The organism is Streptomyces sp. NPDC014894 (assembly GCF_043080985.1).
Taxonomy (GTDB): domain Bacteria; phylum Actinomycetota; class Actinomycetes; order Streptomycetales; family Streptomycetaceae; genus Streptomyces.
In genome coordinates this window covers 423573-470307 of sequence record NZ_JBIBWD010000007.1, presented here as the reverse complement: position 1 = coordinate 470307, position 46735 = coordinate 423573, and the positions used below count along the sequence as shown (strand labels likewise).

Genomic DNA, 46735 nt, shown 5'->3' with positions numbered 1-46735 from the left:
CGCCCGGTGCCCTCAGCGGATCAAGGAGATTCCCGGCGGCCACAGCACTCCGTCCGCCAGCAGCAGGGACGGGCCCAGGTGCACCGGGCACACCCGCAGCGGCGTCCTGCGGTGCCGGGCGACCTCGAAACGGGCCGGGTCGCCGCAGTCCTCCGGGACGCCCTCGCCGCCGTACGGGCCCCGGCAGGAAGCGGCGCGGTCGCGGTCGGTCATGCCCACGATCCGACACCAGGCCCCGCGCCGACGCCCGGGGAAGGGGGCCGAACGGCTGGGGTGCGGCCTAGGGAGCGATCTCGGCGTCCTGGAGGCCGACGCACTTGCGCTCCTGCGGGATCCACTTCACGGCGGGGTCCAGCACGGCCAGGACACCGCCCACCTCCTCGCGCGGCCCGGTGTAGGTCAGCTCGACGGCCGGGGAGCGCCCGTAGGTCCGCAGGACGCTCACACCGTCGGCCTTGAGCCGCTTCTCGTCCAGCACCCAGTCGACGCCGTCGGCCGTGACGCAGAGGTTGATGTTGGGCGGCAGCTCCTCGGCGCCGCAGCGGAACACCGCCTTCTGGCCGCCCCAGGAGGCGACGCCGTCCCCGAGGGCCCAGTCGCGCGAGGCGCCGGGTATGTCGTCGGGGAGGCGGTCGACCACCTTGCCGCACTTGGCGTCGTCCGCGTGGGGGGCGGCGGAGACGCGGTGGCTGTCGACGTAGAGGAGCCCACCGGTCACGGCGACGGCCGCGACGGCCGTCCAGATCCACATCCGGGTGGTGGGCTTCCGCATGTTCCGATCCGTTCCGTGCCGGCCCTGCCGGCCGTGCTGTCCGTCCGCCGCTGACACCGGCCAGCGTATCCGCCGTCCGAAAGCCGGTGGCCGGGGCCCCGAACGGGTCCCCGGCCACCGGTCTGCCTCCCGGTCCCCTACAGGAACGAGTTGATCTCGATCGTCTCGGTGCGGCCGGGGCCCACCCCGATCGCCGAGATCGGCGCGCCGGACATCTCCTCCAGCGCCTTCACGTACGCCTGCGCGTTCTTCGGCAGGTCCGCGAAGGTCTTCGCCTTGGTGATGTCCTCGGACCAGCCCGGCAGCATCTCGTAGACGGGCTTGGCGTGGTGGAAGTCGGTCTGCGAGTACGGCAGCTCCTCCACCCGCTTCCCGTCGATCTCGTACGCCACGCAGACCGGGATCTGCTCCCAGCCGGTCAGCACGTCCAGCTTGGTGAGGAAGAAGTCGGTCAGACCGTTCACCCGGGTCGCGTACCGGGCGATCACCGCGTCGAACCAGCCGCAGCGGCGGTCGCGGCCGGTGGTGACGCCGCGCTCGCCGCCGATGCGGCGCAGCGCCTCCCCGTCCGCGTCGAACAGCTCGGTCGGGAACGGACCGGCGCCCACGCGGGTGGTGTACGCCTTGAGGATGCCGATGACCCGGGAGATCTTCGTCGGGCCCACGCCGGCGCCGGTGCACGCGCCGCCGGCCGTCGGGTTCGAGGAGGTGACGAAGGGGTACGTGCCGTGGTCCACGTCGAGCAGGGTGCCCTGACCGCCCTCGAAGAGGACGACCTTGCCGGCGTCGATCGCGTCGTTGAGGATCAGCGTGGTGTCGGCCACATAGGGCCGCAGCCGCTCCGCGTACTGGAGCATCTCCTCCACGATCCGGCCCGACTCGATGGCGCGCCGGTTGAAGACCTTGGCGAGGAGCTGGTTCTTGGACTCCAGCGCCGCGTCGACCTTCTGCACCAGGATCGACTCGTCGTAGAGGTCCTGGACGCGGATGCCGACCCGGTTGATCTTGTCGGCGTAGGTCGGGCCGATGCCCCGGCCCGTGGTGCCGATCTTGCGGGTCCCGAGGAACCGTTCCGTCACCTTGTCGAGGGTGACGTTGTACGGCGTGATCAGGTGGGCGTTTCCGCTGATCAGGAGCTTGGAAGTGTCGATTCCGCGGTCATTGAGCCCGCTCAGCTCGGAGAGCAGGACGGCCGGGTCGACCACCACTCCATTACCGATGACCGGGGTGCACCCCGGGGAGAGGATTCCGGAAGGGAGCAGATGCAGCGCGTACTTCTGGTCGCCGACGACGACCGTGTGGCCGGCGTTGTTGCCGCCCTGGTAGCGCACCACATAATCCACTGAACCACCGAGCAGGTCGGTGGCCTTTCCCTTGCCCTCGTCACCCCACTGAGCACCGAGCAGCACAAGTGCGGGCACAGGCGTACACCCCTTCCGGGCGGGGCATGTCCAAGGTCAGGGGGCGTGAGCCGTGCCTGAGTCCGCGGACCGGTTGCCCCGGAATAGACGAAGCCCCTGGCGCAATAGCGCAAGGGGCTCTTGCACAAAGATGCTACCCGAGGAAGGACCGAGGTGTCGGCTCACGACCAGCTGCTGGTGGTCATCGACCCGGTCGCCCGCCGAAGTGACGGCGAGTCCGTTCGGATCGCGAAGGATGTTCTGTGCGGCGGGTCGGAGGCGAAAATCTGTCTTCCCGAGGGTCCGGAGGAGTTCGCGCGGGCCCTGGCCCGGCGGGGCCCGAGGCGGCCGGTGGTGATCGGGGACGACCGGGCGCTGCTGCGCGCGGTGGCGCTGCTGCACCGGGACCGCTGGCTCGGCGACGGGGCCCTGGCGCTGGTCCCGGTGGGCCCGGCGGTGGAGCTGGCGCACTCGCTGGGGGTGCCGCGCGGCGCGGTGGCCTCGGCGCGGGCGGTGCTGGACGGCTCCGTACGGCGGCTGGATCTGCTGGTGGACGAGAGCGACGGGGTGGTGGTGGGGGATCTGGCGATCCCGGCGTCGCCGGCCGTCCTGGGCGCGGGGTCGGTGTGGGGCGCGTGCCGCCATCTCGCGCGGTCGCTGGTGCGCCCGGCCCCGGTCCCGGCGGCCCGGTCCCACCGCAGACGGCTGCGGGTGGAGGCGGACGGGGTGCTGCTGACCGATCTGGACCAGGAGGTGGAGGCGGTGACGGTGCGCACGGCCGGGGGCCGGGCGGAGGTCGTCGTCCAGCCGGGCGGCGCGGGTGAGCCGACGACGGTGAAGGCGCTGTCGGTGACGGTCGCCGGGGCGGATTTCCGCTATCGGGCGGACACGCTGATCACCGGCCCGGTGCGGACGCGCACCTGGACCCTGCGCGCGGGCGCCTGGGGGCTGACGCTGCCGTCCCGCCCCGCGGGACGGTCCGCCGCGCCCGAGGGCCGGGGCCGCCCGGCGGTCTGAACGGCGGCCTGAACGGCGGTCCGACCGGCCGGGCCCGGGAGCGGGCCCGGGAGCGGCGCTCAGGCCCCGAAGGTGCGCTCGCGGTGCTCCCGCCAGCGCTCCAGCATCAGGGGCAGCTCCTTCTGGAGGAACTGGAAGAACTCCAGCGTCTCGGCGAGCCTGCGCCCGCCGGCCGAGTCCGTGCCGAGGCTCGCCACGCCCTCGCGCATGGTGTCCTCCCACTTCTTGATGATCTGGTCGCGATTGCCCAGCGCCTCGTACCACTGATTGCTGTGCACCCGGTACCGCTCCCGCCGGGAGCCCGGTTCGCGCTCGCGGGAGACCATGCCGACATGGGCGAGATAGCGCACCGCGCCGGAGACCGCGGCGGGGCTGATCCGCAGCTGGGCGCTCAGCTCGGCCGAGTTCATCGCCCCGGAGTCCGAGGCGAGCAGCGCCGCGAAGATCCGCGCGGGCATCCGCGCCATCCCGGCCTCCACCAGCTGCCCGGCGAACCGCTCCACGAAGGCGGACAGCACCTCGGGATCGCGCCCGCCCGCGTCCGGCGGGCCCGGTGCGCGCCCGTCACCCGCTTCCCGTACGCCCGCTTCCCGTACGCCCGGTTCACGACCGTCCGCGCCGCGACCGTCCGCGCCGCGCGCGTCCGTACCGCGCGCGTCCGTACCGCGCGCGCCGGCGTCCCGTACGCCCGCGTCCCGCCGCTGCGGCTCCCGCGGCTCCCGGGACTCCCGGGCCCCGCCCGTCTCGCCCGTCTCGTCCGTCATGCCCGTGATCCTCTCCCGGCCCGCACCGCCGGATCCAACTTTATACGTTTCCTTATCTTCACAAAGTTGTGAAGTTAGCGTAATTTCCAAAACATGACTGAGGCAATCACGGTCTCCGCGCTGCGCAAGTCCTTCGGCCGCACCCACGCACTCGACGGCCTCGACCTCACCGTCCGGACCGGCGAGGTCCACGGCTTCCTCGGCCCCAACGGAGCGGGAAAGTCCACCGCCGTCCGCGTCCTGCTCGGACTGCTGCGCGCCGACGCGGGCGCCGTCCGGCTGCTCGGCGGGGACCCGTGGCGCGACGCGGTCGCGCTGCACCGCCGGATCGCGTACGTCCCCGGGGACGTCACCCTGTGGCCCAACCTCTCCGGGGGCGAGGTCATCGACCTCTACGGGCGGCTGCGCGGCGGACTCGACCCCGCCCGCCGCGCGGAGCTGGTCGAACGCTTCGAACTCGACCCCACGAAGAAGGGCCGGACCTACTCCAAGGGCAACCGCCAGAAGGTCGCCCTCGTCGCCGCCTTCGCCTCCGACGCCGATCTGCTGATCCTCGACGAGCCGACCTCCGGGCTCGACCCGCTGATGGAGGAGGTCTTCCAGAGCTGTGTGCGCGGGGAACGGGACCTCGGCCGGACCGTCCTGCTCTCCTCGCACATCCTCAGCGAGGTCGAGGCCCTCTGCGACCGCGTCAGCATCATCCGCCGGGGCCGCACCGTGGAGAGCGGCGCGCTCGCCGAACTGCGCCACCTCACCCGTACCAGCGTCACCGCCGAACTCGCCGGGCCGCCGGACGGGCTCGCCGGCCTCCCCGGCGTCCACGACCTCGACGTCCGCGGCGGCCGGGTGCGCCTCCAGGTCGACACCGACCGGCTGGACGCGGTGCTGCGCTCGCTCACCGCGTCCGGCGTACGGTCGCTGACCAGCACCCCGCCCACGCTGGAGGAGCTGTTCCTCCGCCACTACACCGACGAGCGTCACCACGCCGACGGCCGCCCGAGCCCCGACGGGCGCCGCCGCACCGGCGAGGAGGCGACCACGCGATGACCGCCACCGCCCGGCGCACCGCCCCCGCCCCGCGCACCGCCCCGGCCCCCGCGGGCGGCTCCGCCCGCCCCTTCGCCGGCGCCGGAGCCCTGCTCGCCCTCGCGCTGCGCCGCGACCGCCTGCTGCTCCCGCTCTGGGCCGTCCCGCTCGCGCTGGTCGTCGTCAGCGGCGCGGGCACGGTCGGCTCGCTCTACGGCACCGCCGCCGAACGCGCCGCCCTCGTCCGCTCCCTCGCCGCCGACAGCTCCCTGCGCGCCATGCTCGGGCCCGCCTTCGACGACTCCCTCGGCGCGCTCGTCACCTGGCGCTTCGGCGTCTTCGCCGGGCTGGCCGCCGCCGCGATGAGCCTGATCGTCGTGATCCGGCACACCCGCGAGGAGGAGGAGAGCGGACGGCAGGAGATGCTCTCCTCCGCGATGGTGGGGCGGCGCGCCCCGCTGACCGCCGCGCTGCTGACCGCGCTCCTCGCCAACACCGCCCTCACCGTGCTCATCACCGCCGGTCTCGCCGGGCCGACCGGCTCCGCCGCCGGGGCGTTCGCGCTCGGGCTGGCCGTCGGACTGACCGGCATGGTCTTCGCGGGGCTGGCCGCCGTCGCGGCCCAGGCCACCGAGAGCGCCCGGGCGGCGAAGGGGCTCACCGCCGCCGCGCTCGGCGGCGCGTACGCGCTGCGCGCCGCGGGCGACTCGGCGAGCGCCGACGGCTCCTCCGCGCTCACCCGGCTCTCCCCGCTCGGCTGGGCCGAACAGCTGCGCCCGTACGCCGGCGAGCGCTGGTGGTTCGCGGCCGCCCTGGCGCTCGCCGCGCTCCTGCCGATCGCCGCGGCGTACGCGCTGGCCGCCCGGCGCGACCTCGGGACGGGCTTCCTGCCGGCCCGCCCGGGGCCCGCGTCGGGACGGCTCTCCACGGCCGGTCTCGCCCTCCGGCTCCAGCGCGGCGCGCTGCTCGGCTGGACGGCCGCCTTCCTCGTCGCCGGGACCGCCTTCGGATCGATGGCGTCCGGCGTCGCCGACCTGGTCGGCGGAAATGACGGAATCCGGCAGATCTTCGAACGCATGGGCGGGCGGTCCGGGATGACCGACGCCTTCCTCGCCTCGATCACCGGGCTGTTCGGCCTGGCGGCGGCGGTGTACATCACCTCGTCGGCGCTCCGGCCGCACGGCGAGGAGGGCGCCGGGCGCGCCGAGCCGCTCCTCGCGGGCGCGCTGAGCCGCACCCGCTGGGCGGCGGGCCATCTGCTCATCGCCTTCGGGGGCTCGGTCCTCGTCCTGACCGCCGCCGGCCTCGGCATGGCGATCGGCCACGGCGAGGACGCCGGACCGCTGCTGGGCGCGGCCCTGGCGCGGATCCCGGCCGTCTGGCTGATCGGCGGGGTCACGACGGCGCTGTACGGGGCGGTCCCCCGCGCGGCCCCGGCCGCCTGGGCCGTCGTCGGCGTCTGTCTGGCGGCCGGCTGGATCGGCCCGGCGCTGCGGCTGCCGGAAGCGGTGCTGGAGCTGTCCCCGTTCGAGGTGCTGCCCAAGCTGCCGGGCTCGGCGATGGAGTGGCCGCCCGCGCTGATCCTGACGGCGGCGGCCGTCGCGCTGACCGCGCTGGGCCTGGCCGGGCTGCGGCGACGGGACCTGCGCACATGACCTCCTGGGACCCGGGCGTGCGGCCCGCGCCCCCGCCGCCCCGGGCCCGCCGCGCCCCGAGCCCCGGGGCCCGCCGCCGCACCGCGAGACCCGCCGCCCGACGCCCGCCGCCGCACCACGAGCCCCGGGCCCGACGCCCGCGGCCCCCGGGCCCTACAGCTCCACGAGCAGCTCGTCCACCCCCCGGATCACATATCCGGGGTTCCAGCGCGGCTCCCCCACCAGCCGCATCTCCGGGGCGCGCCGCAGCAGCTCCCCGAAGGAGGCCGCCAGCTCGATCCGGGCCAGCGGCGCGCCCAGGCAGAAGTGGATGCCCGCGCCGAAGGTGATGTGCGGATTGTCCGCGCGGCCGAGGTCGAGCGTGTCGGGGTCCGCGAAGCGCGCCGGGTCGCGGTTGGCGGAGCCGAAGAGCAGGGCCAGCTCCGCGCCGCGCGGGACGAGGGTCCCGCCGATCTCGATGTCGTCCAGGACCCAGCGCTCGAACATCTGGAGCGGGGTGTCGTGGCGCATCAGCTCCTCCACCGCCGTGGGCAGCAGGGAGTGGTCCGCGCGCAGCCGCGCCAGCTGTTCGGGGTGGCGGAAGAGGCTCCACCAGCCGTTCGCGGTGGTGTTGACGGTGGCCTCGTGGCCCGCGTTGAGCAGCAGCACACAGGTGGAGATCATCTCCTGCTCGCTGAGCCGGTCGTCCGCGTCGTGCGCGGCGATCAGGGCGGAGATCAGATCCTCGCCCGGATCGCCGCGCCGCTCGGCGATCAGCACCCGCAGATAGTCGGAGAACTCCACCGACGCCCGCACCGCCCGGCGCGCGGTCTCCTCGGACGGATTCAGCTCAAACATTCCGCAGATATCGGCCGACCAGGGCCGCAGCAGAGCCCGGTCGGCCTCCGGGACGCCCAGCATCTCGGCGATGACCGCGACCGGCAGCGGCTCGGCGACATCGGCCAGCAGATCGCCGCCGCCCGCCTTCCGCAGCTCCGTCACCAGCCCGGCGGCGAGCCGGGCGACGGTCGGCTCCAGCGCGGCCACCGTCCTCGGGGTGAACGCCTTCGTCACCAGCCGCCGGATCCTGGTGTGGTCCGGGGCCTCCAGATCGAGGATCCCGTGGTCGTTGAGGGTGTGGAACGGCTCGTGCGCGGCGGGCGGCGGAGTGCGTCCGAACTCCTCATGGGTGAACCGGTGCAGATACGTCCGCCCCAGCCGGCGGTCCCGCAGCAGCGCGGACACATCCTCGTAGTGCGGTACGAGCCACTGGCGGGTGGGCTCGTACCAGTGCACCCGCCCGGTGGACCGCAGCCGCTCGTACGCGGGATAGGGATCCGCGACGAAGGCGGGCGACCACGGTTCGAAAAGTGCGTTCATAGCGGGACGTTAACCCTGGTGAACCTCGCTGACCAGGGACCTTGGGCCATTGATCAGCCGGGGGTGACCAAGCGGGCCTCGTACGCGAAGACCGCGGCCTGGGTCCGGTCGCGCAGTCCCAGCTTCACCAGGACCCGGCTCACATGGGTCTTGATGGTGGACTCGGCCACCACCAGATGGGAGGCGATCTCCGCGTTGGACAGGCCCTGGGCGATCAGCACCAGCACCTCGGTCTCCCGCTCGGTCAGCTCCCCGACCTGGGAGACGGCGGCCACCTTCGGCCCGGCGCCGAGCCTGGAGAACTCGGTGATCAGCCGGCGGGTCACGGTCGGCGCGAGCAGCGCCTCGCCCGCCGCGACCACCCGCACCCCGTCGGCGAGCTGCCGCGCGGAGGCGTCCTTGAGCAGAAAGCCCGACGCCCCGGCCCGCAGCGCCTGATAGACGTACTCGTCCAGATCGAAGGTGGTCAGCACCAGCACCTTGGACGCGGTGTCCGCGGCGACGATCTCGCGGGTGGCCTCGATGCCGTTCAGCTCCGGCATCCGGATGTCCATCAGCACCACGTCCGGCCGCAGCTCCGCGACGCGGGCGACGGCCTCGCGCCCGTTCACGGCCTCGCCGACGACCTCGATGTCCGGCATCGCGTTCAGCAGGACGGAGAATCCCTCGCGGACCATCATCTGGTCGTCCACGATCAGTACGCGTATGGTCATGCCGGCTCCTCGGCGGTCAGGGCGACGGGGACGGGAATGAAGGCGGTCACTTCGTAGCCGCCGTCCCCCGCGGCCTCGGCGGTCATCTCGCCGTTCAGCATCGAGACCCGCTCCCGCATCCCGGTGATGCCGTGCCCCGCGCCCGGCGACGGCTTGACCAGGCCCTTGGCGGCGGTGTTCACGATCCGCAGCCCGAGCCCGCCCAGAACATAGCTGACCTCGACCTTCGCGGAGGAGCCCGGGGCATGCCGCAGCGCGTTGCTCAGCGCCTCCTGGATGATCCGGTACGCCGACAGCTCCACGCCCTGCGGCAGCGGGCGGACCGCTCCGGTGACGGTCTTCTCCACCTCCAGGCCGGCCTCGCGGACGTTGTCGAGGAGACGGCCCAGATCGGCGAGGACGGGCTGCGGGGCGTCGGGGGCCTCGTAGTCCTCCGCGCGGACGACGCCGAGGATCCGGCGCAGCTCGGTCAGGGCCGCGACCGCGTTCTCGCGGATGGTGGCGAACGCCTTCTCCAGCTCGGGCGGCGGATTCTCCACCCGGTAGGGCGCGGCCTCGGCCTGGATCGCGACCACCGACATGTGGTGGGCGACCACGTCGTGCAGCTCGCGGGCGATGGTGGTGCGCTCCTCCAGCAGGGTGCGGCGGTCGCGTTCCACGGCGGTGACGGACTGCTGGGCGGCGACCTCCTGGCGGGCCTCCCGGCGTACGTACACCACGGTCGTGGCGAGCAGCAGCAGGGCGGCGCAGAAGAGCAGCGCGATGGAGTTGCTGCCGTACCCCCGGGAGAAGAACAGCTCGAAGAACGTCGCGTAGAGGGCGGTCAGCGCCCACATCCAGGCGGCGGTGCGCGGGCGGGTCCGCAGCGCCACCAGCGACAGCACCGCCAGATGCGCGGCGAAGCCGGCCGGGGTCCACGGCCACATGTCCCAGTAGGGGGTGAGCGCCGAGATGACGGGAGTGGCGGCCAGCGAGCACCAGAACGCGCCGACCGGGCGGATCAGGGTCATCGCCACGACGCCGCCGGAGATCAGGGCGAACACGAGCTGGACGGCGCTGCCCGAGGTGGTCGAGAGGCCGCCCAGCGCGATCACCGCCGCCAGGCCGAGCACGGCGGCGTGCGGGGTCCAGCAGGCGTGCTCGCGTATCCGCTCCGGGAGCCTGCGGGTCAGCGGTCCGTCGACGCGCATCGGCGGCAGCGGGCGGTAGGCGAAGGCGTTGTCGAAGAGGTCCTGGCGCAGTCCTCGCAAGGCTCCTGCGGCCAGACGGTACTCAGGGCTTCGGGTCTTCTCGGTCACCTGTGGAACGGTATGCGGCGGGGCGGGCGCGGTCGTCCCGCTGGCTGCGGATTCCGCCGCGTCCGCCCTGAGGACTACGGCGGGGCCTCTCCTGGAGGATCAGGACGGACGAGAGGCCCCGCGCCGGGTCAGCCGTCCGCCCGGAAGGCGTCGGCGTGCTCCTTCGCCCACTCGGCGAAGGTCCGCGCCGGGCGGCCGGTGACCCGCTCGACGGTGTCGGTGACGGTGCGGCCGACGGGCGGGGTGTCGCGGTAGACCATCAGCAGGAACTCGATGACGTCGTCGGGCTGACCGGCCGCCCGCCACCGCTCGACGGCCTCGTCCTCGCTCAGCTCCACCACCCGGACGTCCCGGCCCCGGGCGGCGCCCAGCCGCTCGGCCTTGTCCCCGACGGTCAGCGCCTCGGGTCCGGTGATCACGTACTCCCGGCCGCCGTGGCCGTCCTCGGCGAGGGCGACGGCGGCGACCGCGCCGATGTCGGACTCGTGGACCATGGCGCTGAGCCGGTCCGGGAACGGCTCGCGCACCTCGTCGGCGGTGCGGATGGACTCGGTCCACTCCAGGGCGTTCGACATGAACTCCACCGGCGTCAGCACGGTCCAGGCGATGCCCCCGGCGCGCACGGCGTCCTCCAGCGGGCTGGGGCCGCCGCCGTGGAGCACGGTGATCCGGCGTACGCCGGCCCCGCGGGCCAGCTCCAGAATGCGCGGGCCGGTCTCCAGCGGGGTGAAGTACGGTCCGCCGAAGGTGATCAGATGGAGTCCGGCGACCCCGTCCAGCGCGGCGGCGAGGCTGTCGGGGTCGGTGAGATCGCCCCGTACGACCTCCACCCCCGCGGGCAGCCCGGCCCGCTCCGGGTCACGGGTGAGGGCGCGTACGCGGCGGCCCCGGTCGAGCAGTTCCTGGACGATGCGGCGGCCGACGGTCCCGGTCGCTCCGGTGACGAGATGAGTCATGGGAGCACCGTAGGAAGCCTTGCGGACACCTTCGGTCCGCGTCGGGCGATCCGCGCGGTGCGGGAGGCGCCGGCCCGCGCGGAGGCGGTCGTACGCGGGCGGGCTCGCCGCGGGCCGCTCACCAGGCCAGCTGGGCGATCTCCTCGGCCACCACCGCGCAGGCGTCCGCCGCCGGATCGATGAGCGCGAAGTGCCCGATGTCCTCCAGCAGGGTGAGCCCGACGGTCTCGCCCGCCTTGGCGGCGGCGTCGACGAACGACTCGGCGAGGACATGCGGCACGGTGATGTCCGCCCGGCCCTGGACCAGGGTGGTGGCGATCCCGGTGGGCAGCAGGGCCGCCGGATCGCTGTGCTCGCGGCGCTCGGCGAGAAGGCCGTCGTCGCCGCCGTCCCCGGCGAGGAGCTGACGCACCGCGCCCCCGCACACCTCCAGCTCCACGGCGCGCGCGAGATCGGCGATCGGGGCCAGCGCGACCACACCGCGCAGCGGCGGCGGCGCGGGCAGCCGCCACGGCGAACCGAGGGGCAGCACATGGCGGGCTGCGGCCCACAGCGCGAGATGGCCGCCCGCCGAGTGCCCGGTCAGCACGGTCCGCCGGACGTCGGCCTGCGGCATCGCCTTGCGGGCGAGTTCGGGCAGCGCGTCCAGGACGGCGGCCACATCGTCGAAGGTCTCCGGCCAGCGCCCCGCGACCGGCGCGGCCCCGCCCTGCTGGGGCAGGTCACGGCCGCGCCGGTACTCGACGTTGGCGACCGCGAGCCCGTGCCGGGTGAGGAAGCCCGCGAACGGCGTCATGTGCCCGCGGTCGTACCGGGTCCGCCACGCGCCGCCGTGCAGGACGACCACGAGCGGAACGCTCTCCCGGCCGTCGCGCGGTGCGTAGAAGTCGACGGTCTGATCGGGGTGGTCGCCGTATGCGACGGAGGCATCCGGAGCCACGGCCGGATGCGAGAACGCCGACTCGGCCTCGGCGGTGTCACGGGCGACAGGGTCCGGCATGCGGGATCAACCTTCCCAGGGAGTCGCGTATTTGACCGCGGCTTCGGAAGGCGACCGCGGAAATGATCTGATCAGCGGGGACGCTACCAGTACCCCCCGCCGACCAGTTTCAATCCCGAGTCAAGCCCGGGGCACTTCCGCGAGCACCCCGGCCAGCGCGAGCGCCGCCCGCCGGGCGTCCTCGAACCCGGTGTACAGGGGCGTAAACCCAAAACGCAGCACGTCGGGCCTGCGCAGATCCCCCACGATCCCGCGTTCGACCAGCCGTTCCATCACCGCCGGGGCTTGCGCGCAGCGCAGCGCGATCTGACTCCCGCGAGCGGAATGCGCGGCGGGAGTCAGTGAACTCACCCTGGAATCAGGTGAGTTGAGCCCACCGTCCGCGTACTCCCCGACGCACTCCAGAAAGAAGTCGGTCAGGGCCAGACTCTTCGCCCGTACGGAGTCGAGACAGACGCCCTCCCAGACGTCCAGCGCCGCGTCGAGAGCGAGCAGGGAGAGGATGTCCGGCGTCCCCACCCGGCCGCGGACCGCGCCGTCGGCCGCCGTGTAGCGGGAATCCATCGCGAACGGGTCGGCGTGCGAGTTCCACCCCGGCAACGGGGAGTCGAACGCCCCCTGGTGGCGCTCGGCGACATAGAGGAACGCGGGCGCGCCCGGCCCGCCGTTCAGATACTTGTACGTGCACCCCACGGCGAGGTCCACCCCGTGGGCGTCCAGCCCGACGGGGAGCGCTCCCGCGCTGTGGCACAGGTCCCAGACCGCGATCGCGCCCGCGTCATGGGCCGCGGCGGTCAGCGCGGGCAGATCGTGCAGCCGCCCGCTGCGGAAGTCCACATGATTGAGGAGGACGGCCGCGGTGGCAGGACCGAGCGCGGCCGGCGCCTCGGCGGGGTCGACCGGCACCAGCCGACGGCCCGTCATCCGGGCCGCGGACTCGGCGAGATAGCCGTCGGTGGGGAAGGTCGTGGCGTCCACCACGATGTCGGTACGGCCCGGGTCGGGCCGCAGCCGGACGGCCGCGACCACCGCCTTGAACACATTGACGCTGGTGGAGTCCCCGACGACGATCTGCCCCGGGCCCGCGCCGACCAGCGGCGCGATCCGGTCGCCGACCCGCTCCGGCGAGGTCCACCAGCCGCTCTCGTCCCATGAGCGGATCCGCAGCTCGCCCCACTGCCGGGCGACGACGTCGGCGACCCGGGCGGGGACGTGCGCGGGGAGCGCGCCGAGCGAATTTCCGTCGAGATAGACCCCGTCGTCCAGGGTGAACAGCTCGCGCGAGGCGGCGAGCGGGTCTGCGGCGTCCAGCGCCGCGGCCCTGCGGGCCAGCGCGTCAGACATGGCTGCGGGCCGTCCACAGCTCGGGGAAGACATTGTTGCGGGCGCGCTTCTCCAGCCAGGCCACGCCGGCCGAACCGCCGGTGCCCGTCTTGGCGCCCATCGCCCGCCGGGTCGCCACCAGATGATCGTTGCGCCAGCGCCACACCAGCTCGCCGACGTCGGTCAGCGCCTCGCCGAGCCGGATCAGCTCGCCGTTCTGGTCCGGGTCCGCGTACAGCTCCGCCCAGATCCGCTCCACGGCCGCGCTCGGCTCGTACTTCCGCGACAGATCCCGCTCCAGGACCTCCCCCGGCACCGGGAGCCCCCGGCGGAACAGCAGCCGCAGCGTCTCGTCGTACAGACTCGGCTCGTGCAGCGCCTTCTCCAGCTCGGCGTGGACCCGGGGCGCGCCCCGGTGCGGTACGAGCATGGACGCCGACTTGTCGCCGAGCAGGAACTCCATCCGCCGGTACATCGCCGACTGGAAGCCGGAGCCCTCGCCGAGCGCGCCCCGGTACGCGTTGAACTGCGCGGGCGTCAGCTGGGCGAGCGGCCGCCACGAGGCGTTCAGCGCGTCCAGCTCCCGCACCGAGCGCTTGAGCGCGTCCATCGCCACCGGGACCCGGTCCTCGCGCAGGGCGCGGCCCGCGGTCTCCCACTCATGGACGATCACCGTGAACCACAGCTCCATGACCTGGGTGGTGACCAGGAAGACCATCTCGCCGGGGTCGTCGGACCGAAGGTGCTGGAGATGGGTCAGAACGTCCGCCTGGACGTAGTCCTCGTAGGGAGTGGTCCCCGCGAAATCGAGATTCGGGGTCGCGTCATGTGACATCGCTGTCTCCTCGACGTGTCCGGGTAGCGGTCCGCCCCTTCCTGTGTGGTGTGGGAGCCCCGGTCCCCACCCGCATCATAGGCCGGGGCCCGCACCGCCTCCACGGCTGAACGCCGCACAGGGGACACGGGCCCCAGGGCCTGCCTGTCTTCCGGACCTGCCGCGCTCAGCCGAGCGTGGCCGCCGCCGTCTCGGACGAGTCGCGCAGGAACGTCGAGCAGCGCTCGTACTCCGCCTGCTCCCCGATCGCCCCCGCGGCCCGCGCCAGCGCGTGCAGCGCCCGCAGGAACCCGCGGTTCGGCTCATGCTCCCAGGGCACGGGCCCGTGCCCCTTCCAGCCGCTGCGCCGCAGCGCGTCCAGCCCCCGGTGGTACCCGGTCCGCGCGTACGCGTACGACTCCACCACGCTGCCCCGCTCGTACGCCTCGTCCGCGAGCAGCGCCCAGGCCAGCGAGGAGGTGGGGAACTTCGCGGCGACCTCCGCCGCGGTGGACCCGGACGCGAGCAGCTCACGCGGCTCGCTCTCATCCGGCAGATGCGTGGGGGCCGGTCCCCCCAGAAGGTTCTCGTGAATACCCATCCCCCCATCCTCCCACCCCCCAATCCCCCCTCCCCCGACGCACCACCCCCAGCCCAAACCCAGCCCCGCCGGCCACCTCCAGCCCCGCCGGCGATTGAGGCGCAGACCCAGCCCCGCCTGACCGGCCGACACCAGCCCAAACCCAGCCCCGCCGACACACCACTCCAGCCCCGCCGGCGATTGAGGCGCAGACCCAGCCCCGCCTGGCCGACGGCATCAGCCCAAACTCAGCCCCGCCGGCGATTGAGGCGCGGGGGCCTCGGGGGCAGCGCCCCCGACGAGTCCCCGCGCCCCCCCCCCCCCCCCCGGCCCCCCCCCCCCCCCCCCCCCCCCCCCCCCCCGCCCCCCCCCCCCCCCCCCACAACCCACCCCCCCCCGGCGGGGGCCCCCTCCACACCCAAACCCCCCCCCCCGGGGGTTTTGGGGGGGGGGGGGCGGGGGGGCCCCCCCCCCCCACGAGTCCCCGCACCCCACCCCCCGCCAGGCGCACCTCACCCCCGCTCCCCCACCTCCAGCGGCGGCGCCCCCACCCCGCAATTCACCCTGCACTCCGGCCTCACCCCACCCTCCCCCGGCCTCCTCACCCACCCCACCGCGATCCCCGCCCCCACCACCAGCACCCCCGCGCACATCGGCATCGCCCGCTTGAACGTCGCCCCGAACTCCGCCGCCGAGCGGTACGCCTCCGGCCCCATCCCCGCCAGCAGCGGCAGCGCCGCCACCGCGATCAGCCCGGCCGCCCGCGCGGCCGCGTTGTTCACCCCGCTGGCGATCCCGGCCCGCCCGGTCTCCACGGACGCCAGCACGGTCGCGGTCAGCGGCGCCACCAGCGTGACCATCCCGAGGCCCATCACCAGCAGCGCGGGCAGCACATCCCGTACGTACGACGCGTGCTCCCCGACCCGCAGCATCAGCAGCATCCCGGCGGCGCACAGCAACGGCCCCACCGTCAGCGGAATCCGCGGCCCGATGCGCTCCGCGAGCGCCCCCGACCGCGCGGAGAACAGCAGCATCAGCACGGTGGTCGGCAGCAGCGCCACCCCGGCCTGGAGCGGCGAGTACCCGGACACCACCTGGAGCTGGAGCGCCACGAGGAAGAAGAAGCCGCCGAACGCCGCGTACACACAGAGCGTCACCAGGTTCACCGCGGTGAACAGCCGCGACCGGAAGATCGACAGCGGCAGCATCGGATCGGGCCGCCGCCGCTCCACCGCGACGAAGACCGCCCCGACCACCACTCCCGCCGCCCCGGCCCACCAGGCGGGCGCGATGAGCGCGTACGTCACCAGCGTCAGCGCCCCCGCGCCGAGCACCGCGCCGAGGACGTCGAAGCCCTTGCCGTGCGCGCGCGGGTCGCGGGACTCGGGCACATGCCGCAGGGCGACCGGCACACAGAGCGCGGCGAGCGGCACATTGATCAGGAAGACCCAGCGCCAGCCGGGCCCCTCGACGAGCCAGCCCCCGACGAAGGGCCCGATCGCCGCGCCGACCCCGCCGAGCCCCGACCAGAGGCCGACCGCCCGCGACCGGTCGTCGGGATGGAAACTGGCCTGGATCAGGGCGAGCGATCCGGGGGTGAGCAGCGCGGCGCCGACGCCCTGGAAGGCGCGGGCGAGGACGAGGGTCTCGCCGCTGGGGGCGATTCCGCACAGCAGCGACCCGACGGCGAACCACACCACGCCGACGACGAAGATCTTCCGCCGCCCGTAGCGGTCGCCGAGCGCCCCGCCGAGCAGGATCAGCCCGGCGAGGGAGAGCATGTACGCGTTCACGGTCCACTGGAGGACCGCCATGTCCGTGTCGAGGTCCTCGCCGATGCGCGGCAGGGCCACATTGACGACGGTCGAGTCCAGCAGGGCCATGCTGGATCCGAGGACGGTGGTGAGGATCACCCAGCGGCCGGTCGCCGTGGACAGCCTGATGTCTCCCGGACGGTCATCCATACCGGGATCATCGCAGCGGGACCCGCTCCCCACGACCGGGCGGACCGCCGCCCCGGGCCCGGACCGCGCCCGTACGGCGGAGAACCGTCCCCGTACGGCCGAGGCCCGCCCCCGTACGGCCGAGGCCCGGCGTCCGTCGGGACGCCGGGCCTCGGCCGGTACGAGCGTTACAAGCGTTGCGGGGCGGTACGGGAGCGTATCGGCAGATACGGCCCGCTACCGCCCGATACGGCTACTTGAGCCGGGTGCCCGCGGAGCGCAGCGCGCCGCACGCCTCGGTGACCCGGGCAGCCATGCCGGCCTCGGCGAGCTTGCCCCAGGTGCGCGGGTCGTAGGTCTTCTTGTTGCCGACCTCGCCGTCGACCTTCAGGACGCCGTCGTAGTTGCTGAACATGTGCGCGGCCACCGGACGCGTGAAGGCGTACTGGGTGTCCGTGTCCAGGTTCATCTTCACGACGCCGTTCTCCAGCGCGGTGGCGATCTCCTCGGCGGTGGAGCCCGAGCCGCCGTGGAAGACGAAGTCGAACGGGTCGGCCTTGCCGTACCGCTCGCTCACGCCCTTCTGGAGGTCCTTGAGCAGCTCCGGGCGGAGGACGACATTGCCCGGCTTGTAGACGCCGTGGACATTGCCGAAGGACGCGGCCAGCAGGTAGCGGCCCTTCTCGCCCAGGCCGAGGGCCTCGGCGGTGCGCAGGGCGTCGTCGACGGTGGTGTACAGCTCGTCGTTGATCTCGTGCGTGACACCGTCCTCCTCGCCGCCGGTCGGGGTGATCTCGACCTCAAGGATGATCTTGGCGGCGGCGGCCTGCGCCAGCAGCTCCTGGCCGATGGCCAGGTTGTCGGCGAGGGTCTCGGCCGATCCGTCCCACATGTGGGACTGGAACAGCGGGTTCTCACCGCGGGCGACGCGCTCCGCGGAGACCGCGATCAGCGGACGGACGTACGTGTCCAGCTTGTCCTTGGGGCAGTGGTCGGTGTGGAGCGCGACGGTGACGTCGTACTTCGCGGCGACGATGTGCGCGAACTCGGCGAGGGCGACCGCGCCCGTGACCATGTCCTTGCTGTACTGGCCGCCCAGGAACTCGGCTCCGCCGGTGGAGATCTGGATGATGCCGTCGCTCTCGGCCTCCGCGAAGCCGCGCAGCGCCGCGTGGAGAGTCTGGGAGGAGGTCACATTGATGGCCGGGTAGGCGAACTTGCCTGCCTTCGCCCGGTCGAGCATCTCGTTGTAGACCTCGGGGGTTGCGATGGGCATCTGTCCGCTCCTTGTGATGTGCGGTGTGCGATAGGTGCTGGCCCTGACCTTGGGGCGACGTCATCGTCGGACCCCATCTTTCCAGACGCGCGTCAGGACTCCACCCCGCCCGGTCAAGAGCGGCCCCCCAGGGGCTCCCGGCGGCGCGGGACGGCGGTCGGCGGGAAGCGGACCGCCCGCCCCCGACCTGCCGTCACCGCAGGTCAGGGGCGATTTTCGGTCAGGCCAGGCCCAGCTCGTCCAGGGCGTACACGGACAGGTAGGGCACCCCGGCCGTCTCGCTGATCCGCTCGCCCGCGCCGGTGGCCCGGTCCACGATCGTGGCGACCGCGACGACCTCGCCGCCGGCCTCGCGGACGGCCTCGACGGCGGTGAGCGGCGAGCCGCCGGTGGTGGAGGTGTCCTCCACCACCAGACAGCGCCGACCCTTGATGTCCGGGCCCTCGACCCGGCGCTGCATCCCGTGCGCCTTGGCCGCCTTCCGTACGACGAAGGCGTCCACCCGGCGGCCGCGCGCGGCGGCGGCGTGCAGGACCGAGGTCGCGACCGGGTCCGCGCCGAGGGTGAGCCCGCCGACGCAGTCGTAGTCGAGGTCGGCGGTCAGCTCGGCCATGACCTGGCCGACCAGCGGAGCGGCGGCGCCGTCGAGCGTGATCCGGCGCAGATCCACGTAGTAGTCGGCCTCAAGACCCGAGGAGAGGGTCACCTTGCCGTGCACCACGGCCTTGTCCTTGATCTGCTGGAGCAGCTCAGCGCGTACATCACTCATGCCCCTGAGCTTAGGACACGCCCCCGGGGCCGCCCCGCCGCCCGAAGCCGCCCCCGACCGCTGCCGTGACCGCCCCCGGGCCGCGGCCGCGCCGTCTCAGAGCCGGCGCCAGGTCCAGGTGGTCGAGACCTCCAGCGGGTCGATCTGGGTGACCAGGCGCGGGTGGGTGTTGAGGCCGTTCGGCGGTCCCGACTGGGGCTCGACGCAGATCGCCCCGGGCTGCTCGTCGTAGATCACGACCCACTCGGCACGGCTGGTCACGGTCAGCTCCAGCTGCCCCGGCCAGGTGATCGTGGCCTCGACCCCGTCGGGCATGCCGAAGCAGTCGTCCCAGGGGCCCGGGCGGGGCGGGATCCGCCGGCCGGTCGGCAGATGGTCCTCGCCGCGCTCCTCCTGCCACTCGGGCCGGAAGTCGATCCGCGCGTCCTCGCCGCCCAGATTGCGCAGGAACCAGGGGTGCCAGCCCGCCTGCGCGGGGAAGGACTCCCCGAAGGCCTCGACGCCCATGGTCAGGGTGAGCGAGTCCCCGGTCAGCTCGAAGAGCTGGGTGACGCGGCCCGGGTACGGCCAGGGCTCGGCGAGATCACAGGTGAAGGCCGCCTCGGCCGGGCCGGTGCGGGCGGTGCGCCAGGGGATGTCGCGGACGGTGCCGTGGATGGCGTGCGGGGCCGCGTTCAGCGGCAGTTGACGCGTCTCGGCGCCGTTGCGGAACCGCCCGTTCTCGACCCGGCCGCACCAGGGGGCCATCGGGAACGACCCGTACCGCTCTCCCTGGCGCAGGAGTTCGACGCCGCCGACGGTCAGACTGCCGATCCGGCAGCCGTGCCTCGGGTCCACGGTCAACTCGACGTCCGAGGCCGCCAGCCTGACGTTCTCTTCGCTGCTGCTCACCCCACGACACTACTGGCAGCGGCGGTCATCTGCGGCGGCGCAGCGCCCGGCCGACGACGACGGCCGACGCGACCGCGAGGGCGGCGGCGGGCGCGATCCAGCGCAGGGACAGACCGGCGGCGGTCGCGTCGGGGGCGGGGACGGGGGCGTAACGGCCGCGCGGCGGGGCGTGGTCGACCTCCTCGGCGCTGCGCCCGATCATGGTGCGCCGGGCGTGGGCGGCCTCGGCGGGCAGTTCGTCGGGGATACCGGAGAGGTCGTCCAGCTCGTCGAGGTCGTCCAGCTCGGCGGCGAGGTCGTCGGCGTCGCTGACGTCGTCCGCGTCGTCGGGGCGGCCGTCGGCAGCGGCTGTGCCGGCGCGGGCGGCGTCCGCGCCGGAGGACCCGTTCACACCGCCCTCCGTGCCGATCTCCGCGGCGAGGATGTCGTCGAACGCGTCCTCCGGGACCGGGCGGGTCGTGCCCTCCGCCGTGCCCTTCGCCGTGTCCGCGCCGTCCCCTCCGGGCGCGGGTTCGCCGACGATGCCGAGCCGTTCGGCGTCCTCGCTGCTGACGGGACCGGGACCCTCGGAGCCCGGTTCGGCGGAGGCGGCGGAATCGCCGGAGGCGTCGGAGGCGTCGGAAGCGGGCGGTCCGGCGGGCTCGGCGGAATCGTCGGAAACGCCGGAAGCGCCGGAGGCGGGCGGTCCGGCGGAGCCGGCCGGCTGACCGGAACCGGCGGAGTCCGCGGGTTCAGCGGCGTCGATCTCCCGGACGGCCTCGGCGGCGAGCCGCTCGCCGAACCGGTCGAGCAGCCGGTGCGCGGCCTCGTCCCGTGCCTCGGCGGACAGCTCGGCGAGCCGCCCGCCCGCCCGCGCGGAGCCGGTGAAGCTCAGCGTCGTACCGCCGTCGACGGCGTCCGGACGGATCGTCAGCGCGACCGTCACCGTGCCGCCGCCGCGCGCCTCGGAGCCCTCGCCCTCGGCGGTGAAGCCGCCGTCCCGCTCCAGGAGGCGCAGGGATCCCCGGTAGGTGATCGAGTGTCCGCCGGCACGGATCTTGAGCCGCCCGGAGAGCGGTCCGGCCCCGCCGTCGGCGTCCTGTTGCAGTCCGTGGACGCAGCGGGCGACCCGCGCGGGGTCCCTCAGCACCTGTCGAACGGTCTCGGCCGGTACCGGAACGAACACCTCATGGTTCATGGGAATCGAGCGTACCCAGCGGGCCCGCGCTCGTCTGCGTCTGCGTCCGTGTATCCGCGACCATTCCCCGGACGAAGGGCGCCGCCGCCGTCACGGCACGGGGAACGGAGGCCGGTCAGTCCGGATAGCGCGGGCGGACCAGGGTCGAGGGCAGCGCCCCCGGCACCCGGGTGCGCTCCGCGCTCCACGCCCCGGCGGCCAGCCCGGCCCGGGTCAGCGCCCGCAGCGGGGGCGCGCCGGGATCGAGCCCGAGGGCCGGCTCCGCTCCGCGCGCGGCGAGCAGAAAGCCCCAGTCGCGCGGGGCGGCGGCGTCGGCGGTGAGCCGGTCCGGGCCGCCCGCGAAGCCGGAGAGCCGCCCGGGGACGCGATAGGGGCTGGTGGCGTATCCGGCGGCGCGCAGGGTGGCGTCCACCGTCCAGTACGAGCGCGGGCGGGAGTCGGGCGGTCCGGCGTGCACGGCCAGCCGGCCGCCGTCGGCGAGGGCCGCGGTGATCAGCCCGTAGAACTCCTGGGAGTAGAACTTGGCGCTCTGGGTGATCCCGGGGTCGGGGAGGTCCACGATCACCACGTCCCAGCGGCCGCGCGGGGAGCGCAGCCAGGTGAAGGCGTCGGCGGTCACCACCCGTATCCGGTGGTCGTGGTGGGACCTTCGGTTGAGCGCGGTGAGCGCCGGGTCGGAGCGGGCGAGCCGGACGACGCCCGGATCCAGCTCCACGACGGTCACGGACGCGGTGTCGGGATAGCGCAGGGCCTCGCGGGCGGCGAGCCCGTCGCCACCGCCGAGGATCAGCACCCTGCTGTGCGGGCCGAGCATCGCGGGGTGGACGAGGGCCTCGTGGTACCGGTGCTCGTCGCGCTCGCTGACCCACAGCCGCCCGTCGAGGAAGAGGTCGAGCGGGCCCTCGCGCCCGCCGGTGATCACCACTTCCTGGACCTCGGTCTGGACGGCGACCCGCACCCGGTCGCCGTAGACCGCCGCGCGCGCGGCGCGCTCGAAGTCGTCCACGAGGACGGCGGCGGTGCCCAGCACGGCGAGGACGGCGGCGTTGGCGAAGAGCAGCCAGGCGCGGGAGCGCGGGGTGAGGTCGCGGCGGAAGAGCCAGAGCACGAGCAGCCCGCCCGCGAGCGCGTTGACCGCTCCGGTGAGCAGTCCGCCGGTGAGCTGGCCGAGCCAGGGCAGCAGCAGGAAGGGGAAGGCGAGCCCGCCGACGAGCGCTCCCACGTAGTCGGCGGCGAAGAGGTCGGCGACGGTGCCCTCGACGTCCTGTCGGGAGATGCGCTGGATCAGGGCCATCAGCAGCGGCAGCTCCGCGCCGATGAGCACCCCGATGGTGAGCGAGAAGGCGACGAGGACGATCTGGGACTCGCCGAACCAGGCGAAGGACGCGTACAGCGCCATCGCCGAACAGCCGCCGGTCAGCGCGAGCGACAGCTCCAGCAGACCGAAGCCGACGGCGGCCCGGCAGCGCAGCCGTTTGGCGAGGAGCGAGCCGACGCCCATGGCGAAGACCATCACCGACAGGACGACGGAGGCCTGGGTGACGGAGTCGCCGATGAGATAGGAGGCGAGGGCGACCAGCTCCAGCTCGTACACGAGTCCGCAGGCGGCGCAGACGAAGACGACCAGCAGCACGAGATGCCGGCCCGCCGCCGGGCGTACCGGCAACCGCACCGGGCCCTGGGGCGGTGACAGTTGCTGCGTACGGTCGATCATTGCAGTAACGCTACGTCACGTTTGGCACGCGAAGTGTCACCCACACGTGTGTACCTGCGCTACGGCGTACGGGCCGGGCCCGGGGAGCGGCCCCGGGCCCGGCCGGGCTACAGCGCGACGGGCTCGGGGAGCCGTCTGACCCGCTGCCGGCGGGAGACCGCGCCGACCCTGGTACGGGTGACGACGAGCCGTCCCTCCTGCGGATAGGCGTGCCAGGTGCGCCAGCGCACCTGGCCTTCCTGCCACTGCGCCATCATCGCGGTGAACGCGTGCGGGGAGCCGGGGAAGGTGCCGGCGAGGGAGTTGGGGTGATCGGTGACGAGGGCGAGGAGTTCCTGCGCGCGCCCGGCGAACGAGCCCTCGGAGAGCGTCTCGACGCGGGCGGCGAACTCGTACTCCCAGTCACCGACTCTCTTGGCGACGCCCAGCGGCAGCGGGGTGCTGCTGCCTGACATGCAGGCGACGGTCTCGGAACAACTGCCCTGCTCCTCCTCAAGGAGCACTTGGTGGGAGGCGCCGAGCAGTCTGAGCTGAAGCTTGGCTCCGGAGAGCTCCAGGTCGAGGACGGCGAGGGCGGGAAGCGGCTCCCGCCCGAGTGCCCAGGCGAGGTCGTCGGCACGGGTGTCGGTGTAGGCGGTACTGAGGGTGGTGAGCATGGGTCGGCTCCGCAAACACGCTTCGGCGGTGGATACGTGAACCTGAGGCGCCCCTCGGCGGGAGTCATGAACGAAGGTGGGGGACCGCCTGCTCGGGGCCGGAAAGCCGGCCCGGGGGCTGGATGGTTCCAACAGGTTCCGTCAACGACTGAATCATGAAGTACGCGGCGCTCGCAGTGTTTTTACCCAACTTGCAGGGGTTTCCATCCCCTAGGGGGTCTTGCGGTTCAACTGTTCAACAAAATGCCCCGGGAAAATCTGGTGAATGCGGTCCGGGCGGATCAGAACCGAAGAAAAGAGGCATCCGGCGGAAAGCTCCCGCCGGATGCCCCGTCCCGCTCGCGGATCAGCTGCCCCGTGTCAGCTCATCCGCCGCCGCCACAGCTGCTGCCGCCACCGCCGCAACTGCTGCCGCCGCCGGACGACGATCCCCCGTCGCCGCCTCCCCCGCTCCAGGAACCGCAGGACGAGTGCCCCGACCCGCTGTCCCCCGCCCACCAGCTGCCACCGGACCCGCCGTCGCCGCCCCTTCGCGAACCGTGGCGGGACGAACCGATACCGCTTCTGGCACGGCGGGCGCCGAACTCCATCCTCGCCAGTGCGATCACGAAGACCACAAAGAGGATGAACAACAGAATCCCGACGAAAGCAGCCATAGCCCTCACCGTCCTTCATTCCCCCGAAGCGAGCCCCCCGCGCCATTGCGTGACCGCTTCTCGCCGAATGCTTCTCCGCGCTTCCCGCGCGATATTGCGCGATCTCCGCGATTCCCGCGATCTCGTGGGACACCGTCCTTCTCCCGGGACCCGCCGTTCTCCTGAGCCCCGCGTTCCCGTCCGGGATCCGCCCCCTAGTTCTCGCGTGAGAGGGGGATGCCCTCCGCGCCACCGGGCCAAAGCAGACTTGAGCAAGTCCAGAGCTTCGCCCGGGCGGCCGGTCCCCGCGCCGCGCGGGGCCGCGAAGGGCGATGCGTCAGGATGGCCCCCGGAGAATCGGCGGGTACGCGAGTGAGAACGGTGACGACATGAACGCCAGGCCACTGCTGAACCGAAGGCTGGACGGGCTCGGGACGACGATCTTCGCGGAGATGTCGGCGCTGGCGGCCGCGACGGGCGCGATCAACCTGGGGCAGGGCTTCCCGGACGCCGACGGGCCCGAGGAGATCCGCGAGGCCGCCGTACGCGCCCTGCGGGAGGGGAAGGGCAATCAGTACCCGCCCGGGCCCGGCGTCCCGGAGCTGCGCACCGCGATCTCCGAGCACCAACAGCGCTTCTACGGCCTCTCCTTCGACCCCGACACCGAGATCCTGGTCACCACGGGCGCCACCGAGGCCATCGCCGCCGCCATGCTCGCGCTCCTGGAGCCGGGCGACGAGGTCATCGCCTTCGAGCCGTTCTACGACTCCTACGCGGCCTGCGTCGCGATGGCCGGCGCGAAGCGCGTCCCGCTCACGCTCCGAGCCCCGTCCTTCCGCCCCGATCTGGACGAGCTGCGCGCCAGGATCACCCCGAGGACGCGCCTGCTGCTCATCAACACCCCGCACAATCCGACCGGGACGGTCCTCACCGCCGAAGAGCAGAGCGCCATCGCCGCACTCGCCGTCGAACACGACCTCCTCGTCGTCACCGACGAGGTCTACGAGCACCTCGTGTACGAGGGCGCCCATCGCCCCATGGCGGCCCTGCCCGGCATGCGCGAGCGCACGGTCACCATCTCGTCGGCCGGGAAGACCTTCTCCTTCACCGGCTGGAAGGTGGGCTGGGTGACCGCGAGCGCCCCTCTCGTCTCCGCCGTCCGCACCGCCAAGCAGTACCTCACCTACGTCAGCGGCGGCCCCTTCCAGTACGCCGTCGCCGAGGCCCTCCGCCTGCCGGACTCGTACTTCGACGGCTTCCGCGCCGACCTCCGCCGCAAGCGCGACCTCCTCGGCGGCGGCCTGCGCGCGGCCGGTTTCGAGGTCTACCAGCCCCAGGGCACCTACTTCATCACCACCGACATCGCCCCCTTCGGCGAACAGGACGCCTACGCCTTCTGCCGCACCCTCCCCGAGCGCTGCGGCGTCGTCGCCATCCCCAGCTCCGTCTTCTACGACGCCCCCGACATCGGCCGCGGCCAAGTGCGCTTCGCCTTCTGCAAAGCCGACGAGATCCTCGAGGAAGCGGCGAGCCGCCTGCGGGTCCTCACCTCCTGAACTCACGCCCCCGGCACGTCAATCACCCGCGAACGCCCGCGCGTCCCCGCCCCTCAGACCCGAGCGGTCCGGCTCCCGCTCCGGCTCCGGAGCCTGCCGGACAGCCGGTGCGGATCCGCCCGGATCCGGGCGGCCGAGCCGGACGCGGAAGGCGCGCGAGACGGATGAGACGCGGAAGGCGCCCTACATCGGCTGACGCCCGACGGCCGCCACGCGTTCGAGTACGCGGGCGTTGGACGCCAGGATCTCCGGCTCGGCGCGGCGGGGTCGACACGGCCGTACGGTCCGCCGCTCGCCCCGTCGGCTCCCCGGGAGCGGCCCGCCCGCCTCCGCGACCGCCTCCCCCGCGCCGGCGGCCCTCGGGCCCGCGCCCCGCGAACCGGGCCGCGGCACCCCTTCCCCGCGGGCGGCCGCCAAGCGGGGCGACGGGTCCGCAGCGGGGCGCGGGCGGCTTTCAGCCGACCGGGTGGGAACGGGGGCGCAACCGGCCCTGTCGGCTGCTCAGCGCTCGCATGAGCCGCCCGCGCCGCCCATGGTCGGGTTGACCGAACCCTGTGCGTGCCCGGAGGTGCTCCCTGTCCGCCGAGACTTTCGACGAAACAGACGGCACACCGGGCGGCACGGCGCGGACGGGCGCACGGCCCGTGCCGCGGTGGCGGGCCGCGCTGCTCCGGGCGGCCCCCGCGCTCGGTCTGTTCGCCGCGGCCCGGCTGACCGGGCTGCTCGTGATGGCCTGCTGGGCCTGGCGCATCGACCGGCCGCCGCGCCGCACCCTCGCCAGGTCCTGGGACTCCGACTGGTACATGCTGATCGCCGAGCACGGCTACGGACGCACCCTGACCTGGCCCGACGGCGCGGTCCAGAGCGATCTGGCGTTCTTCCCGCTCTATCCCGCCCTGATCCGCGCGGTGACCTCCGTCCTCCCGGTGACCAGCGGCAGCGCCGGTCTGCTGATCTCCTGGACCGCGGCGGGCGCGGCGGCCTGGGGCGTCTACGCGATCGGCGAGCGGCTGTACGGACGGCGGGTGGCCACCGCGCTGGTGCTGCTCTGGGGCCTGCTGCCGCACTCGGTCGTGCTCTCCATGGCGTACACCGAACCGCTGCTGACCGCCTTCGCCGCCTGGTCGCTGTACGCGGTGCTCAGCGGGCGCTGGCTCTGGGCGGGGGCGCTCTCGGTGCTGGCGGGGCTGGCCCGGCCCAATGGGATCGCGGTGGCGGCGGCCGTCTGCGCGGTCGCCGGATACACCCTGCTGCGTGAACGGGGGCGGCGCGGCGAGTGGCGGATCTGGGCGTCGGCGGCGCTCGCCCCGGCCGGCTGGTCGGCCTATGTGCTGTACGTCGGGTTCCGCACCGGCGATCCGCCGGGCGGCTACTTCGCGGTCCAGCGCGGCTGGACGTCGCGGTTCGACTTCGGGGCGGGGGCGCTGCGGGCGGTGCGCGAGATCGTGCTGCGGCCGACGATGTTCCCGCTGGTGATCACGGTGGTGATCGTGGCGGTCTCGCTGGCGCTCTTCGCGCTGCTGGTGCTGGACCGGCCGCCGCTGGCCCTGCTGGTGTACACCGGCGTCCTGGTGCTGATCACCGTCGGCGGCTCGGGCTTCTTCGAGTCCAAACCGCGCTTTCTGCTGCCCGCCTTCCCGCTGCTGCTGGCTCCGGCGCGGGCGCTGACGAAAGCCCGGCCGGGGACGGCGGCCGTGATGACCGCCGCCCTGGCCGGGCTGTCGTTCGCCTATGGGACGTACCTGCTGACGCTCTCCCCGATCGCGCTCTGAGCCCGGGGTCCCGGTCGTTCGAGCCGGCGGGAGCCCGGGCCCGGACCGCGGCGGACGGACCGCCGGCGGGCCCGGTCACCGTGGGTCAGGCGTCGTCGCCGGGCTTCTCGTCCTCCGACGGGGGCTGCAGACCGAGCTGCTCGACGAGCCACTTGTCGAACTCGATCGCGGCCCGGACCCAGCTGACGGTGGAGGACACGAAGTGCTCCAGCGCCACGCCGGTGCCGATCAGCATCTGCGCCTCGCCGATGAGGCGGATGGTCGCGCCGCCCTCCTCGTCCTCGTGGAGGTGGGTGTAGACCTTGGGCCACAGGGTGCGGCGGTTCCAGTCGTCGATGGCGTCGAGGATCTGGGACCGCGCCTCGACCGGCAGCGGCCGGTCGTAGAACGTCCGGACGGAGAAGACCTGCTGGTCGTCCTCGCCGCGGAACATGAAGTACGTGCGGAATTCCTCCCACGGAGCGGCGAGGTCGCCCTCGTCGTCAATGACGTACTTCAGCTCCATCTGCTCAAGGAGCTGCTTCACCAGGTCCTGGTCGGGAACGACGGGGCCCGCCGGTCCTTCGGCCTGGGGCTGGGGCTGGCCCCCGAAATTCGGAATCGAGGACGGATCGATGGTCACCGTGGATTTCCCTTCGTACGGATGCGGCCATCCTCCCCCATCGCGGGGCCGGACTGACAACCCCTACCCCCGCACCGGCGCGGGACGGCGCCCGGGCCGGTGCGGGGGAGTGCGCGCGCAGGGTCTTTCCTCAGGGGAGGTCCTGGACGGCCTCGCCGGGCACGGGCCCCACGATCAGCCCGTCCTCGAAGCGGTCGACCCGGACCGTGTCGCCCTCGGCGACCTCCCCGGAGAGGATCTCCTTCGCCAGCCGGTCGCCGATCGCCGTCTGCACCAGCCGGCGCAGCGGCCGGGCCCCGTACGCCGGATCGTTGCCCTCGTCGGCCAGCCACTCCAGGGCGGCGGGCGTGACGTCCAGGGTGAGCCGGCGCTCCGCGAGCCGCGCCGCCAGCCGGCCGATCTGCAGCTCGGCGATGTGCGCCAGCTCGTCCCTGGTCAGCGCGGAGAAGACGACCAGATCGTCCAGCCGGTTGAGGAACTCGGGCTTGAAGGAGGCCCGTACGACCTCCAGGACGCGCCGCTTCTTCTCCTCCGGACCGGTCGCCGGCTCCACCAGGAACTGGCTGCCCAGATTGGAGGTGAGGATGAGGATGGTGTTCCGGAAGTCGACCGTGCGGCCCTGGCCGTCCGTGAGCCGGCCGTCGTCCAGCACCTGGAGCAGGATGTCGAAGACCTCCGGGTGCGCCTTCTCCACCTCGTCCAGCAGCACCACGCTGTACGGGCGCCTGCGCACCGACTCGGTCAGCTGGCCGCCCTCCTCGTACCCGACATAGCCGGGGGGCGCGCCCACCAGCCGGGCGACGCTGTGCTTCTCGCTGTACTCGGACATGTCGATGCGGACCATCGCCCGCTCGTCGTCGAAGAGGAAGTCGGCGAGCGCCTTGGCCAGCTCCGTCTTGCCGACCCCGGTCGGGCCGAGGAAGAGGAACGAGCCGGTGGGGCGGTCCGGGTCCGCGATGCCCGCGCGGGCGCGCCGGACCGCGTCCGAGACGGCCTGCACGGCCTCGCCCTGGCCGATCAGCCGGCGGCCCAGCTCCTCCTCCATCCGGAGCAGCTTCCGGGTCTCGCCCTCCAGCAGCCGCCCGGCCGGGATCCCGGTCCAGGAGCCGACCACGTCCGCGATGTCGTCGGGGCCGACCTCCTCCTTGACCATGGTGTCCGTCCGCACCTCGGCCTCCGCCTCGGAGGCCTCGGCCAGCTCCCGCTCCAGGGCGGGGATCTCCCCGTAGATCAGTTTGGAGGCGGAGTCGAAGTCGCCGTCGCGCTGGGCGCGCTCGGCCTGCCGGCGCGACTCGTCGAGCAGCTCCTTCAGCTCGCCGACCCGGTTGAGACCCTGCTTCTCCTTCTCCCAGCGGGCGGTGAGGCCGCGCAGCTCCTCCTCCTTGTCGGCGAGGTCGCGGCGGAGCTTGACGAGCCGCTGCTTGGAGGCGGCGTCGGACTCGTTCTTGAGCGCCAGCTCCTCCATCCGCAGCCGGTCCACGGACCGCTGGAGTTCGTCGATCTCCAGCGGGGAGGAGTCGATCTCCATCCGGAGCCGGGAGGCGGCCTCGTCCACCAGGTCGATGGCCTTGTCGGGCAGGAAGCGGGAGGTGATGTACCGGTCGGAGAGGGTGGCGGCCGCGACCAGCGCGGAGTCGGCGATCTGGACCTTGTGGTGGGCCTCGTAACGGCCCTTGAGTCCGCGCAGGATCGCGATGGTGTCCTCGACGGTGGGCTCGGCGACCAGCACCTGCTGGAAGCGGCGCTCCAGCGCCGGGTCCTTCTCGATCCGCTCGCGGTACTCGTCCAGCGTGGTCGCGCCGACCATGCGCAGCTCGCCGCGGGCGAGCATCGGCTTGAGCATGTTGCCGGCGTCCATCGCGGAGTCGCCGCCCGCGCCCGCGCCGACGACGGTGTGCAGCTCGTCGATGAAGGTGATGATCTGGCCGTCGCTCGCCTTGATCTCGGAGAGCACGGTCTTCAGCCGCTCCTCGAACTCGCCGCGGTACTTGGCGCCCGCGACCATCGCGCCGAGGTCGAGCGAGACCAGGCGCTTGTTCTTCAGCGACTCGGGCACGTCGCCCTTGACGATCCGCTGGGCGAGGCCCTCCACGACGGCGGTCTTGCCGACGCCGGGCTCGCCGATGAGCACCGGATTGTTCTTGGTGCGCCGGGAGAGCACCTGGACGACCCGGCGGATCTCCTGGTCCCGGCCGATGACCGGGTCGAGCTTGCCCTCACGGGCGGCGGCGGTGAAGTCCGTGCCGAACTTCTCCAGCGCCTTGTACTGACCCTCGGGGTTCTCCGTCGTCACTCGCCTGCCTCCACGCACGGTCTCGAACGCGTCCAGCAGCCGTTCGGCCGACGCGCGCTGCTGTCGGAGCACCTCGCCGGCCCGGCCGCCCTCGGCGGCCAGACCGATCAGCAGATGCTCGGTGGAGAGATAGTCGTCGCCCAGCTCCTTGGCGCGGCGTGAGGCGTCGGCGATGACGGCGAGGAACTCACGGTTCGGCTGCGGCGGGGCGACGGTGGATCCGGTGACGCTGGGCTGGGCGGCGAGCAGCCGCTCCGCGCCGGAGCGCACGGCGGCCTGGTCGGCCTCGACGGCGGCCAGCAGATCGGTCAGATTCTCGTTGTCCTGGCCCGCGAGCAGCGCGACCAGCAGATGCGCGGGTGTCAGATCGGGGTGCCCCGCGGTCACCGCCACCTGGGTGGCGGCGTTGAGGGCGTCCCGGCTCTTGTTGGTCAGCTCGGCGTCCACGTGCGGTCTCTCCTCCTGGCGGCGGGGTGGGCGGGCAACGGTGTGGGGGTGTACGGGGTCTCTTCCCGTACCGGGGCCGTTCCGGTGCGCGGGTCCGTCCTCCGCACCCGGGTCGTTCCCGCGCACGGGCACGTCCCCCGCTTCCCGTGTACGGGCCTCTTCCCGGCGACGGCGACGGCTTCCGGTCGCGGGCGTCCGCGTCCGCGACCGTCTCCGCGTCCTGTCGCCAGGAGATGTTCCCCTGCGGGCTGACTCTGTCAACCTGCACAAAGTTGAGTCTATTCCACTCAATCCTTTTGCGCCATCCCAGGAGCGCCCCGCGACCGGCCGGACGTTCGATCATTGGCAGTCGCAATTACCCTGACGCCATGACCTCCGACGCCCTCGTCCTCAGCCCCGACTACCTCGCGTTCTGGCGGGAGCGCCATCTGTGCACGCTGACCACCCTGCGCCCGGACGGCAGCCCGCACGTGGTGCCGGTGGGCGTGACCTTCGACCCCGCGACGGGCCTGGCGCGGGTGATCGCCAACAAGCGCAGCCGGAAGGTCGTCCATGTGCTGAGGTCGCCGGACGAGGGCGGCGCGCGGGTGGCGGTCTGCCAGGTGGACCGGGCGCGCTGGGCGACGCTGGAGGGCCGCGCGCGGGTGCTGACCGACGCGGAGCGGGTCGCGGACGCGGTACGGCGCTACGCGGAGCGGTACGAGCGGACGCCGGCGCCCAATCCGGACCGGGTGGTCATCGAGATCGCGGTGGAGCGGGCGCTCGGCCGAGGGGCCGGCATCTCACGCGCCGCCTGAGAGCGGCGGCGGCGTCCGGGGCCCGCACTCGGGCCCCGGGCCGGGGCCCGGCCGGAAGAGCGCGGGCCCCGGCTCGGCGGGGGCCGCCCGGCGGGAAAAGCACAGCGGCGCCATCGCGTTTCAGGTCCGCGATGACGCCGCTGTGTGGGGGAAGCGCTTGAGCGATTTGGAACGACGGGGGAATCGCTCAAGCACTGCGGGGGGTGGCGGTGGTGGTGTCGGGCTCGACCATCTGGTGGTCGCGCTGGTCCAGGTTGACGAAAATCATTCCGTAGCGGATCGCGCACCGTACAGGCTGCGGCGCGCCACGGGGCCGGCGAAGGCACCGATACGCTCGGACGTCCTCGTCCTCCTCGCGCGCCACGACGATCGGCTCGCCGAACAGAGTGACCATCAACGAGTCGCCACGGTGGGGGATTGCCGTGACGAGGTCGATGAAATGCCACCCCGAGCGGTACGCCGTCGCCATCTCACGCCGGAAGACCCGGTCGTCCGGTGGAACGGTCATGCTTCGGTGCTGCTGGTCGGAGGGACTCCCCAGGAGGGCTCACCGGTCGGCGCGAAGCCCCACGAGGGCTCACCCGAGGGAGCGGCACCCCAGGAAGGCTCGCCGTGCGCGGCCGCGACCGTCTTCACGGGAGCGGACCCCCACGAAGGTTCACCATTGAGTCCCCACGAAGGCTCACCCTGGGTCCCCGCCACCTTGCCGGCAGGAGAGCTACCCCAGGAGGGCTCACCGGAGGCTCCCACGCCGAGCGCGGCAGCCGCTATGGCAAGAGCACAAAGAGCACGTAGCGTCCTAGACATGGGTGATCTCCACCTCTTTTGATCATTCCTCCTCCCCCGCGCATAAGACGATGTCTCACTCCGAACGCTTGCACCAGCGACGGCAGGCATCATGTTCCTGTAATGCAGGAGCCTGAGGGGGTGCATATGACGTCTAACGAGGGCGAATTCGGACACCCTCATGCAGACGGCGAGCTGTGCGAGGCTGGGAAAAGTCTGTACATCACCGCTCTTCGCACCGGACGAATCGCCCGGTCGGAGGCGGAACCCATGCCTTGCCTCTTCGATCTCGCCCTGCTGCACCCGGATCCCGACGACGCGCAGTGGCTCCGTCCGGTGCCTCCGACCACCGCGCTGACACAGCTGATACACCCCATTGAGCGGGAGATCCAAGAGAGGAGACGACGAACTGTCGCTCTGACCGATGCTCTTGAGCCATTCATGGCCTTCACCGCTCAGAATTCCACCGCCCCCCAGGGCGTAACCGTCCTGGAGGGTCTCAACCGCATCAACTCGACCCTCGACCAGGTCACCGCGGACTGCACGGAGGAGCTGCTCACCGTCCAGCCCGGCAGCGGGCGGCAGCCCCACATCCTGGAGAAGGCGCTGCGCAGGGTGGAACCGCTGATCGAGCGGGGTGTACGGATGCGCACGCTCTACCAGCACACCGCCAGGCACCACCCGGCGACGCTCGCCTACATGGAGCAGGTGGGGCCCTCGGGCGTGGAGGTGCGGACGCTGGAGGAGATAATCGACCGGCTGATCATCGTGGACCGCAGAGTCGCCTTCATCCCGGCGAGCAGCGACCGGCTCTCGGCGCTGGAGCTGCGGCACAAGGGGATCGTGGAGTATCTCGTCGGGGTCTTCGAGCAGTTCTGGCTGCACGGACTGCCCTGGGAGGAGCCGGTGTCGTACGGGCCGGACCTCAACGGCATCACGGGAGTGCAGCGTTCCATCGCGAAACTGCTGGTGGAAGGGCATGTGGATGAGGCGATCGCCCGCCGGCTGGGGATGAACGTCCGTACCTGCCGGGCCCATATCGCCAAGCTGGGATCGTCATTGGGCAGCGGCAGCCGGACCCAGCTGGGGTATCTGATCGCCCAGTCGAGGATCCTGGAGCACGACTCCTGCCGATCGTAGGAGCGCTCCACGGCACTCCTGGCGGAAGAACGGCCGGGAACGACCGGAAACCATCGCCCCCGGCGCGAACCGCGCCGGGGGCGATGTGTGTGGCTCCGGCCGTGACAGCCCCTTACGGGGCGTCTGACGGCCTGTCGGACCGGGAAGGGCGTCCAGGCCCCGTAGGCGGGCGAGTGGGCCGCACAGCGGCTCACCGGCCCATCTGCGGTCCCTGCGGCGGCGGCCCGGTCCGGAGGAAGGGCCCTACTCGCCGCGCTTGGGCCGCCAGACCACCAGCGCGCTGGTCTGCTGCACGTCCTGGTACGGCACGAGATCGCGCCGGTAGGAGGCGTGCACCTGGGCCTCGCGCTGCTGGATGGCCACGGCCGCGTTCTCGACGGCGGCCGACAGCTCGGCCACCCGGGACTGAAGGGCCGCGACCTGGTGCTCCAGCTCGATGATCCGCTTGATCCCGGCGAGATTGATGCCTTCGTCCTGCGACAGCTGCTGCACGGTGCGCAGCAGCTGGATGTCACGGGCGGAATAGCGCCGCCCCCGCCCGGCGGTACGGCCGGGCGAGACCAGACCCAACCGGTCGTACTGCCGCAACGTTTGCGGATGCAGACCGGAGAGCTGAGCCGCCACCGAGATCACATACACCGGCGACTCATCGGTCAGCTCATAGGGATTGCGACGCCTTCCGTCCATGTCATGCTCCCTTCGCGGCCTGGAACAGCTCGGCCCGCGGATCCTCCTCCGCGGTGGCTTCGCGGTAGGCCTCCAGCGCGTCCTTCGCCTTGTCGCTCAGCTCCTCGGGGACCGCGACCTCGACGGTGACCAGCAGATCGCCGCGGGTGCCGTCCTTGCGGACCGCTCCCTTGCCGCGGGCGCGCATCGTCCGCCCGTTGGGGGTGCCCGCGGGCAGCTTCAGGGTGACCGGGGGCCCGCCCAGGGTGGGCACCTTCACCTCGCCGCCGAGCACCGCCTCCGGATAGCTCACCGGCACGGTGACGGTCAGATTGTCGCCCTTGCGGCCGAAGACGGGGTGGTCCCCGACGTGGACGACGACATAGAGATCGCCGGCGGGTCCGCCGCGCTCGCCGGGCGCGCCCTTGCCGCGCAGCCGGATCCGCTGGCCGTCGGAGACGCCCGCCGGAATCCTGACCTGCATGGTGCGCGAGGAACGGGCCCGTCCGCTGCCCTTGCAGACCTCGCACGGGTCCTGCGCGATCAGTCCGCGCCCCTTGCACTCGACGCACGGGTCGGTCAGCGAGAAGGAGCCGCTGCCGCCGCGCGAGACCTGGCCGGTGCCGACGCAGGTCGGGCAGACGCGGGGCGTGCCGTTCTTGTCGCCGGTGCCCGAACATGCCTTGCACGCGGCCGAGCTGGACATCCGGAGCGGGACCGTGGCCCCGTCGACCGCCTCGGTGAAGCTGAGCGTCACCTCGGACTCGACGTCCTGGCCGCGCCGGGGCTGGGTACGGGGACCGGCCGGGCCGGCGCCCCGGTTGAACAGGCCGCCGAACACATCGCCGAGACCGCCGCCGAAGCCGCCGGCCCCGGGAGCGCCCTGCCCGCCGCCGCCCTGGGGGCCGCCGCCGAAGAGGTCGCCCAGGTCGAAGTTGAACGAACCGCCGCCGCCCGCCGCGCCGGGTCCGGCCCGGAAGCCGCCGTTGCCGAAGAGGGCGCGGGCCTCGTCGTACTCCTTGCGCCGCTTGGGGTCGCCGAGGATGTCATTGGCCTCGGAGATCGACTTGAAGCGCTCCTCCGCCTTGGCGTCGCCCTTGTTGGCGTCCGGGTGGAACTCGCGGGCGAGCTTCCGGTACGCCTTCTTGATCTCGGCCTCGGTGGCGTCCTTGGGGACGCCGAGGACCTTGTAGTAGTCCTTCTCGACGAAGTCCTTCGTGCTCATCGACATCCCTCCTTCCGGACGGTCTGCGGGAAGCGCCCCCGAAGGGCTTCCGGGGAGATCCCCCGGAAGCCCTCCGGGAGATGCTCCCGGCCGTTCTCCGCCTGTCTGGCGTCAGCCCTCGTCCGGGCCACCGCTCTCCTCGTCGTCCGCCGCCTCGTCCTTGCCGGACGCGGGCGTCGCACCGGGCTGGGGCTCGGCCACCGCGACCCGGGCGGGCCTGATGGTCCGCTCGCCGATGCGATACCCCGGCTGAAGCACCGCGACGCATGTGGTCTCGGTGACATCAGGCGCGTAGCTGTGCATCAGCGCCTCGTGGATCGTCGGGTCGAAGGGCTCGCCCTCCTTGCCGAACTGCTGGAGGCCCATCTTGGCGGCCGCGGTCTCCAGGGACTCGGCGACCGACTTGAAGCCGCCCACCAGCTCCCCGTGCTCGCGCGCCCGCCCGACGTCGTCCAGCACGGGCAGCAGCTCGGACAGCAGATTCGCCGTGGCGATCTCCTTGACCGTGACCCTGTCCCGCTCCACCCGGCGGCGGTAGTTCTGGTACTCGGCCTGGAGCCGCTGGAGGTCGCCGGTGCGCTCGGTGAGCGCCGTACGAGCCTGGTCCAGCTGGGCCGTCAGGCCGATGAGCTTCGCTTCGTCCCCTGCCGGGGCCGCCTTGCCCTCCTCCTCGGAGGACTCGGCGGACTCGGCGGCGGCGTCGTCAGATGTGGCGCCGGAAGGGACGTCGGGCTTCTCGTCGAATCCCGGAGTCTCCTCCGTCACGCGGCACCACCCTTGGAGTCCTTCTCGTCGTCGACGATCTCGGCGTCCACGACATCGTCGTCGGCCTTGGCCTGGCCGGCGCCGGCTCCGGCGTCGCCCTGGGCGTCACCCGCGGGCTGCTGCGCCTGGGCGTCGGCGTACATCGCCTGGCCCAGCTTCTGCGAGACGGCGGCGACCTTCTCGGTCGCGGTACGGATCTCCGCGACGTCCTCGCCCTTGAGCTTCTCCTTCAGCTCGCCGACGGCGGTCTCGACCTCGGTCTTCACATCGCCCGGAACCTTGTCCTCGTTGTCCTTGAGGAACTTCTCCGTCTGGTAGACCAGCTGCTCGCCCTGGTTGCGGGCCTCCGCGGCCTCACGGCGGCGGTGGTCCTCCTCCTGGTACTGCTCGGCCTCCTGGCGCATCCGGTCGACCTCGTCCTTCGGCAGCGAGGAGCCGCCGGTGACGGTCATCTTCTGCTCCTTGCCCGTGCCCAGGTCCTTCGCGGTCACGTGCATGATGCCGTTGGCGTCGATGTCGAAGGACACCTCGATCTGCGGGACCCCGCGCGGGGCCGGCGGCAGACCGGTCAGCTCGAACATGCCGAGCTTCTTGTTGTACGCGGCGATCTCGCGCTCGCCCTGGTAGACCTGGATCTGCACGGACGGCTGGTTGTCCTCGGCCGTGGTGAAGATCTCCGAGCGCTTGGTCGGGATCGTCGTGTTGCGCTCGATCAGCTTGGTCATGATGCCGCCCTTGGTCTCGATGCCGAGGGACAGCGGGGTCACGTCGAGGAGCAGGACGTCCTTGACCTCGCCCTTGAGGACACCGGCCTGGAGCGAGGCGCCGATGGCGACGACCTCGTCCGGGTTCACACCCTTGTTGGCCTCCTTGCCGCCGGTCAGCTCCTTCACCAGCTCGGCGACGGCCGGCATACGGGTCGAACCGCCGACGAGAACGACGTGGTCGATCTCGGAGAGGTTGATGCCCGCGTCCTTGATCACATTGTGGAACGGCGTCTTGCACCGGTCCAGCAGATCGGCGGTGAGCTGCTGGAACTGGGCGCGAGTGAGCTTCTCGTCCAGGTGCAGCGGGCCCTCGGCCGACGCGGTGATGTACGGCAGGTTGATGGACGTCTCGGTGGAGGACGACAGCTCGATCTTCGCCTTCTCCGCGGCCTCGCGGAGACGCTGGAGAGCCATCTTGTCCTTGGACAGGTCCACGCCGTGACCATTGGCGAACTGCTTCACCAGGTAGTCCATGACGCGCTGGTCCCAGTCGTCGCCGCCGAGGTGATTGTCACCGTTGGTGGCCTTCACCTCGACCACGCCGTCGCCGATCTCCAGCAGCGACACGTCGAAGGTGCCGCCGCCGAGGTCGAAGACCAGGATCGTCTGGTCGTCCTTGTCCAGGCCGTAGGCCAGGGCGGCCGCGGTGGGCTCGTTGACGATGCGCAGGACGTTGAGGCCCGCGATCTCACCGGCCTCCTTGGTGGCCTGGCGCTCCGAGTCGTTGAAGTACGCCGGGACGGTGATGACCGCGTCCGCGACCTTCTCGCCCAGGTACGCCTCGGCGTCGCGCTTCAGCTTCTGCAGGATGAAGGCGCTCATCTGCTGCGGGTTGAAGTTCTTGCCGTCGATCTCGATCTTCCAGTCAGTGCCCATGTGGCGCTTGACCGACCGAATGGTCCTGTCGACGTTGGTCACCGCCTGACGCTTGGCGACCTCGCCGACCAGCACCTCGCCGTTCTTCGCGAAGGCGACGACGGACGGCGTGGTCCTGGCGCCCTCGGCGTTGGTGATGACGGTGGGCTCGCCGCCCTCCAGAACGCTGACGACCGAGTTGGTCGTGCCCAGGTCGATGCCGACCGCACGTGCCATGTCAATTCCTCCAGCTGACTACTTGAGTGGATCTGGCTCAAGGATGCACGAGCCCCGCGCCGGAGTCAACAGACCTGAGTCACCCCCGCTCAACTTTTATCCAGCCCTTATCCGCACCTCTGGCGCGATCCGGCGCTCCTCGGCTCCGGGCGCGGCGGCCGGGGGGCGGCGGCCGGGGCGTGCGGGACGTACGCGTGGCGGATCGCCGCCCACCGCGCGCCCTCTGAGAGAGTGGTGCCCGCAAATACCCCCAAAAGCACGCATCACAGACTGATCGCGGTCAGAGGTGGCGGCCCATGCCAGGGAAGGGAAGCGGAGACGGGGGCGGGAACGGGCGCCTCCGGGGCCGGAGGCGGTCCGCGGCCGGAGGCCGGGCGCGCCCCTCCTCCGTGCGGAGCGCGTCGACGCCGACAGGGCCGAAAGCCCCGTCCGGGCCGGACGCGCCGGACGCCGGGGCCCCCGTCGCCCGCCCGGACGCGAATGCTCCGGACGCGGACGCTTTGGACGCGGACGCTCCGGCCGGGGCGGACGCCCGGGGCGTTCCCGCGGGTCCGGGCCGCTCCGGTGCTCCGGCGCGGCGCCCGGGCGCCGCGCACGACGCCACCGCCGTGGCCCTCGCGCCCGTACCCCGTACCGGCGAAGAGCCCCCGGCCAAGGCGGACGCCGTCGCCGCGACCGCCACCGCCACCGCCACCGCGACGGACGGCGACGCTCCCGCCCAATCGCGCGGGGGCCGCCGGCGGCGGAAGAGCGCCCGCACCGTGCGACGGGCGCTCGCCCGCGTACCGGCCCCGGGCCGGGGGACCGCCGCCGGACGGGAGGCCGCCGCCGACAAGGGGGCCGGGGGCGAGGGGGCCGTCGCCGGGCGGGCGGCGCTCCCCCGCGTACGGCCCGGAGCCTTCGGGCCGGTGCGCGTGCGCCGGCCGGGGCCGCCGATCGCGTCCTCCCCGGCCAAGCGGGCCGTCGATCTCCTGGGCGGCGTCCTGCTGCTGCTCGGCCTCGCCGTACCGCTGCTGGCGATCGCGGCGGCGATCGCCGTCTCCTCCCCGGGGCCCGTGCTCGTCCGCCGGGAACGGGCCGGACTCGGCGGACGCCCGTTCGCGATGCTGGTCTTCCGCACCGCCCCGGCGACCCGCGTCGGGCGGCTGCTGCGCGCCCACTACCTCGACCATCTGCCGCAGCTGATCCATGTGGTCCGGGGCGAGATGTCCCTGGTCGGCCCGCGCCCGCCCACCCCGGCCGGCGCGGCGGCCGCCACCGGACCGGCGCGCGCCGTACGGGCGGTGCGCCCCGGGATCACCGGCCCGTGGCAGATCGGCGGCGGCCGGCCGGGGCCGCCCTGGGAGGAGCGGGCCGTCCTCGATCCGCACTATGTGGCGGAGCACTGGCTGGGCCTGGATCTGATGATCCTGGCGCGCACCCTCCCGGCGGTGCTCCGGGGGCGTACGCCCGCGCGGGGCGGCGAGGGCACGCCGCCGTAGGCGGTCCGGAGCCGTCCGGGGCCGCCGGTCGGGGAGCCCCCGCCCGGACCACGGCATTCCGCGACACCCCGCCCCGGATTCGCGCGCACGGTCGCCCGGATCCCGGGAAGGCTTGCCTGAGCGACACAGATCACCGGTCGCGTGGCTACAGTGCGGCGAAAAAGGTGGGTAATGTCAGCACGGACTGATTAAGTTACCGCTTAGTAGTGTTGGATGGTCCCCCACCTCGCAGGCCCGAGGAGCCCCGAAATGCAACTCGCCGCGATCGTCGTGTCGCTGGTCCTGACCGTGGTCGGCGTTGCGCTCATCGCCCGAGCCGTCGCGCAGATCTACCGGTTCGTACGACTCGGCCAGCCCGTGCCCGCGGGCAGCCGCACCGACGACCCGAGACAGCGAACGATCACCCTGGCCAAGGAGTTCCTCGGCCACACCCGGATGAACCGGTGGGGCATCGTCGGCTTCGCGCACTGGTTCGTCGCGATCGGCTTCCTGACCCTGCCGCCGACCCTGGCCCAGGCGTACGGCCAGCTCTTCCGCGCCGACTGGGTGCTGCCCGTCATCGGCGGCTTCGTCCCGTTCGAGATGTACACCGAGTTCATCGGCCTGATGACCGTGGTGGGCATCGTCGTCCTGATCGCGATCCGGCTGCTCAATCTGCCCTCCCGGGCCGGCCGCAAATCGCGCTTCACGGGCTCCAAGGCCTGGCAGGCCTACTTCGTCGAATACATCATCCTCAGCATCGGCCTCGCCATCCTCGTCCTGCGCGGACTCGAGGGCGCGATCCACCACGTCGACGGCTACGAGGCCTCGTACTTCGTCTCGTACCCCCTGGTCCTGCTCTTCGACGGGATGAGCACCGCGTCCCTGCAGACCTGGATCTACTTCACCGCCATGATCAAGATCTGCGCCTCGCTGATCTGGATGATCACGGTCTCGCTCAACACCAACATGGGCGTCGCCTGGCACCGCTTCCTCGGCTTCCCCAACATCTGGTTCAAGCGGAACGCGGACGGCTCCACGGCGCTCGGCGCGCTGAACCCGATGACCTCGGGCGGCAAGGAGATCGACTTCGAGACGGTCTTCGACGACGAGAGCGAGGAGGCCGTCTTCGGGGCCTCCCAGGTCGAGCACTTCTCCTGGAAGGGCATCCTCGACTTCTCCACCTGCACCGAGTGCGGACGGTGCCAGTCCCAGTGCCCCGCCTGGAACACCGGCAAGCCCCTCTCCCCCAAGCTGCTGATCATGTCGCTGCGCGACCACGCGCACGCCAAGGCCCCCTATCTGCTGGCCGGCGGCGGCAAGACCATGGAGGGCGAGGAGAAGGCGACCGAGGAGCAGCTCAAGGACGTCCCGGCCGCCGCCCTCGCCGAGGCCGAGCGCCCGCTGATCGGGACCCTGGAGGAGAACGGCGTCATCGACCCGGACGTCCTGTGGTCCTGCACGACCTGCGGCGCGTGCGTCGAGCAGTGCCCGGTCGACATCGAGCACATCGACCACATCGTGGACATGCGCCGCTACCAGGTGATGATCGAGTCGGCGTTCCCGTCCGAGGCGGGCACCATGCTCAAGAACCTGGAGAAGAAGGGCAACCCCTGGGGTCTGGCGAAGAAGCAGCGCGTCGAGTGGACCAAGGAGGTCGACTTCGAGATCCCGATCGTCGGCAGGGACGTCGAGGACCTCTCCGAGGTCGACTACCTCTACTGGGTCGGCTGCGCCGGCGCCCTGGAGGACCGGGCGAAGAAGACCACCAAGGCCTTCGCCGAACTGCTGCACATCGCGGGCGTGAAATTCGCGATCATGGGCGGCGACGAGAAGTGCACCGGCGACTCGCCGCGCCGACTGGGCAATGAGCCGCTGTTCCAGCAGCTCGGCCAGGAGAATGTGGCGATGCTGAACATGGCGTTCGGCGAGGACGACGAGGCCCCCGAGACCCGGAAGCCCAAGTCCGCCAAGAGGATCGTCGCCACCTGCCCGCACTGCTTCAACACCATCGCGAACGAGTACCCGCAGCTCGGCGGCGAGTACGAGGTCATCCACCACACCCAGCTGCTCCAGCATCTGATCGACGAGGGCCGGCTGACCCCGGTGACGCCGGTCGAGGGCCTGATCACGTACCACGACCCGTGCTATCTGGGCCGGCACAACAAGGTCTACACACCGCCGCGCGAGATCATGTCCGCCGTCCCCGGCCTGCGCCAGCAGGAGATGCACCGTCACAAGGAGCGCGGCTTCTGCTGCGGCGCGGGCGGCGCGCGGATGTGGATGGAGGAGCGGATCGGCAAGCGCGTCAACAACGAGCGGGTGGACGAGGCGCTGTCGCTCAACCCCGACATCGTCTCCACCGCCTGCCCGTTCTGCCTGGTGATGCTGACCGACTCGGTCAACGGCAAGAAGAACGACGGCACGGCGAAGGAGAGCCTCCAGGTCGTGGACGTGGCGCAGCTGCTCCTCGACTCGGTGCGGACCCCGCCGTCCGACCCGGCCCCCTCCTCGGAGCCGGAGGACGCGCCGGAGCCCGAGCCGGTGAAGTGACCGGCTGACCGGCCCTGTCGCACGAGCGGCCGGACCCGCCTCGGGGGCGGGTCCGGCCGCTTCCTGCTGGGCGGCGGCCCGCCGCGGTCGTCGGCCCCCGCGGTCGCCGTCGTCGCGGTCGCCGTCTTCGCGGTCTCCGTACTCCGGGGCGGGCTCCGGGATCCCCTTAGGGGATGTCACAGGTCAGCCGCAAAGGGCCGATCGATCCCGGTCCGCCCGTACATGACGGAGCGAGAGCGGGTACGTTCAGAAGCGTGGCTGGATTCAGGATCGGACGCGGCCGGGACAACCGCACACAGCAGCAGCAACCGCAGCAGGCGCCGCCACCGTACGGGGGTGGCCGTGCGGCACCGCCGCATGCGCCGCAGCAACCGCCGCAGTGGCCCCAGTCGCCGGGCGCCGGCGGCCGGCGCGGGGGACCTCAGTACGGGCCTCAGCACGGCGGGCCCCAGCATGGCGGGCCCCAGCACGGCGGGCCTCACCACGGGGAGCCGGAGTACTTCGGCGGCGACCACTACCAGCAGCCCGGTCAGCGACCGGGATACGGGGGCGAGCCCCCGCGGCACGACCCGTACGCGAACGACCCGGGCCACACCCAGGCGTTCAGCATCGACGACCCCTACAACCAGGGCGGGACCTACCAGGCGGGCGACGCGCCCGCCCCGCCCCCGGGCCCGAGGCTGCCGTGGAAGCAGCTGCTGAGCGGGATGGTGCTCCGCCCGGGCGCGACCTTCCTGCAGATGCGCGACTACGCGGTGTGGGGCCCCGCGCTCGTGGTCACCTTCCTCTACGGCATGCTCGCGATCTTCGGGTTCGACAAGGCGCGCGAGGAGACCATCAACGCGACGATCTCGTCGGCGATCCCGTATGTGCTGACGACCGGCATCGCGTTCGTGATCGGCGGCCTGATCATGGGCGCGGTGACCCACACCCTGGCCCGCCAGCTCGGCGGCACGGGCGCCTGGCAGCCGACCGTCGGCTTCTCCATGCTGATCATGTCGATCACCGACGCGCCCCGGCTGCTCTTCGCCATGTTCCTGGGCGGCGAGAACGCGCTGGTGCAGGTGCTCGGCTGGATGACCTGGCTGGCGGCCGGCGCGCTCTTCACGGTGATGGTGAGCAAGTCGCACGATCTGCCGTGGCCGAAGGCGCTCGGGGCCTCCGCGATTCAGCTGATCGCGCTGCTGTCCATCATCAAGCTGGGCACGATCTGATCGCTCCGTTCATGGGAATGGCCCCGCCGGTCGGCGGGGCCATTCCCATGAAGCTTCCGTCCCCGGACGTTTCCGTCCCCGCCGCCGTTCAGGCGTCGAGAACCTGTCCGCCGCGGCGCACCACGGGCTTCTCCACGCTCCAGGGGAAATTGATCCACTCGTCCGTGCGCTTCCAGACGTACTCGCACTTCACCAGCGAGTGCGACTTCTCGTAGATGACGGCGGAACGCACTTCGGCGACATGGTCGACACAGAAGTCGTGGACGAGCTTCAGGGTCTTCCCGGTGTCGGCGACATCGTCGGCGATCAGGACCTTCTTGTCCGAGAAGTCGATCGCGTTGGGCACCGGCGCCAGCATGACGGGCATTTCCAGCGTGGTGCCGACCCCGGTGTAGAACTCGACATTCACCAGATGAATGTTCTTGCAGTCCAGCGCGTACGCCAGTCCGCCCGCGACGAAGACCCCGCCGCGCGCGATGGAGAGGACGATGTCGGGCTCGTAACCGTCGTCCGCGATGGTCTGCGCCAGCTGCCGGACCGCCCCGCCGAACCCCTCGTACGTCAGGTTCTCTCGTACCGCGCTCATGCTCACACCTGCGTCCGGTGGAAGTTCAGGAACGAGCGCGAGGCGGTGGGCCCGCGCTGGCCCTGATAACGGGATCCGTACCGCTCACTCCCGTACGGGAATTCCGCGGACGAGCTGAGCCGGAACAGACACAGCTGGCCGATCTTCATTCCCGGCCAGAGCTTGATCGGCAGAGTCGCGAGATTGGACAGTTCGAGCGTCACATGCCCGGAGAACCCGGGATCGATGAAGCCGGCCGTCGAATGGGTGACCAGCCCGAGCCGGCCGAGGGAGCTCTTTCCCTCCAGCCGGGAGGCGAGGTCGTCGGGCAGCCCGATGACCTCGTAGGTCGACGCCAGGACGAACTCCCCGGGGTGGAGGATGAACGCCTCGTCGCCGTCCGGTTCGACCGTCCGTGTGAGATCGCTCTGCTCGACGGCTGGGTCGATATGCGGATAGCGGTGGTTCTCGAACACCCGGAAGTAGCGGTCCAGCCGCACATCGATGCTCGAGGGCTGCACCATGGATTCGTCGTACGGGTCGATGCGCACCCGACCTGCGTCGATCTCGGCCCGGATGTCCTTGTCTGAGAGAAGCACCCCCCGAGGATACGCAGAGCGCGCGGACCCGCCCTACCCGGACGTCTCCGCGCGCCCCCGACTCACCCTTCGCCGCCCTCGCGCGGCCCGGTCAGGCTCCCCGCTACCGCTTCACCGACTCCACCGGCACCGCACTCCGCAACCGCGCACACCGCGGACACCGAATCAACCGCCCCGGCCCGATCCGCCCGGCCCCGAGCTGCTGCATCGGAAACGAAGCGGTCGCGAAAACGTGCCCCTCGGCACAGCGGACGACGGTGCGCTCCATCAAGTCCATCTGGTCCCTTCCCCAACGAATGCGGACGAACGACCACATTAGGGGATGAACCCAACCCGACCCCACCCGGCTCTCCGCCCCCCAAAGGTACGCCCCAACTCCCCCGCCCCCACAGCCCCGTCGACACCCCCGCGCGCCCCCACGGCGCGGGGCTGGACGCCCGGGGGCAGGGATGGGGTAGAGTGAGCGGCGTTGCGGATCTGGAGATCCAGATCGCTGCGCGGGTGTAGTTTAATGGTAGAACATGAGCTTCCCAAGCTCAGAGCGCGAGTTCGATTCTCGTCACCCGCTCCATAGTGAAGCCCCAGGCCAGCGGCCCGGGGCTTTCGTGTTGTCTAGACCAATTCAGCTGCCGCGTGCCCGTCGTATGCCGATGGCGAAAATGATCGCGCCGGAGGACTCCGCACTTCCCGTTTCGTCGCGCATGGGAAAGCGACCCGCCCGTCGACGGGTTTCCTGGCGGCGGCGGTGGGCGGGGGCCTACCGTGCTTGTGGTTTCGAGAGCCGGAGGGGGTTCCGTGGTGGATACGGGGTTGGCGGAGCGGATCGCTGAGGGGCGGGCCGGGGTGGGTGATCCCCGGGCGCTGGTGGGGGAGTTGCGGCGGTCGCTGGTGCTGGTGCCGGTGGCGGACGGCGGGCTGTGGACGGCCGAGTTCGGTGGGGTGCGATGGGTGTGCGGCTTCACTGATGAGGGGGCGCTGGCGCGGTTCGCGGCGGCGCGGGGTGAGGCCGGTCGGTCGTGGGAGTTCGCCGAGATGCGTGGCGCGCGGTTGCTGGACGAGGTGGTTCCCGCGTTGGGCGCGCCGGCCGGTGTGGCGGTGAACATCGCCGATGGGGATGGGTCGATGCTGTTTCCGCCGGTGGTGGGGATCGTGCCGGACGCGGTGGCCGTGGACGCGGGCCAGGGGGGTGTGCGCTGATGGGCGGCGCGGAGGATCTGGGCGTTTCCCGGGAGAGCGTGCAGCGGATCACCTCGGGGCTGCGGTCGGCGGTCGCGGAACTGGGTGAGATCGGTACCGGGACCGGTTCGCTGATGGGCAAGGGCCTCTCGGAGCTGTCGATGACCGGGATGGAGGCCGGGCACCACGGGCTGTCGACGGATTTCGAGGACTTCTGCGAGCGGTGGGAGTGGGGGGTGCGGGCGCTGGTCCAGGACGCGAACACGATCGCGGCGAAGCTGGGGCTGGCGGCAGGGCTGGTCTGGGAGGAGGACCGGTACATCGAGGGGACGATGAAGGTCGCGGTGAACGCCGCCGTCGGCAATCCGCACGCCTCGGAGGACGAGATCGTGAAACAGGGGTGGGGCGAGGTCCTCCGACCCGACTATCTGGACCCGGACTACAGCGCGGAGTCGTTCGAACGGGCCCGTGAGGAAGCCGGTCAGACGTGGAAGGACACCGGGCGGGCGGTGCTGACCGAGGGAATGGGCGGGCAGCGGGTCAGCGCCATCAACGACCTGGTCGGGGTCGACCAGGAGAAGTTCGAACGGGCCGTCGACAACACGTACGGGCCCTCACCCGAGGAACGGGCCGCGCAGCAGCGGGACAACGGGGGGAACTGAGTCCATGGGCATCGGTGACATCGTCAGTGACCTCACCCCGGACTCGGTGGAGAACGCGGTCGAGAAGGGGACCGAATGGGTCGGTGAGCGGGTCGAGGACGCCGGGGACTGGACGGCGGACCGGCTCGATGACGTCGGCTGGGAGTCGGGGTCGGACTGGGTCCGGGACAAGTCCCGCTCGCTGGCCAACCGCATGGGCGCCGAAGTCGACGAACTCGACCTCGGACAGAGCGAGGACAAGACCAAGCTGGTCTACGGGTCGCCGTCGAAGCTGCGGTCGACGGCCTCGCATCTGAAGGATCTCCAGAAGGCGTTCGACAGTGTCGGCAGGGGGCTGGGTGGTCTGGATTCGGCGTCGCTGAAGGGGCAGGCGGCGGACGCGTTCCGGGCGACGGTGCAGATCGAGCCGCCGAAGTGGTTCAGGGCCGCTGACGCGTGCGAGAAGGCCGCCGGGGCGCTGGAGGCGTTCGCGGGGACGGTGGAGTGGGCGCAGGGGCAGGCGCAGACCGCGATCGAGAAGTGGAAGGCGGGGACGAAGGCGTCCGCGGACGCTCTGGACGCGCACAACGCGAGTGTGGCGTCCTACAACAAGGCGGCCGACCAGTACAACGCGAAGCCCGCAGACCAGCGGGACCCCTCCTCCCTGCCGCCGAAGCCGGGCGAGTTCTCCGACCCGGGGAAGGCGCGGATGGAGCAGGCGCAGGAACTCCTCGCCGAGGCGCGCAAGCAGCGGAACACCGCCGCCGAGACCGCCCGTGCCGCCGTGGCCGCGGCCCGGGACGCGGCCCCGCCCAAACCCTCGTACGCCGCGCAGGCCGCGGACGGCCTGGCGGAGTACGA

General features: G+C 72.2%; 41 protein-coding genes and 1 tRNA gene (1 of these 42 running past the window's edge). 14 read left to right on the top strand and 28 right to left on the bottom strand.

Going from position 1 to position 46735, the window contains the following annotated elements; translation table 11 throughout:
* Positions 1-12: 12 nt before the first annotated feature.
* The 3 genes from ACF089_RS19785 to ACF089_RS19775 all read right to left on the bottom strand — a co-directional run bounded on the left by ACF089_RS19785 (position 13) and on the right by ACF089_RS19775 (position 2193).
* The gene (locus ACF089_RS19785) at positions 13-213 is read right to left on the bottom strand and encodes a hypothetical protein (protein ID WP_019324939.1); all 201 of its coding nucleotides are present in this window, start codon (positions 211-213) and stop codon (positions 13-15) included.
* A gap of 67 nt (positions 214-280) precedes the next feature.
* Entirely contained in the window at positions 281-772 is a 492-nt protein-coding gene (locus tag ACF089_RS19780) for a DUF3515 family protein (protein WP_019324938.1), read from the bottom strand.
* A gap of 137 nt (positions 773-909) precedes the next feature.
* Positions 910-2193 carry an adenylosuccinate synthase gene (locus ACF089_RS19775; protein ID WP_392028148.1) on the bottom strand — a complete coding sequence of 428 codons (1284 nt, stop codon included), beginning with the start codon at positions 2191-2193 and terminating at the stop codon, positions 910-912.
* Between the two features lie 153 nt (positions 2194-2346).
* Between ACF089_RS19775 and ACF089_RS19770 the strand changes: the two genes are divergently transcribed.
* Complete coding sequence (locus tag ACF089_RS19770) at positions 2347-3189, top strand: diacylglycerol kinase (protein WP_392028146.1); 843 nt, start codon at positions 2347-2349, stop codon at positions 3187-3189.
* Positions 3190-3248: 59 nt separating this feature from the next.
* Here ACF089_RS19770 and ACF089_RS19765 read toward each other — a convergent pair whose 3' ends face one another.
* Entirely contained in the window at positions 3249-3707 is a 459-nt protein-coding gene (locus ACF089_RS19765) for a GbsR/MarR family transcriptional regulator (protein ID WP_392028193.1), read from the bottom strand.
* 339 nt (positions 3708-4046) lie between these two features.
* On the opposite strand from ACF089_RS19765, the gene ACF089_RS19760 reads away from it, so the two are divergent.
* Positions 4047-5000 carry an ATP-binding cassette domain-containing protein gene (locus tag ACF089_RS19760; RefSeq protein ID WP_392028144.1) on the top strand — a complete coding sequence of 318 codons (954 nt, stop codon included), beginning with the start codon at positions 4047-4049 and terminating at the stop codon, positions 4998-5000.
* On the top strand, positions 4997-6634 hold the full coding sequence (locus ACF089_RS19755) for an ABC transporter permease (protein ID WP_392028142.1): 1638 nt from the start codon (positions 4997-4999) through the stop codon (positions 6632-6634). Before ACF089_RS19760 ends, ACF089_RS19755 begins: the two co-directional genes overlap by 4 nt.
* Before the next feature lie 153 nt (positions 6635-6787).
* Here ACF089_RS19755 and ACF089_RS19750 read toward each other — a convergent pair whose 3' ends face one another.
* The 15 genes from ACF089_RS19750 to ACF089_RS19680 all read right to left on the bottom strand — a co-directional run bounded on the left by ACF089_RS19750 (position 6788) and on the right by ACF089_RS19680 (position 23103).
* Positions 6788-7993: a cytochrome P450 gene (locus tag ACF089_RS19750; protein WP_392028140.1), complete on the bottom strand. Its 1206-nt coding sequence runs from the start codon at positions 7991-7993 to the stop codon at positions 6788-6790.
* 53 nt (positions 7994-8046) lie between these two features.
* On the bottom strand, positions 8047-8706 hold the full coding sequence (locus ACF089_RS19745) for a response regulator (protein WP_392028138.1): 660 nt from the start codon (positions 8704-8706) through the stop codon (positions 8047-8049).
* The gene (locus ACF089_RS19740) at positions 8703-10004 is read right to left on the bottom strand and encodes a sensor histidine kinase (protein ID WP_392028136.1); all 1302 of its coding nucleotides are present in this window, start codon (positions 10002-10004) and stop codon (positions 8703-8705) included. Before ACF089_RS19740 ends, ACF089_RS19745 begins: the two co-directional genes overlap by 4 nt.
* 128 nt (positions 10005-10132) lie before the next feature.
* Positions 10133-10960: an NAD(P)H-binding protein gene (locus tag ACF089_RS19735; protein ID WP_392028134.1), complete on the bottom strand. Its 828-nt coding sequence runs from the start codon at positions 10958-10960 to the stop codon at positions 10133-10135.
* Between the two features lie 118 nt (positions 10961-11078).
* Positions 11079-11960, bottom strand: a complete 882-nt coding sequence (locus tag ACF089_RS19730) for an alpha/beta hydrolase family protein (protein WP_392028132.1) — start codon at positions 11958-11960, stop codon at positions 11079-11081.
* A gap of 120 nt (positions 11961-12080) precedes the next feature.
* Complete coding sequence (kynU, locus tag ACF089_RS19725) at positions 12081-13304, bottom strand: kynureninase (protein ID WP_392028130.1); 1224 nt, start codon at positions 13302-13304, stop codon at positions 12081-12083.
* Entirely contained in the window at positions 13297-14118 is an 822-nt protein-coding gene (locus tag ACF089_RS19720; RefSeq protein ID WP_392028128.1) for a tryptophan 2,3-dioxygenase family protein, read from the bottom strand. Before ACF089_RS19720 ends, kynU begins: the two co-directional genes overlap by 8 nt.
* A gap of 166 nt (positions 14119-14284) precedes the next feature.
* Complete coding sequence (locus tag ACF089_RS19715) at positions 14285-14698, bottom strand: DUF3151 domain-containing protein (protein ID WP_392028126.1); 414 nt, start codon at positions 14696-14698, stop codon at positions 14285-14287.
* Positions 14699-15189: 491 nt separating this feature from the next.
* Positions 15190-16641 carry an MFS transporter gene (locus ACF089_RS19710; RefSeq protein WP_392028124.1) on the bottom strand — a complete coding sequence of 484 codons (1452 nt, stop codon included), beginning with the start codon at positions 16639-16641 and terminating at the stop codon, positions 15190-15192.
* 232 nt (positions 16642-16873) lie between these two features.
* Positions 16874-17896: a class II fructose-bisphosphate aldolase gene (gene fbaA / locus ACF089_RS19705; RefSeq protein ID WP_392028122.1), complete on the bottom strand. Its 1023-nt coding sequence runs from the start codon at positions 17894-17896 to the stop codon at positions 16874-16876.
* A gap of 220 nt (positions 17897-18116) precedes the next feature.
* The gene (gene pyrE / locus ACF089_RS19700; RefSeq protein ID WP_392028120.1) at positions 18117-18665 is read right to left on the bottom strand and encodes an orotate phosphoribosyltransferase; all 549 of its coding nucleotides are present in this window, start codon (positions 18663-18665) and stop codon (positions 18117-18119) included.
* 96 nt (positions 18666-18761) lie between these two features.
* Positions 18762-19556 (bottom strand): aldose 1-epimerase, encoded by a 795-nt coding sequence (locus tag ACF089_RS19695; RefSeq protein ID WP_392028118.1) that lies wholly within the window; start codon positions 19554-19556, stop codon positions 18762-18764.
* Between the two features lie 25 nt (positions 19557-19581).
* Complete coding sequence (locus ACF089_RS19690; RefSeq protein ID WP_392028116.1) at positions 19582-20733, bottom strand: SRPBCC domain-containing protein; 1152 nt, start codon at positions 20731-20733, stop codon at positions 19582-19584.
* Between the two features lie 115 nt (positions 20734-20848).
* Positions 20849-22447, bottom strand: a complete 1599-nt coding sequence (locus tag ACF089_RS19685; RefSeq protein WP_392028114.1) for a polyamine aminopropyltransferase — start codon at positions 22445-22447, stop codon at positions 20849-20851.
* A 107-nt stretch (positions 22448-22554) separates the two neighbouring features.
* The gene (locus ACF089_RS19680) at positions 22555-23103 is read right to left on the bottom strand and encodes a DUF2617 family protein (RefSeq protein ID WP_392028112.1); all 549 of its coding nucleotides are present in this window, start codon (positions 23101-23103) and stop codon (positions 22555-22557) included.
* A gap of 1024 nt (positions 23104-24127) precedes the next feature.
* Between ACF089_RS19680 and ACF089_RS19675 the strand changes: the two genes are divergently transcribed.
* Together ACF089_RS19675 and ACF089_RS19670 are read left to right on the top strand one after the other, a co-directional pair.
* Positions 24128-25294 (top strand): pyridoxal phosphate-dependent aminotransferase, encoded by a 1167-nt coding sequence (locus ACF089_RS19675; protein WP_392028110.1) that lies wholly within the window; start codon positions 24128-24130, stop codon positions 25292-25294.
* A gap of 644 nt (positions 25295-25938) precedes the next feature.
* Positions 25939-27066: a hypothetical protein gene (locus tag ACF089_RS19670; protein ID WP_392028108.1), complete on the top strand. Its 1128-nt coding sequence runs from the start codon at positions 25939-25941 to the stop codon at positions 27064-27066.
* Between the two features lie 85 nt (positions 27067-27151).
* Here the strand turns inward: ACF089_RS19670 and ACF089_RS19665 are convergent, their stop codons facing one another.
* Both ACF089_RS19665 and clpB read right to left on the bottom strand, forming a co-directional pair.
* Positions 27152-27688 (bottom strand): YbjN domain-containing protein, encoded by a 537-nt coding sequence (locus ACF089_RS19665; protein ID WP_392028106.1) that lies wholly within the window; start codon positions 27686-27688, stop codon positions 27152-27154.
* 130 nt (positions 27689-27818) lie between these two features.
* Entirely contained in the window at positions 27819-30428 is a 2610-nt protein-coding gene (gene clpB / locus ACF089_RS19660; RefSeq protein ID WP_392028104.1) for an ATP-dependent chaperone ClpB, read from the bottom strand.
* Between the two features lie 368 nt (positions 30429-30796).
* Between clpB and ACF089_RS19655 the strand changes: the two genes are divergently transcribed.
* Positions 30797-31225, top strand: a complete 429-nt coding sequence (locus ACF089_RS19655) for a pyridoxamine 5'-phosphate oxidase family protein (protein WP_392028102.1) — start codon at positions 30797-30799, stop codon at positions 31223-31225.
* Positions 31226-31412: 187 nt separating this feature from the next.
* On the opposite strand, the gene ACF089_RS19650 is transcribed toward ACF089_RS19655, so the two are convergent.
* A complete protein-coding gene (locus tag ACF089_RS19650) occupies positions 31413-31733 on the bottom strand; it encodes a (2Fe-2S)-binding protein (protein ID WP_190120959.1) in 321 nt (106 codons plus the stop codon).
* A gap of 425 nt (positions 31734-32158) precedes the next feature.
* On the opposite strand from ACF089_RS19650, the gene ACF089_RS19645 reads away from it, so the two are divergent.
* A complete protein-coding gene (locus ACF089_RS19645; protein WP_392028191.1) occupies positions 32159-33151 on the top strand; it encodes a helix-turn-helix transcriptional regulator in 993 nt (330 codons plus the stop codon).
* 243 nt (positions 33152-33394) lie between these two features.
* Here ACF089_RS19645 and ACF089_RS19640 read toward each other — a convergent pair whose 3' ends face one another.
* From ACF089_RS19640 to dnaK, 4 genes are all read right to left on the bottom strand, one after another.
* Positions 33395-33838: a heat shock protein transcriptional repressor HspR gene (locus ACF089_RS19640; RefSeq protein WP_392028100.1), complete on the bottom strand. Its 444-nt coding sequence runs from the start codon at positions 33836-33838 to the stop codon at positions 33395-33397.
* A gap of 1 nt (position 33839) precedes the next feature.
* Positions 33840-35042, bottom strand: a complete 1203-nt coding sequence (gene dnaJ / locus ACF089_RS19635; protein ID WP_392028098.1) for a molecular chaperone DnaJ — start codon at positions 35040-35042, stop codon at positions 33840-33842.
* A gap of 111 nt (positions 35043-35153) precedes the next feature.
* A complete protein-coding gene (gene grpE / locus ACF089_RS19630; RefSeq protein ID WP_392028096.1) occupies positions 35154-35807 on the bottom strand; it encodes a nucleotide exchange factor GrpE in 654 nt (217 codons plus the stop codon).
* Positions 35804-37666: a molecular chaperone DnaK gene (gene dnaK, locus ACF089_RS19625; RefSeq protein WP_392028094.1), complete on the bottom strand. Its 1863-nt coding sequence runs from the start codon at positions 37664-37666 to the stop codon at positions 35804-35806. Before dnaK ends, grpE begins: the two co-directional genes overlap by 4 nt.
* A gap of 608 nt (positions 37667-38274) precedes the next feature.
* On the opposite strand from dnaK, the gene ACF089_RS19620 reads away from it, so the two are divergent.
* The 3 genes from ACF089_RS19620 (at position 38275) to ACF089_RS19610 (ending at position 42893) form a co-directional block, all read left to right on the top strand.
* Positions 38275-39147 (top strand): sugar transferase, encoded by an 873-nt coding sequence (locus ACF089_RS19620; protein WP_392028092.1) that lies wholly within the window; start codon positions 38275-38277, stop codon positions 39145-39147.
* 249 nt (positions 39148-39396) lie between these two features.
* A complete protein-coding gene (locus ACF089_RS19615) occupies positions 39397-41679 on the top strand; it encodes a heterodisulfide reductase-related iron-sulfur binding cluster (protein WP_392028090.1) in 2283 nt (760 codons plus the stop codon).
* 254 nt (positions 41680-41933) lie between these two features.
* Entirely contained in the window at positions 41934-42893 is a 960-nt protein-coding gene (locus ACF089_RS19610; RefSeq protein ID WP_392028088.1) for a Yip1 family protein, read from the top strand.
* 88 nt (positions 42894-42981) lie between these two features.
* Here the strand turns inward: ACF089_RS19610 and ACF089_RS19605 are convergent, their stop codons facing one another.
* Complete coding sequence (locus ACF089_RS19605) at positions 42982-43479, bottom strand: phosphoribosyltransferase (RefSeq protein WP_392028085.1); 498 nt, start codon at positions 43477-43479, stop codon at positions 42982-42984.
* A gap of 2 nt (positions 43480-43481) precedes the next feature.
* Entirely contained in the window at positions 43482-44057 is a 576-nt protein-coding gene (gene dcd, locus ACF089_RS19600) for a dCTP deaminase (RefSeq protein ID WP_392028083.1), read from the bottom strand.
* A gap of 497 nt (positions 44058-44554) precedes the next feature.
* Here dcd and ACF089_RS19595 point away from each other — a divergent pair.
* The 4 genes from ACF089_RS19595 to ACF089_RS19580 all read left to right on the top strand — a co-directional run.
* Positions 44555-44628 (top strand) — tRNA-Gly (locus ACF089_RS19595).
* 239 nt (positions 44629-44867) lie between these two features.
* Positions 44868-45254 (top strand): hypothetical protein, encoded by a 387-nt coding sequence (locus ACF089_RS19590; protein ID WP_392028081.1) that lies wholly within the window; start codon positions 44868-44870, stop codon positions 45252-45254.
* On the top strand, positions 45254-45895 hold the full coding sequence (locus ACF089_RS19585; protein ID WP_392028079.1) for a hypothetical protein: 642 nt from the start codon (positions 45254-45256) through the stop codon (positions 45893-45895). The genes ACF089_RS19590 and ACF089_RS19585 overlap by 1 nt, the downstream gene beginning before the upstream one ends.
* 4 nt (positions 45896-45899) lie before the next feature.
* Positions 45900-46735 carry the 5' portion of a putative T7SS-secreted protein gene (locus ACF089_RS19580; protein ID WP_392028077.1) on the top strand. It continues 3979 nt past the right edge of the window, so the window shows 836 of its 4815 coding nt (coding positions 1-836); it begins with the start codon at positions 45900-45902; the stop codon falls past the right edge of the window.

What these genes read in the sequence shown, in the direction of transcription:
- ACF089_RS19785 (WP_019324939.1), bottom strand. Translation starts at nt 213, where the DNA reads ATGACCGACCGCGACCGCGCCGCTTCCTGCCGGGGCCCGTACGGCGGC.
- ACF089_RS19780 (WP_019324938.1), bottom strand. Translation starts at nt 772, where the DNA reads ATGCGGAAGCCCACCACCCGGATGTGGATCTGGACGGCCGTCGCGGCC.
- ACF089_RS19760 (WP_392028144.1), top strand. Translation starts at nt 4,047, where the DNA reads ATGACTGAGGCAATCACGGTCTCCGCGCTGCGCAAGTCCTTCGGCCGC.
- ACF089_RS19755 (WP_392028142.1), top strand. Translation starts at nt 4,997, where the DNA reads ATGACCGCCACCGCCCGGCGCACCGCCCCCGCCCCGCGCACCGCCCCG.
- ACF089_RS19750 (WP_392028140.1), bottom strand. Translation starts at nt 7,993, where the DNA reads ATGAACGCACTTTTCGAACCGTGGTCGCCCGCCTTCGTCGCGGATCCC.
- ACF089_RS19745 (WP_392028138.1), bottom strand. Translation starts at nt 8,706, where the DNA reads ATGACCATACGCGTACTGATCGTGGACGACCAGATGATGGTCCGCGAG.
- ACF089_RS19735 (WP_392028134.1), bottom strand. Translation starts at nt 10,960, where the DNA reads ATGACTCATCTCGTCACCGGAGCGACCGGGACCGTCGGCCGCCGCATC.
- ACF089_RS19730 (WP_392028132.1), bottom strand. Translation starts at nt 11,960, where the DNA reads ATGCCGGACCCTGTCGCCCGTGACACCGCCGAGGCCGAGTCGGCGTTC.
- kynU (WP_392028130.1), bottom strand. Translation starts at nt 13,304, where the DNA reads ATGTCTGACGCGCTGGCCCGCAGGGCCGCGGCGCTGGACGCCGCAGAC.
- ACF089_RS19720 (WP_392028128.1), bottom strand. Translation starts at nt 14,118, where the DNA reads ATGTCACATGACGCGACCCCGAATCTCGATTTCGCGGGGACCACTCCC.
- ACF089_RS19715 (WP_392028126.1), bottom strand. Translation starts at nt 14,698, where the DNA reads ATGGGTATTCACGAGAACCTTCTGGGGGGACCGGCCCCCACGCATCTG.
- ACF089_RS19710 (WP_392028124.1), bottom strand. Translation starts at nt 16,641, where the DNA reads ATGGATGACCGTCCGGGAGACATCAGGCTGTCCACGGCGACCGGCCGC.
- fbaA (WP_392028122.1), bottom strand. Translation starts at nt 17,896, where the DNA reads ATGCCCATCGCAACCCCCGAGGTCTACAACGAGATGCTCGACCGGGCG.
- pyrE (WP_392028120.1), bottom strand. Translation starts at nt 18,665, where the DNA reads ATGAGTGATGTACGCGCTGAGCTGCTCCAGCAGATCAAGGACAAGGCC.
- ACF089_RS19690 (WP_392028116.1), bottom strand. Translation starts at nt 20,733, where the DNA reads ATGAACCATGAGGTGTTCGTTCCGGTACCGGCCGAGACCGTTCGACAG.
- ACF089_RS19685 (WP_392028114.1), bottom strand. Translation starts at nt 22,447, where the DNA reads ATGATCGACCGTACGCAGCAACTGTCACCGCCCCAGGGCCCGGTGCGG.
- ACF089_RS19680 (WP_392028112.1), bottom strand. Translation starts at nt 23,103, where the DNA reads ATGCTCACCACCCTCAGTACCGCCTACACCGACACCCGTGCCGACGAC.
- ACF089_RS19675 (WP_392028110.1), top strand. Translation starts at nt 24,128, where the DNA reads ATGAACGCCAGGCCACTGCTGAACCGAAGGCTGGACGGGCTCGGGACG.
- ACF089_RS19655 (WP_392028102.1), top strand. Translation starts at nt 30,797, where the DNA reads ATGACCTCCGACGCCCTCGTCCTCAGCCCCGACTACCTCGCGTTCTGG.
- ACF089_RS19650 (WP_190120959.1), bottom strand. Translation starts at nt 31,733, where the DNA reads ATGACCGTTCCACCGGACGACCGGGTCTTCCGGCGTGAGATGGCGACG.
- ACF089_RS19645 (WP_392028191.1), top strand. Translation starts at nt 32,159, where the DNA reads ATGACGTCTAACGAGGGCGAATTCGGACACCCTCATGCAGACGGCGAG.
- ACF089_RS19640 (WP_392028100.1), bottom strand. Translation starts at nt 33,838, where the DNA reads ATGGACGGAAGGCGTCGCAATCCCTATGAGCTGACCGATGAGTCGCCG.
- dnaJ (WP_392028098.1), bottom strand. Translation starts at nt 35,042, where the DNA reads ATGAGCACGAAGGACTTCGTCGAGAAGGACTACTACAAGGTCCTCGGC.
- dnaK (WP_392028094.1), bottom strand. Translation starts at nt 37,666, where the DNA reads ATGGCACGTGCGGTCGGCATCGACCTGGGCACGACCAACTCGGTCGTC.
- ACF089_RS19615 (WP_392028090.1), top strand. Translation starts at nt 39,397, where the DNA reads ATGCAACTCGCCGCGATCGTCGTGTCGCTGGTCCTGACCGTGGTCGGC.
- ACF089_RS19605 (WP_392028085.1), bottom strand. Translation starts at nt 43,479, where the DNA reads ATGAGCGCGGTACGAGAGAACCTGACGTACGAGGGGTTCGGCGGGGCG.
- ACF089_RS19585 (WP_392028079.1), top strand. Translation starts at nt 45,254, where the DNA reads ATGGGCGGCGCGGAGGATCTGGGCGTTTCCCGGGAGAGCGTGCAGCGG.